41 protein-coding genes (1 of these 41 running past the window's edge) are annotated in these 57,671 nt (G+C 70.3%); 20 read left to right on the forward strand and 21 right to left on the reverse strand.

The window, feature by feature from the left end; genetic code table 11:
* Positions 1-30: 30 nt before the first annotated feature.
* Both ACIBBB_RS08270 and ACIBBB_RS08275 read right to left on the reverse strand, forming a co-directional pair.
* Positions 31-414: an ATP-binding protein gene (locus ACIBBB_RS08270; RefSeq protein WP_398980084.1), complete on the reverse strand. Its 384-nt coding sequence runs from the start codon at positions 412-414 to the stop codon at positions 31-33.
* Between the two features lie 311 nt (positions 415-725).
* The gene (locus ACIBBB_RS08275; RefSeq protein ID WP_398980086.1) at positions 726-1,061 is read right to left on the reverse strand and encodes a DUF6415 family natural product biosynthesis protein; all 336 of its coding nucleotides are present in this window, start codon (positions 1,059-1,061) and stop codon (positions 726-728) included.
* A gap of 162 nt (positions 1,062-1,223) precedes the next feature.
* Here ACIBBB_RS08275 and ACIBBB_RS08280 point away from each other — a divergent pair, with 162 nt between their 5' ends.
* Positions 1,224-2,675: a helix-turn-helix domain-containing protein gene (locus ACIBBB_RS08280; RefSeq protein WP_398980088.1), complete on the forward strand. Its 1,452-nt coding sequence runs from the start codon at positions 1,224-1,226 to the stop codon at positions 2,673-2,675.
* A 10-nt stretch (positions 2,676-2,685) separates the two neighbouring features.
* Entirely contained in the window at positions 2,686-3,171 is a 486-nt protein-coding gene (locus ACIBBB_RS08285) for a hypothetical protein (protein ID WP_398980091.1), read from the forward strand.
* A gap of 1,695 nt (positions 3,172-4,866) precedes the next feature.
* Here the strand turns inward: ACIBBB_RS08285 and ACIBBB_RS08290 are convergent.
* The 4 genes from ACIBBB_RS08290 to ACIBBB_RS08305 form a co-directional block, all read right to left on the reverse strand.
* The gene (locus ACIBBB_RS08290; protein WP_398980093.1) at positions 4,867-6,408 is read right to left on the reverse strand and encodes an amidase family protein; all 1,542 of its coding nucleotides are present in this window, start codon (positions 6,406-6,408) and stop codon (positions 4,867-4,869) included.
* A 298-nt stretch (positions 6,409-6,706) separates the two neighbouring features.
* The gene (locus tag ACIBBB_RS08295; protein ID WP_398980095.1) at positions 6,707-9,364 is read right to left on the reverse strand and encodes an FtsX-like permease family protein; all 2,658 of its coding nucleotides are present in this window, start codon (positions 9,362-9,364) and stop codon (positions 6,707-6,709) included.
* A gap of 2 nt (positions 9,365-9,366) precedes the next feature.
* On the reverse strand, positions 9,367-10,182 hold the full coding sequence (locus ACIBBB_RS08300) for an ABC transporter ATP-binding protein (RefSeq protein WP_398980097.1): 816 nt from the start codon (positions 10,180-10,182) through the stop codon (positions 9,367-9,369).
* Positions 10,183-10,196: 14 nt separating this feature from the next.
* Positions 10,197-10,439, reverse strand: a complete 243-nt coding sequence (locus ACIBBB_RS08305; protein WP_398980099.1) for a hypothetical protein — start codon at positions 10,437-10,439, stop codon at positions 10,197-10,199.
* A gap of 180 nt (positions 10,440-10,619) precedes the next feature.
* On the opposite strand from ACIBBB_RS08305, the gene ACIBBB_RS08310 reads away from it, so the two are divergent.
* Positions 10,620-11,945, forward strand: coding sequence for a sensor histidine kinase (locus tag ACIBBB_RS08310; protein ID WP_398980101.1), 1,326 nt, complete (start codon positions 10,620-10,622; stop codon positions 11,943-11,945).
* Complete coding sequence (locus ACIBBB_RS08315; protein WP_398980103.1) at positions 11,933-12,592, forward strand: response regulator; 660 nt, start codon at positions 11,933-11,935, stop codon at positions 12,590-12,592. Before ACIBBB_RS08310 ends, ACIBBB_RS08315 begins: the two co-directional genes overlap by 13 nt.
* Before the next feature lie 7 nt (positions 12,593-12,599).
* Here ACIBBB_RS08315 and ACIBBB_RS08320 read toward each other — a convergent pair whose 3' ends face one another.
* Positions 12,600-13,727 (reverse strand): exo-alpha-sialidase, encoded by a 1,128-nt coding sequence (locus tag ACIBBB_RS08320; protein ID WP_398980105.1) that lies wholly within the window; start codon positions 13,725-13,727, stop codon positions 12,600-12,602.
* A gap of 311 nt (positions 13,728-14,038) precedes the next feature.
* Here ACIBBB_RS08320 and ACIBBB_RS08325 point away from each other — a divergent pair, with 311 nt between their 5' ends.
* On the forward strand, positions 14,039-15,379 hold the full coding sequence (locus ACIBBB_RS08325; RefSeq protein ID WP_398980107.1) for a hypothetical protein: 1,341 nt from the start codon (positions 14,039-14,041) through the stop codon (positions 15,377-15,379).
* Here the strand turns inward: ACIBBB_RS08325 and ACIBBB_RS08330 are convergent.
* Both ACIBBB_RS08330 and ACIBBB_RS08335 read right to left on the reverse strand, forming a co-directional pair.
* Positions 15,341-16,573 carry a hypothetical protein gene (locus ACIBBB_RS08330; RefSeq protein WP_398980110.1) on the reverse strand — a complete coding sequence of 411 codons (1,233 nt, stop codon included), beginning with the start codon at positions 16,571-16,573 and terminating at the stop codon, positions 15,341-15,343. The two genes, ACIBBB_RS08325 and ACIBBB_RS08330, sit on opposite strands and share 39 nt — an antisense overlap.
* Positions 16,570-17,160: a SigE family RNA polymerase sigma factor gene (locus tag ACIBBB_RS08335; protein WP_398980112.1), complete on the reverse strand. Its 591-nt coding sequence runs from the start codon at positions 17,158-17,160 to the stop codon at positions 16,570-16,572. The genes ACIBBB_RS08330 and ACIBBB_RS08335 overlap by 4 nt, the downstream gene beginning before the upstream one ends.
* Positions 17,161-17,479: 319 nt before the next feature.
* Between ACIBBB_RS08335 and ACIBBB_RS08340 the strand changes: the two genes are divergently transcribed.
* Positions 17,480-19,516 carry a glycosyl hydrolase family 28-related protein gene (locus tag ACIBBB_RS08340; protein WP_398980114.1) on the forward strand — a complete coding sequence of 679 codons (2,037 nt, stop codon included), beginning with the start codon at positions 17,480-17,482 and terminating at the stop codon, positions 19,514-19,516.
* A 133-nt stretch (positions 19,517-19,649) separates the two neighbouring features.
* Here the strand turns inward: ACIBBB_RS08340 and ACIBBB_RS08345 are convergent, their stop codons facing one another.
* The 3 genes from ACIBBB_RS08345 to ACIBBB_RS08355 form a co-directional block, all read right to left on the reverse strand.
* Positions 19,650-22,433 carry a glycosyl hydrolase family 95 catalytic domain-containing protein gene (locus tag ACIBBB_RS08345; RefSeq protein ID WP_398980116.1) on the reverse strand — a complete coding sequence of 928 codons (2,784 nt, stop codon included), beginning with the start codon at positions 22,431-22,433 and terminating at the stop codon, positions 19,650-19,652.
* On the reverse strand, positions 22,430-25,015 hold the full coding sequence (locus ACIBBB_RS08350) for a PQQ-dependent sugar dehydrogenase (RefSeq protein ID WP_398980119.1): 2,586 nt from the start codon (positions 25,013-25,015) through the stop codon (positions 22,430-22,432). The genes ACIBBB_RS08345 and ACIBBB_RS08350 overlap by 4 nt, the downstream gene beginning before the upstream one ends.
* Positions 25,016-25,123: 108 nt before the next feature.
* Positions 25,124-26,884 carry a ThuA domain-containing protein gene (locus tag ACIBBB_RS08355; RefSeq protein WP_398980121.1) on the reverse strand — a complete coding sequence of 587 codons (1,761 nt, stop codon included), beginning with the start codon at positions 26,882-26,884 and terminating at the stop codon, positions 25,124-25,126.
* Positions 26,885-27,400: 516 nt separating this feature from the next.
* Between ACIBBB_RS08355 and ACIBBB_RS08360 the strand changes: the two genes are divergently transcribed.
* Both ACIBBB_RS08360 and ACIBBB_RS08365 read left to right on the forward strand, forming a co-directional pair.
* A complete protein-coding gene (locus ACIBBB_RS08360; protein WP_398980123.1) occupies positions 27,401-27,694 on the forward strand; it encodes a hypothetical protein in 294 nt (97 codons plus the stop codon).
* A complete protein-coding gene (locus ACIBBB_RS08365) occupies positions 27,691-27,879 on the forward strand; it encodes a hypothetical protein (protein WP_398980125.1) in 189 nt (62 codons plus the stop codon). The genes ACIBBB_RS08360 and ACIBBB_RS08365 overlap by 4 nt, the downstream gene beginning before the upstream one ends.
* Positions 27,880-27,932: 53 nt before the next feature.
* On the opposite strand, the gene ACIBBB_RS08370 is transcribed toward ACIBBB_RS08365, so the two are convergent.
* Complete coding sequence (locus tag ACIBBB_RS08370; RefSeq protein ID WP_189108017.1) at positions 27,933-28,220, reverse strand: hypothetical protein; 288 nt, start codon at positions 28,218-28,220, stop codon at positions 27,933-27,935.
* A gap of 291 nt (positions 28,221-28,511) precedes the next feature.
* Here ACIBBB_RS08370 and ACIBBB_RS08375 point away from each other — a divergent pair, with 291 nt between their 5' ends.
* Entirely contained in the window at positions 28,512-29,666 is a 1,155-nt protein-coding gene (locus tag ACIBBB_RS08375) for an epoxide hydrolase family protein (protein ID WP_398980127.1), read from the forward strand.
* 283 nt (positions 29,667-29,949) lie between these two features.
* On the forward strand, positions 29,950-30,597 hold the full coding sequence (locus ACIBBB_RS08380) for a hypothetical protein (RefSeq protein WP_398980130.1): 648 nt from the start codon (positions 29,950-29,952) through the stop codon (positions 30,595-30,597).
* A 64-nt stretch (positions 30,598-30,661) separates the two neighbouring features.
* Here the strand turns inward: ACIBBB_RS08380 and ACIBBB_RS08385 are convergent, their stop codons facing one another.
* Positions 30,662-31,600, reverse strand: coding sequence for a Gfo/Idh/MocA family protein (locus ACIBBB_RS08385; protein WP_398980133.1), 939 nt, complete (start codon positions 31,598-31,600; stop codon positions 30,662-30,664).
* Positions 31,601-31,818: 218 nt separating this feature from the next.
* Here ACIBBB_RS08385 and ACIBBB_RS08390 point away from each other — a divergent pair, with 218 nt between their 5' ends.
* The 3 genes from ACIBBB_RS08390 (at position 31,819) to ACIBBB_RS08400 (ending at position 35,487) form a co-directional block, all read left to right on the forward strand.
* A complete protein-coding gene (locus ACIBBB_RS08390; protein ID WP_398980135.1) occupies positions 31,819-33,306 on the forward strand; it encodes a hypothetical protein in 1,488 nt (495 codons plus the stop codon).
* The gene (locus ACIBBB_RS08395) at positions 33,303-34,460 is read left to right on the forward strand and encodes an ARPP-2 domain-containing protein (protein ID WP_398980137.1); all 1,158 of its coding nucleotides are present in this window, start codon (positions 33,303-33,305) and stop codon (positions 34,458-34,460) included. Before ACIBBB_RS08390 ends, ACIBBB_RS08395 begins: the two co-directional genes overlap by 4 nt.
* Before the next feature lie 466 nt (positions 34,461-34,926).
* Positions 34,927-35,487, forward strand: a complete 561-nt coding sequence (locus ACIBBB_RS08400) for a winged helix-turn-helix domain-containing protein (protein ID WP_398980139.1) — start codon at positions 34,927-34,929, stop codon at positions 35,485-35,487.
* A gap of 62 nt (positions 35,488-35,549) precedes the next feature.
* Here the strand turns inward: ACIBBB_RS08400 and ACIBBB_RS08405 are convergent, their stop codons facing one another.
* Positions 35,550-37,049, reverse strand: a complete 1,500-nt coding sequence (locus tag ACIBBB_RS08405; protein ID WP_398980141.1) for a PepSY-associated TM helix domain-containing protein — start codon at positions 37,047-37,049, stop codon at positions 35,550-35,552.
* Between the two features lie 56 nt (positions 37,050-37,105).
* Positions 37,106-37,705 carry a hypothetical protein gene (locus tag ACIBBB_RS08410; protein ID WP_398980143.1) on the reverse strand — a complete coding sequence of 200 codons (600 nt, stop codon included), beginning with the start codon at positions 37,703-37,705 and terminating at the stop codon, positions 37,106-37,108.
* 209 nt (positions 37,706-37,914) lie between these two features.
* Here ACIBBB_RS08410 and ACIBBB_RS08415 point away from each other — a divergent pair, with 209 nt between their 5' ends.
* From ACIBBB_RS08415 to ACIBBB_RS08430, 4 genes are all read left to right on the forward strand, one after another.
* Positions 37,915-38,925 carry an NAD-dependent epimerase/dehydratase family protein gene (locus tag ACIBBB_RS08415; RefSeq protein ID WP_398980145.1) on the forward strand — a complete coding sequence of 337 codons (1,011 nt, stop codon included), beginning with the start codon at positions 37,915-37,917 and terminating at the stop codon, positions 38,923-38,925.
* A gap of 224 nt (positions 38,926-39,149) precedes the next feature.
* Complete coding sequence (locus ACIBBB_RS08420) at positions 39,150-40,415, forward strand: sensor histidine kinase (RefSeq protein WP_398980147.1); 1,266 nt, start codon at positions 39,150-39,152, stop codon at positions 40,413-40,415.
* On the forward strand, positions 40,400-41,053 hold the full coding sequence (locus ACIBBB_RS08425) for a response regulator transcription factor (protein WP_189108028.1): 654 nt from the start codon (positions 40,400-40,402) through the stop codon (positions 41,051-41,053). Before ACIBBB_RS08420 ends, ACIBBB_RS08425 begins: the two co-directional genes overlap by 16 nt.
* A 199-nt stretch (positions 41,054-41,252) precedes the next feature.
* A complete protein-coding gene (locus ACIBBB_RS08430) occupies positions 41,253-42,764 on the forward strand; it encodes a DUF1996 domain-containing protein (RefSeq protein WP_398980149.1) in 1,512 nt (503 codons plus the stop codon).
* Between the two features lie 77 nt (positions 42,765-42,841).
* On the opposite strand, the gene ACIBBB_RS08435 is transcribed toward ACIBBB_RS08430, so the two are convergent.
* A complete protein-coding gene (locus ACIBBB_RS08435; protein WP_398980151.1) occupies positions 42,842-43,336 on the reverse strand; it encodes a hypothetical protein in 495 nt (164 codons plus the stop codon).
* Positions 43,337-43,488: 152 nt separating this feature from the next.
* Between ACIBBB_RS08435 and ACIBBB_RS08440 the strand changes: the two genes are divergently transcribed.
* Positions 43,489-46,620, forward strand: coding sequence for an alpha-N-acetylglucosaminidase TIM-barrel domain-containing protein (locus ACIBBB_RS08440; protein ID WP_398980153.1), 3,132 nt, complete (start codon positions 43,489-43,491; stop codon positions 46,618-46,620).
* Positions 46,621-46,690: 70 nt separating this feature from the next.
* Positions 46,691-48,649, forward strand: a complete 1,959-nt coding sequence (locus ACIBBB_RS08445) for a hypothetical protein (protein ID WP_398980746.1) — start codon at positions 46,691-46,693, stop codon at positions 48,647-48,649.
* Between the two features lie 16 nt (positions 48,650-48,665).
* Here the strand turns inward: ACIBBB_RS08445 and ACIBBB_RS08450 are convergent, their stop codons facing one another.
* Complete coding sequence (locus ACIBBB_RS08450; protein WP_398980155.1) at positions 48,666-49,163, reverse strand: hypothetical protein; 498 nt, start codon at positions 49,161-49,163, stop codon at positions 48,666-48,668.
* A 52-nt stretch (positions 49,164-49,215) separates the two neighbouring features.
* Between ACIBBB_RS08450 and ACIBBB_RS08455 the strand changes: the two genes are divergently transcribed.
* A complete protein-coding gene (locus ACIBBB_RS08455; protein WP_398980157.1) occupies positions 49,216-49,959 on the forward strand; it encodes a TetR/AcrR family transcriptional regulator in 744 nt (247 codons plus the stop codon).
* A gap of 6 nt (positions 49,960-49,965) precedes the next feature.
* Here the strand turns inward: ACIBBB_RS08455 and ACIBBB_RS08460 are convergent, their stop codons facing one another.
* From ACIBBB_RS08460 to ACIBBB_RS08470, 3 genes are all read right to left on the reverse strand, one after another.
* Complete coding sequence (locus tag ACIBBB_RS08460) at positions 49,966-50,673, reverse strand: DUF4230 domain-containing protein (RefSeq protein ID WP_398980159.1); 708 nt, start codon at positions 50,671-50,673, stop codon at positions 49,966-49,968.
* A 141-nt stretch (positions 50,674-50,814) separates the two neighbouring features.
* Positions 50,815-56,103 (reverse strand): pullulanase-type alpha-1,6-glucosidase, encoded by a 5,289-nt coding sequence (gene pulA, locus ACIBBB_RS08465; protein WP_398980747.1) that lies wholly within the window; start codon positions 56,101-56,103, stop codon positions 50,815-50,817.
* Positions 56,104-56,280: 177 nt separating this feature from the next.
* Positions 56,281-57,671, reverse strand: the 3' portion of a protein-coding gene (locus tag ACIBBB_RS08470) for a carbohydrate-binding module family 20 domain-containing protein (protein WP_398980160.1). 313 nt of this gene lie beyond the right edge of the window; 1,391 of the gene's 1,704 nt are visible here — the last part of the coding sequence; its start codon lies off the right edge, out of view; the stop codon is at positions 56,281-56,283.

Consider the following 57,671-nt stretch of genomic DNA (forward strand, 5'->3'; position numbering starts at 1 on the left):
TCTCGGCGAGGGCCGTGGAGGAGGAGTGCATCAGCCGCTCCCGGCGGTGAACGTGCACCAGGTGCAGGTGCCTTTGCGGCCCCAGTCCCGGGCGAGATAGGTGACGAGCTGCATGCCGCGTCCGCCCTCGTCGTCCGGACCCGCCTCCCGCATCTCCGGAGCGCCGGACGAGTGATCATCGACCTCGATAGTCACGTCACCGGCGGGGTCACAAGTGACCTGGAACGAGACGGAGTTGGCGTTGCCGTGGACGATGGCGTTGGTGACGATCTCGCTGACCAGCAGCTGCACCGTCCCGATCACATCGCGGTCCCTGACGCCGGCCCTCCCCAGCACAGCGGCTGTCACCCGGCGCGCCGCCTCCACTCGCCTCGGGTCGGCATCGAACGACATCGCGGCGTGCGCACTTCTCATCGGCCCTCTCCAAGTCGCCGTCTCGCCACCCGCCGGGATCGTGTCGAGGCGGGCCGGTAAACACCGGGAGAGGAGAGCGGGAGTGCGGTGTGCCAGAGGCGTCGGATGCATAGGAATTCCTCTGAGGTCGTGGAAGGCCGAGCCCTGACCGGGACGTGCGACTTCGCGTTCTTCTTACGCCGCTGTCGCCTGCCGCAGCGGTCGCTCAGTTCCGCTGCTGGCCTTGCGTGGCAACGCGTTGCGCCGTTGGTCTTTGCTGCCTCAGCCCGGCACGTTGCAGACCTCGGTGCTGTTCCAGGAAGTCATGGTTTTCATCCGGTTACCGCTACGGCGCAGCGCCTCCACGGAGCGCGCGAGGAGTGTGGCGTGCCGTACGGGGCCGAGCGAACTTGGATCGGCCGCCAGACGACGCCGCGCTTCGCCGATTCCCGCTGGGCGCATGCCACGTCTCGTGGCTCGGCCACGTCGCACCGCTGTTCCAACTCCGGGATGAGCAGGTTGAGGTGCCCGCGAAGTTGGAGAGTGAGCGAGGTCAGTGCTTCGCCGGCGGGAGGCTCGTCGTCGAGCAGTGCGGCTGCCGCGGCGGACATCGTGGAGATGTCGAGCGGGACCGTACTCTGCATCGCCGGATAAGTGGTCTCGTCCATGGCGTGCTCCCCGGCTCGTCGGTTTGTGCGTTGCCCAATCAGGGTCGTCCGGAACGCGCAACTACGGGATAACCGGCGGGGGTTACCGAGGCGGTAATACACTCGTTGACGCTCCAGCAAGGCGCGCTCGCGTGCGTAAAATCGCCCTGGAGGTCGGCTCACATGGACGCCACGACATCCGGCCCACTCGCGCCCGACGTTCTCGACAGAGCAGACGTACGGGCAGCCCTCGCGGAGCACGACTTCGCGGCCGTCTTCACCCTGATCAAGAAGTGGGGCGGCCTTTCCCAGAACCGCATCGCGTCCGCCTGCCAACTCACCCCCGGCAAGGTGTCCACGATCATCAGCGGCAGCCAGCGCGTCACCAGCTTCGATGTGGTGCGGCGGATCGCCGACGGACTACGCGTCCCAGGTCACATGCTCGGGCTCGCATCGCGCCCCTGGGAGCACCAGCAGCAGACCCAGCACCCGCCAGAGTCGCCGGGCGTACGACCGGCAGCCAGCGAGGTCCCGTGGAGGCCGGATGCCACCATCGACCTGGCAGCAGACCTGACGAGGAGCGATCTCGTGATGGACCGTCGCGCAATCACACGCGCCCTTGCTGGAGCGGCCGTAACCGGCGCTGCCCTGCTCGATTCCCTGGAGGGCTGGCTCCAGCCGGCTGCCGCTCTGCCCGCGCCTGTCCGGCGAGGCCGACTCGGACTTCGTGAGACGGATGAACTGGAGTTCACAGCACGCGCGTTCCGGCAGTGGGACCACCAGTACGGTGGCGGGCTCCGTCGCAAGGCGGTTCTCGGGCAGCTTGCCGAGGTGGCCGGCGCGCTCGACGAGCACCAGGCGCCCGAGGTGGAGACGTGCCTGTACCGGATCATGGCGCAGCTCGCCGGAACGGCGGCGACCATGGCATGGGACAGCGGTCTCCACCGACGGGCGCAGGAGTACTACCGTCTGGCCCTGCGATCCGCGCACGCGGGTGCCGACCCGGTGTTCGGCGCCAACGTCCTTGCCGGAATGGCCCGGCAGATGCTTTACCGCGACCGCCCGGATGACGCGCTTCAGCTCATCCAGCTTGCCCAGGAAGGCGCCCGGGACGTGATCGGACCGCGTGTGCGGGCCATGCTCCACACCCGTGAGGCGTGGGCGTACGCCGCGCAGGGCCGCACCGCCGGATTCCAGCGGGCCACCGCGAAGGCGGCCGAAGCCCTCGCCAATGCGACCCGCAGTGGGGAAGAGCCTTACTGGATCGCGTACTTCGACGAGGCTGAGCTGGCGGGCGTCACCGGCGGCCGACTGCTCGACCTCGCACGACAGGACCCCCGGCAGCACGCGGAACGGGCGGCCGATGAGAGCCGTACGGCGCTCTCTTCTGGCGGTTCGGAAGCAGGCCGCTCCCACGCGCTCGACCGGATCGGCCTCGCCGAATGCCGTTTCCTCGTCGGTGATGTCGGCGGCGGCGCGGAGGAGACCCACCGCGCGGTCGCCGCCGCAAGGCTCACCCAGTCCGGCCGGGTCCGTACACAGCTCGGGCAGCTCTACCCGTACACCGTGGGCCACCAGGCATCGCGGTCAGTGCGCAAGGCGCGGGATAGTATCCGCGACCTGCTGTCGAGCTGAGGAGGACGGCGTGACAACGCTGGCCGTGACCGGACACATGGACCTGACCGAGGAGAGCGTGCCGCTCGTGCGGTCCGCACTACGCCAGCTTCTGGAGCCGTACCGCGAGGACTTGACCGGGGTGTCGTGCATCGCCGCCGGGGCCGACGCACTGTTCGCCGAGGAAGTCACCGCGATCGGCGGCCGGCTTGTCGTCGTGATCCCCTCCCAGGACTACCGGGAAACGAAAGTGAAACCGGCGCATGCTGCGGTCTTCGACCACCTCGTTGAGGCCGCCGTGGACGTGGTGACGATGCCTCACGAAACGGCGAACCGGACGGCGTACGAGGCGGCCAACAGTGAACTGCTGACGCGCGCGGACCGGCTCGTCGCAGTGTGGGACGGAACTCCGCCCTCGGGCAAGGGCGGGGGCACCGCCGACACCGTCGAGGAGGCACGCGCGGCAGGACTGCCCGTCGACGTCGTGTGGCCGGACGGCGCGGCACGCCGGACGTGACGAGAAAGCCCCCTTTGCCCGACGCAAAGGAGGGCAAGGGCCAAATTCCGCGGTGGATGCCGTGTCGACGAAGTCGGCGCCCTGATCGACTACTCGGGTTCGGTGCTGGACGCCACCCACCGGAGGCACGACTCCGCACCGGCCACGATGGGGACGGCACTGACCTCGGGACTGTCCCAGGGGGGGGACGCTCCACCAGATGTGCTTCGAGGGCCTGATACCAGTCGGAGCGGGTCTTCATGAAGAGCTGCCAACAGCGGCTGGATCTGGTGGGCGCGCGGCGCTCTACTGCTCCTTGCGACGGTTGCGAACTCCTCACGCACCGCTTGGTTGCGCCGCAACAGGTCAACCACTGCCGAGGCTTGATCCGCGAGTACGGCCAACTGATCGTAGTTCGACCTAAATTCTAGTTCAACCAGGATACTTTTCCTTTGACTCCCGGGGCCAAAATTGCATCAGCCCTGAACCACTCCGCACCCTCCCTAGGCGTGACCTGCACCTGAGAGACGGCAGAAGTGAGTGGCCTTCCTCCCATATTATTCGGAATCGAGACCTCTCCACTTTTCACATATTCCCTGAAACGCCCTTCCATCAGTTCCGATCCCGGCGGCGGTTCGGCAGCCTTCATCATGTTCAGTATCGGCTCCCAGTGAAACCACCGAATTCGCCCACTTGGATACAGTGCCATAATTGGAGTTGGGCCCGGCGGGGGCGTGTTGGGCCAAAAATGCTTATCGATCAATCGCAGCACTTCACAATACGTTGGCCAATAAGCGATCAGCGCGTTAAGAGACTTGAGCAGAGACTGGGTGCTGATCGACTGTCGTGCCTCGATCTCGCGCACGAAATAGGCCCAGACCTGCTAGGAAGAGAGTAAGAGGAACTCCTCGACAGCGCGAGGTCTTTTAGACATCTTGAAGCGAGGCGGTTCGCCCTCACGATCGGCGGCTTAGGCGACGCACTCGACCTAAACTCGTCAGTGTGGTGTGTAGACCATGACGGAGCGCTCTGAGTCATGTGTAGGAGTTGAATTCGAATCTGAGGCACCCCGGAGCCGATATGACTGCAACATCGCCGAGCATCGAGCGTGGCACCCTACGAGAGGTAGTCCTGGGCCGTCCCGGGGCTGTCAGAGGTCACTCCACGACGACCAACAACGACCCCGCACGACCGACGCCGCGCTGGCCACAGCAAGGTTGGCTTCGTAGCCACACGGTCGCAGACCCAACGCATCAGTTCTTCGACATCTAAACCGCAGGGTCGGGCCACGTGGGCCGAAATCCTGACGTGACGTCAGAACACCAAGAGGGCCGCTACCCCATTGCCGGGGTAGCGGCCCTCGTTGGTTTGCCAGGATTCTTTCGCGGCAGCAGGCTTCTTTGGCTGCGGGCCGTTGGCCTGGTTTTCAGGCGGTGTGGCCCGCCTTCAGACCTGGGCCGGAGAAGCTCGATGACTCCCGATCGAACAGTGCTGAACGTGTGGTGGTCCTGCCGTCTCGCTGAACGTCAATTCCGCCGGGCCCTGATCCTTCGGAGGACTTGCTTCAGGAGCGCACTGAAGCCGACGCAGTGCTCCTGGACTGCCTCCACCGGTCCATCGGCCACCGCTCTGAGTGAGAGGGTCCGCCAGTGGCCTGCCGGCGGACCCTCTACGAGGCGAGTGAGTGCTGGGGATACCTGCTGAATCGGGGCAGCGTCAGGGCGCGCAGGAGTCCCCGAGGCTGGTGAGAGCGGTGCAGCGGTACGGAGCCGGATTGATCACCGTCGGCGGCCGGCGCAGCTTGGTGGCCTGCTCGTAGTCATGGGCGTAGCCGATGAGGGTGGGCTCGCTCCACGCCTGGCCGAGGAACGAGATGCTGAACGGCCGCCTGTTGGCGGACTGGTAGCCGGCCGGGACGCTGATCGAGGGGTACCCCGCCTTCGCGCCGATGCCCGCGCTTCCGCTGTTGGCGAAAAGCAGCGCCGTCAGGTTGTTGTCCTTCATGACGGCGTCGATGCGGTCCTTGCTGTCGGCCAAATCCTGGGCCCGGCTCGCCTTGTAGGCGGCCGTGTCGGCGCTGTCGGCGCCGAGGTCCTTGGCTTCGGAGTTGAGAGCATTGACCTGTCCGAACTTCAACGCCGCACCGGCGTGCACGTTGTTGTACGCGATGATGTCGGCGAGGCTCTTCATGGGGGCTTTCTTCGGCAGCCGGGCCAGGTACGCGTTCAGGTCACGCTTGAACTCGTAGGACAGAACCGTCGAGGGGTGGCCCGAGGTGTCCAGGGCGACATCGACGAGCGTCGCGCCCTGGGCCCTGAGAGCGGCGACGGAAGCGTCCCACAGGGCCCGGTTGTCGGTTCCCGCAGCCGGGACCTGGCTGGCGACGACGCCGATACGGGCCCCTTGCAGCGCCGTGGTCGACAAATCCTTGATGAAGTCGTGCCCGACGAGCGGATTGGCTTCGGTGGCGGGATCCGCCGGATCCCTGCCGTCGAGCGCGGTGAGCGTGGCTGCGGCGTCGGCGACCGTGCGCGTGAGCGGGCCGGCCGTGTCCTGGCTGGCGGCGATCGGAACGATGCCCGTGCGGCTGGCCAGTCCCACGGTCGGCTTGATGCCCACGACGGAGTTGGAGTACGCGGGACTGAGGATGGATCCGGAGGTCTCGGTCCCGACGGTGACGGCGGCGAAGGCGATCGAGGCCGCGACACCCGAACCGGCGCTGGATCCGCTCGGAGTCTGGCTCGTATCGTAGGCGTTGAGCACCTGCCCGCCGAGCGAGCTGTAGCCGCCGGGCATCCCGCTGGTCAGGTAGTTGGCGAACTCGGTGAGGTTGGCCTTTCCGATGATGACCGCGCCCGCCTTGCGGAACTGCGCGACGATCGGTGCGTCCTTCGCGGGATACGAGTCGGCGAGTGCCACCGAACCCGCGGTGGTCGGCATACCCGCGACATCGATGTTGTCCTTGACGATGACCGGTATACCGAGCAGGGGGCTGTGCGGGCCCTTGCCGCGCCGCGCCTTGTCGGCGGAGGCCGCTTCCTTCATCGCGTCGGGGTTGATGGAACGTACCGCGTTGAGCGAGGGCCCCTGGGAGTTGAGGGCCCGTATGCGTTCCAGGTACGCCTTGGTGAGCTCGGTACTGGAGATCTTGCCGGAGCTGAGGAAACCGTCCAGCTGGGCTACGGTCGCCGTTCCGAGGTCGATGGACAGCGGTCTCTCGGAGGGACGACCGGTCGCGCCGGCTCTGGACGTGGTCACGGACGCTGTACCGGCGACCATCAACACAGCCATGGCGAGGGCTACGGCGTGGCGCCGGTCGAACCGTTCACGAGCTGAGGAGTTGCTTTTGATCGTAGGCTCCTAGCGAGGAATACGAATCTGTGAGTCCTCAGCATGGAAACGGCGATCTGCGTCCGTCGTGTATCCGTGTGATATCGATCAAGTTGCCGTCACCGATTCGACGTGGATGGACAGTTCACCTGTGCCGGCGGCCTCGTAGCTTCATGAGTGGCTGTCAGGTGGGAAGCGGCGGACGGGGCGGCGGAGGCTGAGGGGGCTACTCGTGGTTGGCCAGTGCGGCGGCCGGGGAGGTGCGGAGGGCCCGCCGGGTGGGGAGTTCGATCGTGAGGAAGGCGATGCTCACGATCGTGAGCGCGATGGCCGGAAGCAGCCAGACCGGCCCCGCCGGCCAGGGCTGGTCCAGGAAGCCGATGCCCAGGAGAGCGAGTGGGATCGCGGAGACGGCGAGGCCCGCGACGAGGGCGGCGGTGGCGATCAGCGCGGCTTCACGGCGCATCATGGCGCGGATCTGACGTGGGGTGGTGCCGTTGAGGCGCAATGTGGCGATCTCGGTGCGGCGTTGGGCCGTGGTGGCGGTGAGCTTGTTGGCGATGGAGAGGAGGAGGTAGCCGAGGAGGACGGCGATGGTGGCGAGGTTCACCCAGACCTCGGGCGGCGCGTCGCTCAGGCCGGCGCCGGTGGTGTCGGCGGGTTCGAGGGCGAGGCCGGGGCGGGACGCGGCCAGCGCGGCGAGGTTGTCGTGTGCCGTCGCGGAGTCGTCGGTGCGGATGAGGATGGTCTGGTCGAGGCGGGTGGTGGTGTGGTCGATCGCGAGATCGCGGGAGAGCACGACCGGGCCGAAGCCGAGACTGCGGCTGTAGACGGCGACCACCCGCGGGCTGACCCGCGTGCCGTCGCCGAGGATCAGGCTGATCCGCCGGCCGACATTGGCACCGCGTGACGTGGCGATGTCGCTGCCGACCGCGACCGTGTCGCCGGTGAGGCGGGCCAGGCTGCCGGCGCGTACGTCGAGGTCGAGCACGTCCGGGGCGGCGGGGTCGAGGATCATCGCGGATGCGGACTCGACCATGGGGTCGCCCAGTTGCTCGTACGGCCAGAGGACGGTGGTGGTGGTGACGGGTGCCGCGTCCCGTACGCCCGCGGTGTCCCGTACGGCGGCGAGCGTCCCCTCGGGCATTCCGCCGAGGCCCGGCGCGCTCAGGCGTTCCTGGGCGAGGGTGCCGGCGCGGACGTCGTTCGTGGTGGCGGTCAGCACCGTGGTCTGGGCCAGGGTGTACGTCAGGGTGAAGACGACCGCCATGGCGAGGGTGCTGACGACTCCGGCGATACGGATGGCGTAGCCGCGGACGTTGGACATCGCCAGCCAGGTGGCGGGCGAGGCACCGGCCGGCAGACGCCGGGCCAGCGTGTCGCTGACGCTCCGGACCAGGGCGGGGCCGGCCATGGCGAGGCCGATCGCCGCGATGATGCCGGCGAGTGAGGTCGCGGTCGCGCCGAGCGCCGTGCGGGACAGCAGCGGCACCACCGAGAGGGTGGTCGCGGCGACGATGAGCAGCAGCCCGGCGCGGGTCCTCAGGCGTGAGGGGTTACGCGGTTCGCTGCGCGACTCGGCGACGGCTTCGGTGGCGGGCATACGGGACGTGCGACGGGCGGCGCCCCGGGCGGACACCTGAACTGCCAGGGCCAGCAGGAGAATTGCGGCGAGAGCGGGAAGTGGGCTGTACGTCAGCGGGAGTGCTTCCGGGAGTACGCCGCGGTCGACGAGCAGGCGCCGGAACTGGCCGGCCAGCACGTAGCCGAGGGGTATGCCGGGCACGAGCGCCAGGGCCGCGATGACGGTGGCCTGGTCGGCGGCGAGCCGGCGGATCTGCTTCGGGGTGGCGCCGACGGCGCGCATCAGGGCCAGTTCGCGTCGCTGCCCGGCGATGGCCACGCCCAGCGCGCCGGCCATGACGAAACCGGTGATGAGCAGGATGATGCCCGCGAGCGACGACGAGAGCAGGATCAGGAGGGACCGGGCGGCCACCGCGTCGGGGGCGGCGAGGTCCCCGCGGTCGGTGCCGGTGGCCACCACCAGCTCGGGGGCGGGCAGTTGGGGCTCTGCGACGACCTTCCCCTCGCGGGGTTCGGCGTCGCGGAGCTCGGCGCGTACCGCGGCCGCGACCTTGTCGGTGGTGCCCGGCTCCGTACGGAGGCCGATCATGTCGACCGCCCCGGAATGTGGACCGGAACCGGGCCCGGAACGGGATCCGCCCTCGCTGCCCGCCAGTTGGGCGGCGGTCGGGTCGGCGAAGAGGACACCGGCGCCGGGCGCGTCGATCACCGCGGAGACGCGGTAGCCGGCGGCGGCGCGGCCGGCCGCGACCACGCGGACCTCGCTGCCGGGCCGCACGCCCGCGGCGGCGGCGATGTCGCTGTCCACGGCGATCTCGTCGGAACCGGCCGGCTTGCTGCCGTCCATGTCCGGGCCGTCGGAATCCGCGCCTTCGGAATCCGAGCCGTCGAGGCCCGCGCCGTCCAGCAGCTTGAAGGAGGACCAGTTGTGTCCGGCCGTCCTGGGGTCCTCCACGGGGACGGCCCGCCCACGGGCGTCGAGCAGCCCGACGGGGAAGCTGATGTCCCCCACCGCGACCGTGACACCCGGCAGTTGGGCCAGCCGCTCGACCAACGTGGCGGGTACGGTGCCGCGTTCCGGCAGCGCGAGCGGCAGGTCCGGGCCGTTCCGGAAGGTCTGGTCGGCCGACACCAGGATGTCGGCGCCGCCGAGCCGGCCGGGCGGCAGGTGGGAGCGGAGTCCCGACTCCGTCAGGACGCCCGTGCCGGTGATCAGTGCCGCACCGCCGAGCACCGCGCACACCACGGCCAGCAGAGCGCTGATCCGGTGCCGGGCCATCTGTACCGCGAGACGCAGCATGATCAGTTCTCTCCCAACGCGACGAGGCGGGCGGCCAGTTGGGGTGCGGTCGGCGTCGGCAGGGTGTCCACGACACGGCCGTCCGCCATCACCAGCGCCTCGTGCGCCTGCGCGGCGGCGGCCGGGTCGTGGGTGACCATCACCACGGTCTGACCGAGTTCGTCGACGAGTTCACGCAGCAGGTTCAGCACCCCGTGTGCGCTGCGCAGATCCAGCGCGCCGGTCGGCTCGTCGGCGAACACGACGGCCGGTTTGGCGACCAACGCCCGTACGATCGCGGCTCGTTGCTGCTGGCCGCCGGAGAGTTCGGCCGGCCGGTGGCTCAGCCGGTCGGACAGTCCGACCCGCTCCGTCAGGGTGTGCAGCCACTCCCGGTCCGGGGCCCGCCCGGCGAGGCGCAGGGGCAGGGTGATGTTGTCCGCGACGCTGAGGGACGGGACGAGGTTGTAGGACTGGAAGACGAACCCGATGCGTTCGCGGCGCAGTTCGGTGCGGCGGTTCTCGTTGAGCCCGCCGATCTCCCGGCCGTCGATACGGACGCTTCCGCCGGTCGGCGCGTCGAGCCCGGCGGCGCAGTGCATCAGGGTGCTCTTGCCGGACCCCGACGGCCCCATCACGGCGAGGAACGTGCCGCGTTCCACGGTCAGTGACACGTCGTGCAGGGCGGTGACTCCGCCGGGGTACGTCTTGCTGAGGTTCACCAACGCGATGGCGGGTGCGTGGCCTTGGCCGTAACCCCGGCCCCGCCCGTACACCTCACCCTGACCGACCGCCGCGCGGGCCGCGCGCCTCTCGGCCCTCCCGACGGGCGCACTCATCGGCCTCAGCGCCCTCATCGCCGGCCCCGCAGGCGCTGAGCGACGAGCGCCGTCACGCAGAGCGCGGTGACAACGCCGCACACGAGGTGGGCCGGCGCACCGGAGCCGCTGTACGAGGCGACCATGTTGCCGACCGCGCTGATGACCAGCACCAGCCAGAGCAGGGCGCGTACCACTCCGGCCCGGGTGACCTCGGTCCGCGACGCGTCGTGGCTTCCGCCGGGGCCGGTCAGACGGTAGGGGTCGGTGTATGTCATGAGGAGTTTCCTCTTCCCGCTCGGTGGTGTCTCGCTGTCGTCACCGACGCTATGAATTGCCACCCCCCGCGGCCGAGCCCGCCTGCTCCCCAGTCGTTGGTACAGCCTGCTGTACTCATCGACCGTCCGGCTGGCGACCAACTGGTGGGCCGCATAAGGTCGCTGCCGAAGGAGAGGTGCATGTCGACCCAACGCAGCACACTCGACGGGGCCGCCGAGTCCGGCGAGCAGGAATCCGTACGTCACGACTCCCGGAGTCCGAGCTCCGAGAGCGGCATCCGGGACATCGTCGTCCGATCCGGCGGCGCCGCCCTCGTCGCGCTCGAACGGCTCGCGGGTGGGTTCGGTACGGCCCTGCTCGCGCTCTTCACCCTCGTCTGGCTGGCCGTCTCCGCCGTGACCGCCCTGGTCGGCGTCGGACTCCTCATGGCGCCCGTCGGGCTGCGCCTCCTGCACTCCGTCGCCGAGCGTGAACGCGGCAGGCTGACACGTTGGGGCCCCGAACTGGTCGGTCCCGGCCCTGCCCCGGCCCAGCTCCGCCCGGCCCTCACGGATCCCACCACCCGCCGCGAGCTGAGCTGGCTGGTCCGCCACGCGACGGTGGGGCTGTTCCTGGGCCTGATCGGCGTACTGCTGCCGCTCTGCGCGATCCGCGACAGCACCTTCCCCCTCTACTGGAAGCTGCTCCCGGAGGGCGCCACCAGCGCCTCCATCGGGCTGGGAGTCGCGCGTGACTGGTCCGACGTACTCGCCGTCGCGCTGCTCGGGCTGGGGTGGATCGCCATCATCATGGGGCTCACGCCGGGGATGGCCAGGCTCCAGGCGAAGCCGGGCCGGCTGCTGCTGTCGGTCGGACCCGACGCGGACCTGTCGCTGCGGATCGCGGAGCTCACCGCCACCCGGGCCGCCGCCCTGGACGCCCACGCCACCGAACTGCGGCGCATCGAGCGCTCGTTGCACGACGGCACCCAGAACCGGCTCGTCACCGTCACCGTCCTGCTCGGAGCCGCGCGGCGCATGGTCGCCCGCGATCCGGCCGGGGCCGAGGAACTCCTCGAACGCGCCCAGAGTTCCGCCGAGCAGGCACTGGCCGAGCTGCGCTCGGTCGCCCGCGGCATCCTGCCGCCCGTGCTGACCGACCGCGGGCTCGAAGGCGCGCTCGCCGGGCTGGCCGCGTCTTGTCCGGTGCCGTGCCGGATCGACGTCGAGGCTCCCGAGCGGCGCGCGGCGTCCGTCGAGGCGACCGCCTACTTCGTGGTGGCCGAGGCACTGACCAACATCGCCAAACACAGCCGTGCCGAGCAGGCCGACGTCACGGTGCGCGGCGGTGGTGGCAGGCTGCGGCTGAGCATCAGCGACAACGGCCGGGGCGGCGTGGACGAGAACGGCGGGTCCGGGATCATCGGCATCCGCCGCCGTATCGCGGCGCTCGACGGCACTCTCACCGTGGCCAGCCCTCCCGGCGGCCCCACAACCATCGAGGTGGAACTCCCATGCGGATCGTGATAGCCGAGGACGACCCGCTGCTGCGCGAGGGACTCGCCCTGCTGCTGCGCGCGGAAGGTCTCGACGTGGTGGCCACGGCCGGTACCGCCGACGGGATCCTCGACGCCATCGACGAGCACAAGCCGGATGTCGCGATCCTCGACGTGCGGATGCCGCCGACCCACACCGACGAGGGGATCGTCGCCGCGGTCGAGGCCCGGCGCCGCCGTCCCGATCTGGCGGTGCTCGTCCTGTCCGCGTACGTCGAGCAGAGCTTCGCCACGGATCTGCTCGTCGGGGGCGTGACCGGACTCGGGTATCTCCTGAAGGAACGGGTCGGCCGCGTCGAGGAGTTCCTGGACGCGCTGCGGCGCGTGGCGGACGGCGGGACCGCGATCGACCCCGATGTGGTCGCGCAGCTCTTCACGCGCAGCCGCGACGACACGCGTCTGGAGCGGCTCAGTCCGCGTGAACGCGACGTTCTCGCCCTGATGGCGGAGGGGTTGGGCAACTCGGCCATCGCCGAACGGCTCTTCGTCACCGACGGTGCCGTCCACAAACACATCCGCAGCATCTTCGCCAAGCTCGACCTGTCGCCCACCGACCAGATGGACCGGCGGGTGGCCGCGGTGCTGCGCTATCTCGACGACGTCCGTCGCCGTGTCTGAGGGCTCGTCAACTACTGGGCTTCTCCGCGCTCAGTGACGTGAGCGGGAGCGGGGCGAAGCGGATGGCCTCGTACGCGGTGGCCGTCCCCGTCTCGTACAGGATCCCCACGTGCTCGTCGTCCAGCTGTACGAGGTCGGAGTAGGCGGCCTTGGCGTCGGAGAGCCGGTATCCGGCGGACCAGGTCGCGCCGCCGTCCAGACTCGCGCGTACGGTCATCCAGGCGCGGTCGCGGGGATCGGCGGGTGAGGCCATCAGCAGCGGGGCGTCGTCCGCTCCTTCCTCCCCGGTGACCTGGAGGAGACTGCCCTGCACGGGCGGCGCGGTGATGCCCGTGGCCGCCTCGAAGGGGCCGTCGAGCGTCGCGCCGCCGTCCTGGCTCCAGGCGTGGACCCGGTTGCCGGGGGCGCTGCCCTTCTGGTCGCGGGCGTTGAAGTAGACGGTGCCGCCGGGGAGTTGGGCGACGGCGGTCTCGTTCACATGGAGGGTGCCCTCGGCCGCCGGGTCGACGTAGCCGATCCGCCAGGTCTCCCCGCCGTCGTCGCTGAGCAGGGAGTGCCCGGCGTAGTGGCTGGGTTCGGCTCCCGTGTCCGTACTGCCGTCCGGAGGGGCGACGGAGTGGTTGGCGCCGACGACGAGACGGCCCGCGCCGGGGCCGGCGGTCAGCTCGACCCCGTGGCCGGGGCCGGTGGCGTACCAGCGCCAGTCGGAACGCTTGACCTGCTCGGTGATCTCACGCGGCGCGGACCAGCTGGCGCCCGCGTCCGTACTCGCCTGGACGAACACCCGGCGGCCGTCCTCAGGGGCGGCCTGCCCGGTCATGATCGCGGCCTCCGTCGCGTCGCCGCCGTTGCGGGTGGTCAGCAGCACCAGACGGCCGCTGTCGCCGACGGTTACGGGCACGGGGTTGCCCAGGGTGTCCTGCCCGGAGTCGGCGACCGGCCGCACCTCGGACCAGGTGCACCCACCGTCGTACGAACGCCGCCGCACCACGTCCACATCCCCGTGGTCCTCCTTGCCCAGCCGCCGCCCCTCGGCGAACGCGACCAGCACGTCCCGCCCGGAACCCGGCTCCCTCACCGCCACCACGGCCGGAATCCGGAAGGTGTCGTAGCCACCCTCCCCGGACACGAACACGTCAACGGCCCCACACTCCCCCGCCGCCCGCGCCCCGTCCGCCCCGGAACCTGTTCCCGATCCCGTATCCGATCCCATCTGACACCCCGCGATCACCATTGCGAGCCCCACGACGACAAAACGCCGGGCCCAACCCACCGCTGAACTCCTCATCTCCCCCAGCCCAGCGCGCCGAACCTGCACGACCGGGAACATCACGCCGCTTCGAGGTGAACAGCACACGTCGCCAAACCCTCGGGCTGTTTACAGCGGGAAGCTCCAGGGCGTCCCTGTCAGGTGGGGCGGGCGCGGCGAGCGCCTACCATCGGTGGATGCCGGACCAAGTGTCGACCACCGCGCGCCGCCTGCTGCGACGGGCCCGACTGCTCGTCGCCGTGCTCGTCAGTTTCTGTGCGCTGGTCGGGGCCGTACGGCTGGTCGCGCCCGCCACCGGGGGGACCGGCGGGGAGCCCGCCGGGGTCCGTGGTCAACTGGCCTTCATACGCTCGGCCTTGGACGACGGCGCCGGTGACGACGCCCAACAGCAGTTCCCCGAGGGGTACTTCTTCCTGCACGCCCTGTACGGCCTGAGCTGGGTCGAGCTGGGGATGCGGGAGCCCGCCGGTGAGGCGCGGGCCGAGGCGTCGCGGGAAGCGCGGTGGGCGCTGGGGCGGCTGGACTCGGAGGCCGGGCGTGCCGCGTTCAGCCCGGAACTGACCCCGTCGTACGGGGTCTTCTACCGAGGCTGGACCAACTGGCTGCGCGGCGGCACGCTCATGCTGCGGCCGGACGGCGAGCGCGACGCCGGGCAGGTGCGGCGGTTCGCGGAGGATTCGGCCGTTCTCGGGGCGGCGTTCGACGGAGCCGAGTCGCCGTATCTGACGGCGTATCCGGGGCAGGCGTGGCCCGTCGACTCGACCGTCGCCGTGGCCTCGCTGCGACTGCACGACACGCTGCTGCCCGCCCGCTTCTCCGGCACCGTGGAGCGGTGGCTCGACGGGGTGCGGCAGCGTCTCGACCCCCGTACGAGACTGCTGCCGCACCGCGTCTCCCCCGACACCGGCGATCCCCTCGAAGTGGCCAGAGGCACCTCGCAGAGCATCATCCAGCGGTTCCTGGTCGACATAGACCCGGCTTTCGCCCGCGAGCAGTACACGCTCTTCCGCGACCAGTACGTCGTCAGCCCGCTCGGTCTCGGGCCGACGACGCGCGAGTACCCGGAGGGCATGGACGGCCCGGCCGATGTCGATTCCGGGCCGCTCCCCCTCGGTGTGAGCCTGTCCGCGACGGTCGTCACGCTCGGCGCCGCGCAGGTGCGGGGCGATGCCACGCTGGCCGAAGGAATCGCCAACTACGGGGAGTTGCTCGGCGTACCGGTCAGCACCCCGTGGACGAAGCGTTACGCCCTCGGCCTCCTGCCGATCGGCGACGCGTTCGTCGCGTGGTCGAAGACGGCCCGGCCGTGGGTCGCCGAGCCCCAGGACCCGCCGCCCGCGCACCTCTCGTCCCTGTGGCGTCTCCCCCTCCTGGCGCTCCTGCTCGTCGCCGGCGCCGCGCCATGGCTGCCCGCCCTGGTGCGGTGGCGTCGACGTCGGACGGGAGGGAATGACGGCCCCGGGGCCGGGCAGTTGCCGTCAGCGCTTGGCGAAGACCGGTTCCCAGCGGCCCGGTGAGTAGTCCTTGGGCGTACGGGCTCCGCTCAGCGAGACCACCTTGTCGCTGCCGAGCGTGATCAGCACCAGACGGTTGTCGAACTCACCCCCGCCGGGCGCGATGTCCCAGGCGATCAGACGCTTGTCGTCCGCCCAGACGAGCAGCTCCTGGCCCTTGAGCCTCTCCACGCGCTTGCCGGTCGCCGGGTCGAGGACCTCCGTCGCTGTCGTACGCACTCCGCCGGCGAAGGGCCCCGCGACGAGTTCGCCGTTCGGGGAGAGGCCGGCCGGGGCCATGATGAGGTCGACGTGCTTCTCCTTCGGCGGCGCGGGCACCTCCTCGCCGCGCAGGTCGCGGAAGATTCTGCCGGGCGCCATGTTGATGAACTCGTACACCAGCGTGCCGTCGTTGTTGAACCGCAGTTTCTCGCCGGAGCCGAAGCCCCGGCCGTACTCCGGGTCCTGGAACGCGGGCAGCGCGTGCCAGTCCGACTCGCCCGTCCCGACGTCGACGATCGCGAAACCGGTACGGCAGGAGACGGGCTGGGGCTCCTCGGTCTCGTTCACCGGGATCCTCTTCGACCAGTAGGTGCGATCGGGATTCTTGTCGTACGTGGTGGCGATCAGCTTCTTGCCGTCCGGCGAGAACTCGACCGCGCCGACGCCCCCGCCAAGGCCCTCCACCGGGATCCAGCGCGTCACCTTCTTGGTGAGGAGGTCCAGAACTCCTATCCGCGAGACGGGCAGTCGGCGTTCCAGGACCGCTGCCGTGCGCATGCCGGGCGCGACCGTCAGATAGGCCCAGCGCGCGTCCACCTCGTACCTGCCGGTCTGCTGGTCCAGCACGGAGTAGGTCCGGGTCGTGATCTCGTCGCGGTTGGGCTGCTCGACCCTGCGGGAGGTGTAGTACGCGGCGAGTGCCTGGTCCCCGACCGCGATCAGGTCGCGCGGCGGCGACTGGTCGACATGCGTGAGCGTCTTGCCGCGGGAGGCCTCGCTCGCCAACTGGGTGGAGGTGTCGCCCGAGTTGAGCACACCCGGCCCCGCCACCGCGGCGGTGACCACCAGGACGGTCGTGACCGCGGCCCCGGCGAGGTGGCGTGTTCTGCGGCGGCGGCGAGCCGCGAGGACCCGGCCGGCGAGGTCGGCGGGGGCGGTCGCGGTGCCGGCGGCCTGTTCGCGCAGCGAGGCGCGTACCAATTCCTCGACGTTCACGGTCGTACCTCCACGGGGGCGAAGTCGCGGGACGGCGGCTGCGGTTGTTCCGGCTTCTCGTCGTCGGACGGGTCGAGCAGGCGGAGTTCGGGCGCGAGGACCCGCAGCCGGGCGAGTGAGCGGTGGGTGGTGGAGCGGACGGTGCCGACGGAGCAGCCGAGCAGGCGTGCGACGTCGGCCTCGGGCAGGTCCTCGAAGTAGCGCAGGACCAGGACGGCGCGCTGCCGCGCGGTGAGCCGGGACAGGGCGTCGCGCATCACGAGCCGCAGCTCCGCGGCGCCGGTCCCGTCCGCTCCGGAGGCGGTCCGGGCGTCGAGGCCGGGGTCGGGCGGTTCCGCGACGGTGAGCTCCTTGCGCCGGCCCTTGAGCCGCCACCGGCTGACCTGCTGGCGGTAGAGGATCTGCCGTACGTACGCCTCGGGTTCGTCGATCCGGTGCCAGCGGCCGGCGGCCTTGATGAGCGCGTTCTGCAACAGGTCCTCGCCCGCGTGGCGGTCGCCCCCGCTGAGCAGCACGGCGGTTCTCAGCAGCGCGGTGGACCTGTTGGTCACGAATTCCAGGAAACTCTCCCGGCTTGTGGCATCCATCGTCACCTTCTTCTCCCGGCGGGCCGGTCGGCCCTGCCTACCCGTGCTGACGCGCGTGAGGGGGCCTCACTATGCCGGGCACGCGAAAGGTGTCCGCGAGGCGTTCCGGAGCCGCGCCCCGATCCGTAAGGAATCATGAGCGGGAGCGCAAGAAGTTGACTGGTCACCGCAGTTGGGGCGCAGAGATGCGAAAACTGCTCGCAGGCATCTTGTGAAGCACGGCGCGACGGTCCTAATGTCCACCTCACCCCCACGGCGTCCGCTCCACCGAGCGCCTGCCCCACCGGCGTTCGTCCTCCCCAAGAGAATCGAGCCTTAGATGTCGTGGACCTCATTGACCGCCGCCGCCGTCGGGCTGGGTCTGAGTCTCAGCCTGCTGAGCGGCGGCGGCACCGCCCTCGCAGCCCCCCTCGAAAGACCCACCGGCCCCATCGGCCCCACCGGCCCCGTCGTCACCCGCGCCGCCCTCGACCCCGCGCTCGTCACCGGCCGGGGAGCCCGCGTCGGCTTCGCCGAGCAGGAGGCGGAGAACGCCGCGACGAACGGCGCGGTCATCGGGCCGGACCGGACCGCGTACACCCTGCCTTCCGAGGCCTCCGGCCGTGCGGCGGTGAAGCTGACGCCGAAGCAGTACGTCGAGTTCACCCTGCCCAGCGCCGCCAACGCGATCACCGTGCGCTACAGCGTCCCGGACGCGCCCGGGGGCGGCGGCATCACCGCGCCCCTCGATGTCACGGTCAACGGCGAGGGCCGGAAGACCATGACGCTCACCTCCCAGTACGCGTGGCTCTACAACCAGTACCCCTTCTCCAACGACCCCGGCGCCGACCTGCTGCACCCCGACTGGTGGATCACCGAGTGCGCGTGCGTGCCCGCCGCGACGACTCCCGCGCCGGTCATCACGAAGCCGTTCCGCCCGAGCCACTTCTACGACGAGCAGCGCCTGAAGCTCGGCAAGACCTACCGGGCCGGTGACACGGTACGGCTGACGGTCCCGGCGGGCAGCAAGGCCGACTGGACGGTCGTCGACCTCCTCGACTCGGAGCTCGTCGGCGCGCCCCACATCCGGCTCACCGCCGCGAACGTACTGCTGTTCGGTGCCGATCCCCTCGGCCGGCGAGATTCGGCGGACGCGTTCGACAGGGCGATCGCCTTCGCGAAGCGGAAGAACCTCACCGTGTACATCCCGCCGGGCACCTACCAGGTGAACCGTCACATCATCGTGGACGACGTCACGATCGAGGGCGCCGGCAACTGGCACACGGTCGTCAAGGGCCGCCAGGTCACCCTCGACAGCCCCGCCCCGGACGGCTCGGTCCACACGGGGGTCGGCTTCTACGGCAAGGACGCGGCCGACGGCGGAAGCCGGAACGTCCATCTGTCGGGCTTCGCGATCGAGGGCGACGTACGGACACGGATCGACACCGACCAGGTGAACGGCGTCGGCGGCGCGATGAGCGACTCGACGGTCAAGGGGCTGCACATCCGGCACACCAAGGTCGGTCTCTGGTTCGACGGGCCGATGTCGAACGTCCGCGTCTCCGGCAACATCGTCGTCGACCAGATCGCCGACGCCCTCAACTTCCATACGGGCGTGACCAATTCGGTCGTGTCCGACAACTTCGTCCGCAACACGGGAGACGACGGCCTCGCGATGTGGTCGGAGAAGACCGCCAACGCGAAGAACACGTTCACGCGCAACACCGTGCAGTCGCCGGTCCTGGCGAACGGCATCGCGATCTACGGCGGCACGGACAACACGGTCTCGGCCAATCTCGTCGCCGACCCGGTCCGGGAGGGCAGCGCGCTGCACGCGGGGTCCCGCTTCGGCGCCGAGCCGTTCACCGGGGCGCTGCGCTTCACCGACAACACCACGGTTCGCGCCGGGACGTACGAGCTGAACTGGAACATCGGGCTGGGAGCCATCTGGCTCTACGCGCTGGACAAGGACATCGACGCGGACGTCCGGGTGACCGGCGACCACTATCTCGACAGCACGTACAACGCGATCATGCTGGTCAGCGACTACGCGGTGAAGGACCTGTACGTGATCGACGGTGTCCGCTTCAAGGACGTCAGGATCGACGGGACGGGTACGTCGGCGGTCAGCGCCCGGGTGAAGGGGTCCGCGTCCTTCGAGAACGTGGACGCGCGCGATGTGGGCGCCGTCGGTGTCAACAACTGCGGCTCCTTCAACTTCACGCCCGCCGGCTCGGAGTTCGCGCTCACCGACCTCGGTGGCAACGACGGGGGACGGGGTACGGAGTCGTGGCTCGCGCCGTGGCTGCTGCCGAACACGATCACGTGCGACGACCGTCCGCCGGTGGTGGCCCCTCCGGCGCCGTCCACCTGGTGAGAGGGCCGTTCACCTTCCGACCTGAGGCTCCCCCCCTCATGGGTGTGGCCCCGCGCGGCGTCCTCCGCGCGGGGCCACGGTCATGGCCGGGCCAAGTGGCCCGGGTCACCGGTCACCGGTCACCGGTCACCGGTCAGGGAGTGATACGCAGCGCGTCCACCATCCCCACCGATGTACTGCGGTTCACGATCCTGATCGTGTGCGAGCCGCGAGTGAGCCCCTGTTTCTGCCACACGACCTGCTGGACCTGTCTCGCGCCGTCGGCTCTCAGATTCACCGTCGCCTGGAAGACGTTGTCGAGATAGACGTCGACCGTCCCCATGTCGCCGTTGCGTTCGGACAGATACTGGATCCCGGTGCCGTTGAACGTGTACGAGGCGACCGCGTCCACCGTGTTGCTGTGGTGGGTGTCGTCGTTGAAGTCGCCGTAGCCGCGGCTGTTCGTGAGATGCCAGTTGTTGTCGTACGTCAGCGCGGTGTTGTTCACCATCGGGTCGGCGGTCCCGTTCGACCCCAGCGTGGAGCTGGTTCCGGCCAGGGACTTCATGCCCTGGTTCGCGGTGCCGGTGAGCGTCGTCTGGCTGTACGAGCTGAGCGGCTTGGCGGTCCGCTCGACGACGTACACCTGGTTCGCCCCGGTGTTGAACGTGATCTCGGCGCTGCTGGACGTCGTCACGACGGCGTTGTCGGACGTCCTGCGGACCCTGACCTCCTGGGTGCCCCACGGATTGACGACACGGGCCGCGTTGCCGAACTGGCTCTTCAGTCCGACGTACTTGACCTCGCCGGCCTCCCTCTCCGAGCTGACCATGAATCCACCCTTGGCCAGCAGGCTGAATTTCCCGACGAAGGTGGAATCGGTGGGGACGGCGGGAAAGACCCGGATCTTGTCGTTGTACGACTGGAGCAGCGACTCGTTCGTCGCGGCCAGGTGCACGCCGAGGTATTCGAAGACACCGTTGGTGTTGTTGGTCATGCCGTTCGGATAGTTCTGGTACTTGTTCAGCATGGTCTTCATGCCCTGGAACGCCTGGTTCCCGAGCCCGAGTCTGGCGGCCTGGATCGCGTCGTTCGACCAGACGTTTCCGTACGGGAACGGCCTGGCGTTCCAGGTGTTGACGGCCTTCTGGTGGTCGGGGTATCCGATACCGGTGAGGTCGTAGGGCCAGATGATCTCCGCCGCGACATTCTCGTTGTTGCGCGTCTGCGCGATCGGCGGCTGGTGCGGCAGATAGGTGTTCGCGGCCGTGTCCGAGGGGTACGCGATCAGATTGTTCAGAATGTTCTGCCACTGCGGGCGCAGGTCGGCGTCCAGACCGAGCTGCGCACCGGCCTTGATGGCGAGCGGGAACAGGGTGCGTACGGCTGTCAGGTCGGTGATGGCGTTTGGCACGTTCCAGTACGTCTCGTGCGCGTTCGACGTGGCCACGTAGTATTTGCCCGTGGAGCTGTTGTGCGACAGCTTCGCCGCGTAGAACTTCGCGACCTCCCGCATGAACGGATAGGCCGTGTTGCGCAGATAGTTCGCGTCATTCGTGTACGTGTACTGGAGATACATGTTGTACGCGGCTTGCGCACCGGTCGACCAGATGTTCTTCGTATAGTCGCTGTTGATCGTGCCGCGGGCGTTTCCGTCCCAGCCCATCGTCTCCGGTACCCAGATACCGTCCACGTTGTAACGCGTGCGGGTGTACGCCTTCAACGCGTCGAAATTCCTGCTGTACAGCTTGTTGAACCCGGCCATCAGATCGGTGTGGTTGGAGGCGAGGAAAGAATTGTAGAGGTCTCGCTGATTCCAGAACCAGTACGCTCTGCTCCACTTCGTGGCATCACCGGTGGCCCGGAAGGCGCCGTTGATGAAGTGGGCGGGATAATTGGCGTACCCGGCGGCGGCGATCATGTAGGTGGAGAGGTAGTAGACGTTCTCCATGTAGTCGGCTTCACGCGACCCGTTGGAGTACTGCACGAACGACTTGTTCCAGAACGCGTGCCACCAGTCGCGGTAACTGGTGAACGTGTTGGTGTATCCGGTGGCCTTCACCGCCGCCAGGGCGCGCTTCGCCTGCGCGACCGAGTCGTGGCTGGGCGCGTTGAGGCGGCTGCTCGCGGTGAACCAGATCGTGTAGCTGGAGTCCGGCGTGATCGACAGCCGCACCTTGCGGCCGTCGACGACCCGGGTGGTGTACGCGGCGCCCTCGACGGTCGCGCCCAGCGTGGACCCGAAGTTCTGCGGGTCCGCCTGGCCCCGGCTCAGGCCGGCGCCGGCGGAGTCCGCGTAAGTGGAGACGGTACGCCAGGTGTTGATGTCGGGCACGTCGGCGTCGTTGCCGAGGGAGGAGACATCCCACAGGCTCAGATCCAGATTGACGGCCGTCACCCCGGAGCGGGAGTCCTCGACATGGATGCCCATGACCTCGGAGTTGGGCTGTCCCATCACCGTCACCGTGCGGTTGTTGTCGTACGTGGTGGTGAGGGTGCCGTCGTACAGCGACAGGCGCTGCTGGAAGGTGGAGTAGCCACTGTCCATCGCGGGGGTTGTGGAGAGATTGATCAGTCCGGCGCCGAAGGCGGTCTGCTGCGAGGTGTCGACTCCGGAGACCTGCATATTGAGGCCGTTGTCCTGCCAGGCCATCGCGCCCACCCGGCCGTTGCCCACGGTCAGACCGTGCTTGGGCTCCGTGGTGGGCCGGTTGTAGACGACATCGTGCTTGGACAGGTACTTCGCGCGGTCCACATTCAGCGTGCCGGTCGAGGAGTTGAAGGCGGCGTCGGTGGGCGAGGCGACGGCCGGTGACCCGCCCGACAGGCCGCTCACCATGCAGACCAGGACGAGCAGCGCGCCCAGCAGACGTGCGGCCCGCGTTCTCGTTCTCGTACCGGAGAAGACGCGCGTTTTCGGAGATCTCGCGGTGGTCACTGTGTATCACTCCCACGGCCGTTCACGGTGGCGGGGCGGCTGATGCCGGGCCCGGTGAAGGTGTAGCTGTCGAGGTCGAGAATGGCGCCGGAGCCGCCGGTGAAGACCACGAAGAGATCCCGCGGCTGTTCCACGGCGTTCGTGACGGGCACGTTGACCTCGGCGTATGTCTCCCAGCCGCCGGTGTTGGGCACGGTCACCCGCCCGACCACCGGACCGGTGACGGAGTCGTACCGGAAGGTCGCCACGTTCCCCGCCTTGTCGGAGGAGACCCGGGCCCTGATGCCGGTGACGCCCTTGAGGCTCACCGGGTGGTACTTGACCCACTCGTTGTTCTGCACGTCACCCAGGCGTTTGCCGCCCTCGGCCCCGGCGGCGGTGATGACCTGGGGGCCGGACAGTTGCGCGAAGTGCTCCGCCTGCCACTTCTTGGGCCAGAGGCTGAGTTCCTTCTCCCCGGTCAGCGGTACGGTGCCGGCGGCGCCCTTGTCCGTGTAGCTGGCCCGCACCACATAGAACTGGGTGGCGTCGAGGCCGGAGTGGATCGGTCCGGTGTTGAAGGTCGTGGAGCATCCGGTGCCTTCGGCGATCTCGTGCGCGTGCTCCTGGTGGCCCAGGGCGATCCGTACGATCACCTTCGAGCAGTCGATCGGACCGGCCGCGCCGTCTTCGGGGTCGGTCGCCGACGCGGTGACCGTGACGTTCTCGTTCCACTCGAACGCGCCGCCCGCAGGTGGCTGCGAAATCGTCAGCGTGGGGCGGTTGTTGCCGACGACGACCGGGATCGTCGCGGTGCCGGTGCGGCCGGTGCCGTCGCTGACGGTGAGTCTCGCCTGGAAGCTGCCGTTCGACGGGTAGGTGAAGGACGGGTTGGCGGCGGTGGAGTCGGTGCTGCCGTTGTCGGTGAAGTCCCACGCGTAGCTGAGCGGGTTGTTGTCCGGGTCGCTGCTGCCCGCGCTGGAGAACGTGACGGCCAGCGGAGCGAGTCCGTTGTCCTTGTTCACGGACGCCTTGGCAAGCGGTGACCGGCCGCCCTGCACATAGTTGATCTTGTAAAGCCCCGCGTCCTCGGCGCCCGAGAAGTAGCCGCTGCCGTATTCGAGGAGATACAGCGAGCCGTCCGGGCCGAACTCCATGTCGATCGGGTGGACGAGCTTCATGCCGTCCAGGACCGGCTCGATGGCGGTCGGCGTACCGGTGGACGCGTTGCCGTTGGTGAACTGGACCTCCTTGATCCAGTTACGGCAGTACTCGGAGATCAGCAGCTTGTTGTCGTAGTACTGGGGCCACTTGACGTCGGAGTTGAGATTCGCGTCGTAGTGGTAGACCTCGGTGTGGTTGGGCGAACCGCAGCCGCCCGGATTGTCGAGCTGCGGCCACTCCTTGCTGCCGCCGTGCTGCTCCCACACCAATGACGTCTTGGTGGGCGGCAGTTGCTGGATGCCGGTGTTGCGCGGGGAGTTGTTGACCGGGCCGGCGCCGCCGCCGCAGGGGAACCAGCCGCGGGGCTGGTTGGCCGCGAAGTCCCAGTCGTTGTACGCCACGTTGGGGCCGCCGCAGTACGGCCAGCCGTAGTTGCCGGGGCCGGTGGCGCGGTTGAACTCGTCGTACGCGGCCGGGCCGCGCGCGGGGATGGTCGCTCCGGCGTCGGGGCCGACCTCGCCCCAGTACAGGGTGTTGTTGGCCTGTCTGTCGACCCAGACGCGGTACGGGTTGCGCACGCCCATCACATAGACCTCGGAGCGGGTGCCCGCGGTGCCCTTGGCGAAGAGGTTGCCGTCGGGGACGGTGTACGTCCCGTTGTCCTCCGGGTGGATACGGTTGATCTTGCCGCGCAGATCGTTCGCGTTGCCCGAGGTGCGCTGGGCGTCGAACTGGGCGTGCCGGGAGGGGCGTTCGTCGATCGGGGCCATGCCCTGCGCGTCGCCGCCGGAGTTGGTGTTGTCGCCGACCGCGAAGTAGAGGTTGCCCGCCGTGTCCCAGGACATGGAGCCGGCCGAGTGGCAGCACATCTCACGCTCGGTCGGCCACTCGATGATCATGTCTTCGCTGGACGGGGCGATGGTGTTGGTGCTCTGGTTGAAGGTGAACCGGGATATCCGGTTCACCAGCGGGGTGCTCTTGGGCGAGTAGAACAGCATCACCCAGCCGGTGGTGGCGAACTTCGGGTGCGGGGTGATGCCGATCAGCCCGTCCTCGAAGCGCGCGTCCAAAGGGATGGTCAGCGCGACCGTCGTGGACTTGGTGGCCGGGTTGTAGAGGCGGACCTGGCCGCCGGCGGCGCTGGTGCCGCGGTTGATGTAGAGGACCTTGCCGCCCGGCAGTACGGCGAGCTCGATCGGCTCGCCCATGCCGAGTCCGCCGTCGAGCTTGACCTTCTCGAATCCGCTGGTGGGCGGCGGGGCGGCGGCCGCACGGTCCCTGGCTTTCGGGTCGGCGGCGACCGCGGACGCGGTGGCCGTGGACGCGGTGGCCGCGGGTCTCGCGTCGGCCTCCGGGTCGGCTGCCATGGCGCCGGGCGCGAGCAGAAGTGCGGTCAGGGTTAACAGGGCGGTCAGGCAGGCGACAGCGCGCGACAACACGGAACCTCCAGGGGCCGATCGCGGGTGGGGCGCCCCGACGGCCCGGGGCGCGACAGACGTGCTGTCACGCCCCAGGTCGTCCGGGCGGGTCGATCGAGTGGTGACTGGTTACTGACTGGTGCCGTACACGGCGAGGTCCCAGAGGGAGTAGCCGTACTGCGTCGCGCGCGTGGTGCCCAGGACCCGTACGTACCGCCCGGTGCCGCTCACGGCGAGCTCGTCGAGACCCCCGTTGCCCGCCGTGACCGTACTGACGGTGCGCCAGGTGGAGTTGTCCGTCGACGTCTGGACCGTGTACGCCGTGGCGTGGGCGGTCTCCCAGTTGAGCCGGACCCGCTGGAGCGTATGGACGCCGCCGAGGTCGACGGTGATCGACTGCGGGTCGGAGTACGCGCTGCCCCAGCGGGTGGCGGAGTCGCCGTCCACCGCGTTGGCGCCCGCGTGGGTGCTGCCGGGCTCGACGCTGGTGACCGTGACGGGCTTGCCCCGCGCGAGATCGGTGGCGGGCGCCCCGTCCTGCTTGATGCGGACGTTGCGGTAGCTGATATCCAGGCCCGCGCCGTCGTTCTGGATGCCTATGTGGCCCAGGGCGATGTCACGGTTGCTGGTGTAGTCGTTGATCTTGACGCCGTTGAGCCAGATCTCGACGTGCCGGCCGTGCACCGCGATCTCGTAACTGTTCCAGGTCCCGGGCGGGTTGAGCGCCGCCGCCCGCGCCGCCGTGTCGGGCGCCTGGAAGCTGTAGACGCTCCCGGTGGTACGGGTCGGGTCGCCGTCGGACGCGTCGATCTGGATCTCGTGGCCGAGGTCGACCGGCTTCCAGGGGTCGCCCTGCGGGTCGGGGAAGCCGATGAAGACGCCGCCGTTGTCGTCGCCCGGCATCATCCAGTCGGCCTTGAGCGAGTAGTTGGCGAAGGGCGTCACCGGATACCAGAGCAGGCCCATGCCGCCGACCGAGGAGAGCGTGCCGTCGGCGAGGCTGAAGCTGCCCGCGCCCGCCTGCCGCCACTTGTCGAGGCTGGCCTGGCTGCCGTCGAACAGCGGCGTGTAGCCGGTCTCCGGGCGGCAGTCGGCGGCCTTGGCGCGCGAGGCGGTCTGGATGCCGCCGAGGAGCATGGTGGTGAAGGCGGGGTCGGCGTACGACTCCTCGGTGTGGCCGAGGCCGGTGTACCAGGAACGTCCGCCGTGGTAGTCCTGGCACCAGGTGATCGGATGATCGCCCATGGTGCCGCCGGAGTACGACGTCTCGTCCAGGCTGGCGAGCACCTTCACCGCCGAGCGCGGATTGGCGCGGTAGTTGTACCACTCGTCGGTACGGGTCCAGCGCTGCGGCAGATGCGAGGTGGAGACGGACGCGCGGTCCTCGACCTTGAGGGTGGCCCGCTGGGTGGCGGGGTGGGAGGCGAAGTACGCGCCGACGAGGCCGCCGTACCAGGGCCAGTCGTACTCGGTGTCGGCCGCGGCGTGCACGCCGACGTAACCGCCGCCGTTCGCGACGTACGACTCGAAGGCGGTCTGCTGCGCGGTGTTCAGCACGTCGCCGGTGGTGGAGAGCCAGACCACCGCCTGGTACTGCGCCAGGCCGGCGGCGGTGAACGCGCCGGCGTCCTCCGTGGCGGTGACGGTGAACCCGTTGGCCGCGCCGAGCCGTTGGACGGCGGCGATCCCGGCCGGGATCGCCGAGTGCCGGAATCCGGCGGTCTTGGAGAAGACCAGGACTTTGGTGAGGGGCGCGGCGGCGCGGGTCGGAGCCGCGGCCGGGGCGGGGGTCGAGGCGGGCGCCGCCTCGGCAGGTGGGGCCTGCGGTACGGCGACGAGCGACATGGCCGCCAGAACGAGCGCGATCAGGGCGCGGGACACAGAGCGCACTATCCGGTCCTCTCTCGGGGCGCGCGAAGGCGCTGGCTGAGCGAAGCGGTGATTTGCGACGAGGCGGCGGCGTCGTCAGGCGTAGTGAACATCGGAGGTATAGGGGGGTCAAGGGTCGGCGCTGAACTATCCGAAGATTAGTTTTCCTCCATGACAAAATGTCCCCCTTGACCTCTCCCCTGGCGAAGACAGCCCTCAACAGCAGGGCGGGGAACGGGAATCGGCCACCGCGATTGATCGGATCTTCACGCCGTGGTGGGTCACGGTCGGCCTGGACGGAACATGCGCCCCGTTCAGCGGAGGTCGAGAACGGGACGGACGCCCAACTCGTCGCTCATGTTTCCTCACCCTCGGAGCCGTTGATGAATTCGGCCATGCCGGGGTTGCGGTTGGCGGGCGCCAGGGTCAGCGACGTGAGGAAGGCGCCGTAGCCGCCGCAGGCCGCCTCGCCGCCGCTCTGACCGTGTCCGCATCGCGGCCGACCGATTGTCAGTGGTCGATGTCACTATGAGTGACATGGAGATCTTGGGGTGGGGACCTTTTCTGGACCGGTGGAACGCGGAGTGGGCGGCCGCGCCGAGGACGAGGGAGGAAGCGGAGGAGGACGGGAGCGAGGACAAGCGGGCGGGTGAGCGGCGGATACTCACCGCCGTCGCGGACACGTTCGGGCTCTCGCTGCCGCGCTTCGCGATCCAGCACGGGCGGCTGCACACGGTCATGACCGGGCCGTGGACCAGGCCGCCCGGTCCGGGCGAGCAACGGCTCGTATTCGTACGGCACCGGACTCCGGCGCCCAAGGAGGAACCGTGACGCGTATCGAGGCCGAAGTCATCGCGTCCACCGCCCGCGCGCCGGTCGACGGCCGCGGCGATGACGGTGATGGCGCCATCGACGTCGATGGCGACTGCCGTATATGTATGTGCCCGGCTTCGGCAGATCACCGGACTCGGCAAGCCGGACACGACAGACGGCAGGGCACCCGCCCCCGCCGGTGACCGGCGGGGGCGGGTGCCCTGCTGTGTCGCTGTTCTCGGGCTTCCGGGGGCCGTCAGCGCCCGTAGCGGATCAGGGCGCGCACCATGCGGCACGTCGTGTCCGACGGCGGATGGATGCCTATCAGCGCCGCCGTCGAACGGATCCTTCGGTTGTTCGCGTTCGCCGGGTGATACACGCCCGAGTCGAGCAGGGCGATGGCGAGGCGCATGGCCTTGAGGCGGCGGTTGTGGGTCTCGTACCACTCACGGGGCTGTCCCGCGGGCAGTGGCTTGCGCTGCACGGACTTGGCGGCTGGCGGTGTGATGTCGAAGAGCTTCGTCGTGATAGTGGCAACGGCCATCGGCGACCTCCCGGCACGGTGGTGGAACCCTCACGAACACTTACAATTCTACCGCCCCCCACTGACAATCGCCCCTGGCCAGACGGGGTTTGAGGGGAAGCGGGAGCCATGGCCCGAAACCCCGGGGACATGGCCCGGCCGCTCCTGTACAGTCCGGCGCAACACGTATCGCGAGGAGGTGGAGCCCGATGTGCAACCGAACTTTCCGGGCCCTCCTGGTCGTCGCGTCCGTCTGACCCGCGCGCCAGGAGCCGTCCGTACAACGGACAGATTCTCTGAGCGAAGGAAGACATGACCACCGAGCAGTTCCGGATCTCCGTATCCGACGATGTACTCGAAGACCTGCGTGACCGACTGAACCGCACTCTCTTCACCAAGGCGTCCGACAGCACCTTCTGGCTGGCGGGAACCGACCCCGGCTATCTGCGCGAGCTTGTCGCCCACTGGGCGGACGGGTTCGACTGGCGGAAGGCCGAGACCGCCCTCAACGCCTATGACCACCGCATCGCCGAGGTCGCCGGCCGACAGGTGCACTTCGTCCATGTCCCGGGGAGGCGGACCGAGGGCGCGCCCGAGCCGTTGCCCCTGATCATGACGCACGGCTGGCCCAGCAGTTTCGTGGAGATGCTGAAGGCGGCCGACCGGCTGGCCGATCCGGCGGCGTACGGCGGTGACCCGGACGACGCGTTCGACGTGATCGTCCCGTCGCTGCCCGGTTTCCTCTACTCGGCGCTGCCCGACGGGCCGTTCACCCGCAGGCGCGTCGCCGAGATGTGGCACGAGCTGATGACCGGGACGCTGGGATACGAGCGGTACGGCGCCTTCGGCGGCGACATCGGAGGCGGGGTCACGCAGTGGATCGGCGCCCTGTACCCCGGCCATGTCGCCGGGATCCACCTCACCTCCGCCGTGATCGGGACGGACTTCGAGAAGCAGCCCGCGACGCCCGAGGAACAGGCGTATCTCGACCACCTCAAGGCCTACGACGTCGGCGACCAGGGCTACAGCGAGGTCATGTGCACCCGGCCCGACACGATCGCGGCAGCGCTGGCTGACTCCCCCGCCGGGCTGCTGGCCTGGATCATCGACAAGTACCGGGACTGGAGCGACTGCGACGGCGATCTGGGGAGCCGCTGGGACAAGGACACGCTCCTGACGGTCGCCACGCTGTACTGGGTGACCGGGAGTATCGGAACGTCCTTCCGGCAGTACTACGACTACCCGCTCAACAAGCCGGTCCCGACGATCAATGTGCCGGCGGCCGTGACCCTGAGCAATGAGCCCGCGTTCAAGGGGCTGCCCCGGGGCCTCACCGAACGGCTCTGCGCCGATCTGCGGCACTGGAGCACGCCGGAACGCGGTGGGCACTTCATGTCGCACGAGGAGCCGGAGCAGGTGGCGGGAGAACTGCGCACGTTCTTCCGGCCGTTGAGGTCGGCGAGCTGACGTAGGCCCGAGGCGTGCGGGCGGGTGTGGGCCGGACCGGTCGGCACGCGCCCGCCCGCCTACGGGGAACGGGCGGTGGCGCTCGGCCGGGCGCACTTCGGGGCCCGTGATCGGCAAGACGGTGGCGATGCTCCGTACCTTCGGATGACAGCCGGAAGCGGAACTGGGCCCGGGGTTAGGCAAGTTGCTGCCGGGGCGCTTGAGCGGTACGGGCCCGCCGCCCGTACGTAACGGCACACGGAACCCATCCGGCCGCCCCCGCGGCCGGGGACAGGAGCCCCACGTGTCGCGCAAGAAGTCGTTCAGCCCGAAGAAGAGGATCGCCCTGCTCGTCGGCGCGGCCGCGCTGGTGGGAGGTACGGCGGTGGCGATGACCGGCACCAGCCAGGCCTCGGTGGAGTGCGACGGGCTGAACACCGCCCTCGGCAACAACCAGCGCTTCATCGACGGTCAGCGGGCCGCTCCGGACGCCCTGTCCGACGCGCGCATCGCCAACCGGCAGGACGTGATCGAGGAGATCAAGCGGAAGCAGGCGGCGTCCGGGTGCGAGGTGGGCGTGAGCGACACGGGTGCGGCACCTCCGGCGGAGGCTGCACCGCCGGCCGGTGACGAGGGTGCGGGCGCCGGGGAGGACGCGGGCGCGGGCGAAGACGCGGGTGCCGGAGCCGGTGCCGGTCAGGTCGGTGAGGTCGTCTGTGCCGGATCGACCGTCACGCTGTCCGGCGAGGCGGGCGCCCCGGCGGCGTCGAGCAACGAGTTCCCCGTCGGCACCACGCTCAAGGTGACCAACCTCGACAACGACAAGTCCACCACCGTGCGGGTCACCGCGCCGTCGGGCAGCTGTGCGCTGCTCAACGACGCGGCGTTCGAACAGGTCCGTGAACCGGGCAAGTTCCTCATCCGCAACGCGCGGATCGAGCGCGTGGGCTGATCCCGGCACCGGCCAGGGTCCGGTCAGGACCCGGCCAGGCCCCCAGGACCCGGTCAGGACCCCGTCAAGGCCCGGTCAGCTGCTCCTCCGCCTCCGCGAGGATCTCCGTCAGCCGCAGGCCGAACCGCACGTCGCAGGCGTGCGGTTCGCCCGTGCGCGCCGCCGTGAGCAGGGCGCTGATCGCGGTGCCGAAGATGTCCGCCGGGTCGCCCCATCCCTGGGGAAGCTCGACCGTGCCGTGCTCGCCCCGCAGTTCGAACCCCGTGCCCGCGCCCTTCACGGGGGCGCTCAGGCTCAGCATCGCCGAGCTGCTCACGCCCGACGTGTGCGTGAGCACCAGATGCGTGAGGTCGGGCTCGGTCCGTACCGCCGTCACGGCCGTCACATCGCCCAGCACCGGCAGCAGCGCGGAGAGCGCGTGGGGGCCGACGTCCCACAGGCCGCCCTTCTCGCGGCGCCAGGGCGAGTCCGCGTAGGGGCTCGCGGTACCCGGCGCGTACAGCGCGCCGAGCCAGTGGGCGCGTGCCGTGAACCAGCCGCCCACCGCCGCCTGTTCCTGGATCCACTCCGCGGTCTCGGAGGCGAAGCGCAGCGTGCAGAAGACCAGCGAGGCGACTCCGGCGCGTTCGGCCGCGTCCGCCACGGCGCGCGCGCCGGGTACGGTCGTCGCGACCGGCTTGTCCATGAGGAGGTGACAGCCGGCCGCCGCCGCGCGTGCCGCGAGCGGCGCCTGGACGTCCGGCGGCAGGGCGAAGGCGACCGCGTCGCTCGCGGCGAGCAGCGCGTCGAGCCCGTCCAGGCCGCCCGCGCCCGAACCGCCGTCTCCGTCACCGCCGCCCGCGTACGCCTTGGTGTCGTGAGCGGCGGCAAGGGCGGCGGCGGCCTCGGGCCGCCTCCCCCAGACGCCGCTGAACTCGACATCCGGGTGGGCCGCGATGGCGGGGGCGTGCGTGCGCTCGGCCCAGGGGCCGGTGCCGAGAAGTGCGATGCGTAGCTGACTCATATGGATCAGTGTGCCGCCCGCGCCCCGCGCCGCCCAGGGCGGACCGGGAATTGGGTGGCGCGGTACGGGACCCCTGGTGCTACGTTTCGAGGGCCGGCCGCGGGCCTCCGGTGCGACTTCCGGGACTTGCCTCTGAAGCAATAATTTCGCTGTTCGCGCCCCCATGCCCCGGCCGGCTTCAGCATGTCTGAAGGACATGGGCACCGGGGGGAGAGACCATGACCGAGGCGGGGACCGACACCTACTCCGACCTGATCGCGGCCGAGGATGTACTGCTCTTCGTCAACGCCGCGGTCACGTCGACCGGCCAGCGCGAATTCCGCTCCGAGGCGTATCAGCAGCGGCTCTCGCTCGACTTCCTCCACGAGTACGTACGGGTCAACTACCGCACCGTGTACGCCGCTTCGCTCGCGCTCGACATCAACGACCACAACGCGGCGCGTGTCGTGGAGCAGTTGCTGCGGACCGCCGGCGAGGCGAGCGCGGACCAGAAGCGTACGGAGGGCCGTCTGATCGCCGCCCGGCTGGCGCTGCTGCCGCCGCAGCGCGTCTACCGCCTCTTCCGCGCGCTGCGCGCCGCGAAGGTCGGCAACCGCCGTACCCGCGCGATCCTGCGCGACTGGCTGGCGGCCCGGCCGGACCTGGGGCACGACGCGGTGAAGTACCGCGCCGGGCTGAAGACGGCGGCCCGTCACTTCCATCTGCCGCTGAGGACGGCCACCGGTTCCGCCCCGGCGGCGGGTGAGTTGGGCGACTTCCTCTTCGAGCCCGGCGTACGCCCGCGCTACGAGCACCGACTGCTCGACGCGTACCGCCGGGCCCACTACGAGCAGGGCGCGATCTACGAACTGCCGTTCACCGTCGCCGAGGGATTCGCGGCGAAACACGGCGTCGAGCGCTCGGCGTTCGTGGAGCGGATCACGCCCCGGATGACCCGGCTCGAACGGCTGCGCACGCAGCGCGAGGCGGGCGCGGACGCCGCGGGCGCCCCCGTGCGGACGGATCTCTCCGTCATGCCGCTGACGAGGCTCGCGCTGTACGCCCTGTCGCTGACGATCGAGGAGCGGGTACGGCGGCGCGCGGAGCTGACGCACGCGCTGCGCACGGCGGCGCGCCGGGTCGCGGGGCCGTACACCGGGACGTGGGGGCGGGTCGCCGCCGTTCTGGACGACAGTTACTCCGCGTCCGGCTCCGGCGAGAAGCGCCGCCGTCCGCTCGCCGTCGCCCTCGGCGGGCACTTCCTGCTGGAGGCGCTCGCGGGCCCGGGGTCGTACGGCGCGTGGTGGACATCGGGGCGCACGGACCCGCTCCTCGTACGCCCCTACGGTCCGACGCCGCTGGGGATGCGGGTCATCGACGCGCTGGAGTACGCCCCGGAGCGGCTCGTCCTCGTCTCGGACGGCTGGGACAACGCGCCTCCGGGGCTGGCGGGCGAGGTGCTGCGGGTGTGGCGTACGCGGCTGGACCGGGAGCGGCGTACGACGGTGGTCCATCTCAATCCCGTCTACGACGCCGACGGCTTCGACGTGCGCCGGCTGGCGGCGAGTGTGCCGACGGCGGGGATCCGGGACGCGGAGGATCTGCCTGCGCTGGTGGAGATCGCGCAGTTCGCGGAGGGGCGTACGGGACTGGCCGAGCTCCAGGCGTATCTGGACCGGCGGATCGAGAGCTTTCTGTACGAGTACGAAGGGGGAAAGGCGACGTGACCGGGCTCGACTTCACCGGACTGACGACGCGCCCGGCCCAGGTGTGGGGCGGCGTCCGGCTGGTGCCGCTGGTGCGTGAGGAGCCGATGCCGGGGCTCCGGCTGCACCGGGAGGTGTACCACCGGTTCGGCGAGGTCCTGGTGTCGCCGGGCACGAGCTATGTGTCGTACATCCCGCACGGCCTCGTCGCGGACTGGTCCGGCGGGGGTTCGGCGGAGGCGGAGAACGGGACGGGGGGCGGGCAGTCGGCCGCGTACGGAACGCAGCTGAACACCGCACGCCCCACGGCGATGGCCGTCGACCAGCATCACCGCATGGTCAAGCGGCGCCCGTCGAAGAAGAAGGACGGCCGGCCGGCCGGAGCCGTCGCACGCTGCCGGTTCCTGCCGCTGCATCTGTCCATGGAGGGGTATCTGGCGCTGCACTTCCGCGGGCCGACGATCGCGTGGCACCAGTGGTCGCGGGAGGCTCTGCGGCAGGGCCTCTCGCCCCGTTCCGAGTCCGCCTATCTGGGGCTCGACGTGTACGGGCTGGCCGACGCGCTGCGGGTCTTCGAGATCCATCCGGGACAGTGCGGGGTGATGGTGTACGTCGCGGACGCGCTCGCCGCCGCGTTCGTGGTGCCGCACCCGGACGACTACCGTGCTCTGCACCCGACGCTGCTCCAGGACATGTACGGGGAGCTGATCTACCAGTACGGCCACTTCGGCGGCCCCGTACCGGATTTCGAGGCGCACCTGGGGGACGGGCGGTACATCGCGACGCTCGCCGATCTGCGGGCGGCGGCGCGGGCGCAGGAACGGGCGTGGAGCGAGTCGCACGACACGGTGATGGCGCGTGAACTGCTCGGCACGTCGTACTCGTTCGAGCGCGTCTACCGCATGGGCTCCTTCGACCTGTACCGCTTCCTGCCGCCGTTCCGTGTCGGCTCCGACGAGCAGCACATCGGCGAGCTGATCAGGGACCGCAAGGGGCGTACGGCGTACCTGAAGACGTTCCGGCTGTCTCCGGCACAGATCAGGCGGGGTCATCTGCTGAACAACCTGGCGGACAACGACTGGCATCTGGCACGGACGGCGGACCGGTTGGGCACGACGCCTGAGGAGATCGTGCGCCGGATCCACGCGGCGGGCTTCGGGACGCTGCTGCGGTGACGCGAGGGGGCGGGCCGGAGGCCCCGCCTGACCGGTCCGGTTCATCCGCCGACCGGCCGGACGAACCGGAGGGCTGACACCGGGCGAGTGGGACTGACGTCGGTCCGGGGGCATCCGGCCGTCACGGGGCCGGCTCGGGCGACCGTGCCCGGTCGGCCTGCCGCGACGGCCCAGCGCGGCGCGCGTACCGCTCTGGCCGTATCGCGCCTTGAAAGGGACCTCCTGTTGCGCCTCCGTGTCTGCTTCAATGAGGGCATGGCCAGCCTTCAGCACGACGCGTCAGGTCTCATCGACCTTGAGCCGTTCTGGCCGTCCCGGCAGCATCACGACTTCGACCGGGTGTGTTGCCGCGTGAGGAACGCGTCGGCCCTCTAAAGCCTGCTCCCAGGCCTTCGGCCGTCGCGAATGACGTACGTCCCGTCCTGTCGACTCGACGACATCCTTCGCGCGAAAGAGCTGACCCCTCATGGCGAACTCCCGCCCTTTCTCACCCGCCGCCACCCCGCCCCCCTCCGGCCGGACCCGGCTGCGAGCCGTCGACCGGGACGAGGTCGTGCCGCTACCGGCGGCCGACGTGCCCGGTCCACTCGTGGATCTCCTGCCTCCCGGGTCCACCTGGCTGCCCGCCCCGGCGCACACCCTGCCGACGCTGCCGGGCAGGCCGCCGATGGTCGGGTACCTCGTCCTCGTACCGGCCGATCAGCACCCCCCGGCGCCCGTCCCCGATCCCGGTGGAGTCACCGAGGCGGGGCCGGTGCGGATCGACTCGCACGAGCGGACCGCCGAGGTCGACGGGCGGTTCCTGGAGCTGACGTATCTCGAGTTCGAGCTGCTCGCCCATCTCGTGGCACACCCGCACCGCGTGCACACCCGTGACCAGTTGGTGACCACCGTCTGGGGTTACGGACACGTGGGCGACGGCCGGACCGTGGACGTGCATGTGGCCCGGCTGCGCCGCAAGCTCGGCGCCGAGCACCGGCAGACGATCCGGACGATCCGGCGGGTCGGTTACAAGTACGTCCCGTAGCCGGTCCCGTCATACGTGTGGGGCCCCCGCCGGGCGTACCGGCGGGGGCCCCGCACGTGGGGCTACGTGGCCGATCTCGCCCGCGCCACCGCGCCCAGCACCGCGTCCAGGATCAGGAACGCCACCAGCGTGATACCGAGCAGCGGTACGAACCAGCCGACCAGCGCCGCCGCGGCGATCAGCGGCAGCAGCACGGACAGCGGCACCTTCCGCCAGGTCCCGCGCGCCATCGGTTTGCCCACGCCCAGCTTCCGGTCCTGGGTGGGCCGGCGCTGCCACCACATGCGGTAGCCCCACACGATGATCAGGATCAGCGAGAGGGCGAGGGCGGCGAGGAGCAACTGGTTCACGAGGCCGAACGTGAGCCCCATGTGGGCGTCGATGCCGATCCGGGTGAGCTGGGCGAGCAACGGGTAGTCGGCGAAGCGCAGTTCGTCGAGGATCAGTCCGGTGCCCGGGTCGACCGAGACCGAGTCCAGCCGGACCGGGAACTGGTTGTCCCGCTGGGCGACGACGTACGCCGTCCCCTCGGCGGGCGGCTTCACGCTCACCGGGCCGTCGAGCCCGGCCTGACGCGCGGCGGTCAGGGCGTTGTCGATGCCGATGTCCATGCCCTCGTGGTCACCGCCGGGCCCGCTGTCGCCCCCGTGTCCTTCGTGTCCCTCGTGCGTCCCGGAGCCGGCCCCCGCGCTCTCGCCGCTCTTCAGCTCGGCCGATACGACGGGGGTGGCTCCGCCCAACTGGTCCTGTACAGCACCGATGTTGGCACCCGCGTACGTCGACCAGGTCAGGCCCGTCGCGGAGAGCAGCAGGAATCCGGTGGCCGCCCACATGCCGAGCGAGCCGTGCCGGGTGAGCGTTCCGCGGCGGCCGGTGGCCCCGCGTTCGGGCCGGAGCAGGGCGCGCTTCGAGGTCCTTCTGCGGCCGATCCACAGCAGCAGCCCGCCGAGCGCGACGACCCACAGCCAGCTGGCGGCCATCTCGCTGTAGAGACGACCCGGTTCACCGAGGTGCAGATGGCGGTGGAGTTCGGAGAGCCAGGTACGCAGCGGAAGGGCTCCGGAGGAGCCGTAACTGTCCAGCTCGCCGCGTATCTGGGCGGTGTGCGGATCGACGAAGACGGCCAGCGACTTGCTCTCCTCGCTGTCCGGCATCGTCATCAGGACGCGGGTCGACTCCTCGTCGTCCGACGAGGGCCAGACGGCGGTGACCTTGCCGTCGGGGTGCTCGGCGCGTGCCGCCTCCACCTGCTGGGAGAGCATGGCCGCACGGTCGCTGTCCGGGGAGCTCAGCTCCTGGCGGTAGACGATCTTCTCGGTCTGGTACGAGAGCGAGTAGAGCAGCCCCGTGGTGGCGGCGACCAGCAGGAGCGGGGCGATGAGCAGGCCCGCGTAGAAGTGCAGCCGCAGGACGAGCGGGCGCACCGCGCCCCAGGTGGTGGTCGGCGCGGAGTTCGGCCTCTTCTCGGCCTTCTTCGCGCCTGCCTCGGCGCTTGCCTTCTTCTTCGTCGTGAGACCGGTGGGTGGGGTGTCGGCGCCCTGTACGGGGTCGTCAATGGCCATGACTGTCCTAGGAGTTGGCGTGGCACGGGGGATCGGCCCCCCGGCCCCCGCCCAGGTCAGACCATGGCGGCGGCGGCCCCGGAGGCCGTCGTACGGATCGGAGGCGCGCCGTGGGCCGGTGGGCCGCGCCGGGACACGGCATGGGCCGGCACGGCGCCGCACGGCCGGTGCGGCGCGCGGGAGCGGTGCCGGGGCCGTACCGGCGGCGGTACGGCGAGGGGCCGGGGCGCGGCGAGCAGCAGCCCCAGCGGGGTGAACGCGAAGGCGGCGACGGTCCGGGCGAGCCGGAAGAACGCGGCCTCGCCGCGGGCCAGCCAGAGGGCGCAGACCGCCCCGGCGAGCAGGTGGGCGGCGAGCATGCCCGACGAGGTGTCGCCGACGACGGCAAGGACTGCGGCGACCGTGCCGCCGACCCCCTCCGCGCCCGCAGCCTCTCCCATGTCCATGCCCGCCGTCGCGTGGGTGTGGTCCGGCGACGGTGCCGCGCCGTCCATCCCGACGGCGGAGAACGTCACGTGCAGCGCGGCCTGCGCGCCGAGCACGGCGGGTCCGATGAAGCCGATGCCCCGGCGCCGTCCGGCCGCGAGCCACGACAGGCCCGCGATCACGGCGAATGCCGCCGTAAGGGCACCGAGCGGAATTTCATGCGTGGACATGGACGAATGCCCCACGGCTGCCAGTGTTACGCACACCGCCGCGAGGACCGCGGCCCGCAAGGCGCGCATCGGCGACCGGGCATCTGTCATGGTGCGCTCATGCTGCCATTCCCGTGGCGTGTGCGGCAGATGGTGCGAACGGCGCTGACCTGCTATGCCCGCAGCAGAACGCATCCGGTAATCGGACAGTCCCGTGCCAGAGTTGCGGGATGAGACTTCTGATACTGGGTGGCACCGAGTTCGTCGGCCGCGCCGTGGCCGAGTCCGCGCTGGCGCGGGAGTGGCAGGTGACCGTCTTTCACCGGGGCCGTCACGAGGCACCGGCGGGCGTCCGTGTCCTGCACGGCGACCGCACCGCGCCGGACGGCCTCGCGGCCCTCACCGACGGCACCGACGGCACCGGCGGCGCCCCCGAATGGGACGTGGTCGTCGACACCTGGTCGGGCGCGCCGTCCGTCGTCCTCGACGCGGCCCGGCTGCTGGCCGGCCGGGCGGGCCACTACGCGTACGTCTCCAGCCGTTCCGTGTACGCCTACCCGACCCCCGCCGGGCTCCCCGAGGACGGTCCGCTGGTGGAGGGCGCGTCGGCCGACGCGGAAGCGAGCGACTACGCGCGGGACAAGCGCGGCGGCGAACTGGCCGCCGAGGCGGCCTTCGGCGGCCGTGCGCTCCTGGTGCGGGCGGGCCTGATCCTCGGCCCGTGGGAGAACGTGGGGCGGCTGCCGTGGTGGCTGGGGCGGATCGCACGCGGCGGCCAGGTGCTCGCGCCGGGACCGCGCGACAACCCGTTGCAGTACATCGACGTACGCGACCTCGCGGAGTGGACCCTCGACGCGGCGGCGCGCGGCCTCGGGGGCGCGTACAACCTCGTGAGTCCGCCCGGCCACGTCACGATGGGCGGGCTGCTGGATGCGTGCGTCGAGGTCACCGGGTCGGACGCCGAGCTGCGCTGGACGGATCCGGAGACGATCCTCGCCGCCGGTGTCGAGCCGTGGACGCAGCTGCCGATCTGGCTGCCGCGCGGTGAAGTGCACGACATGATGCACAGCGGTGACGTCTCCAAGGCGCTCGCGGCGGGGCTCCGGTGCCGGCCTGCGGAGGAGACCGTCGCCGACACCTGGGCGTGGCTCCGGTCGATCGGCGGCGAGGCCCCGCAGCGCCCGGACCGGCTGAGGGTCGGGCTCGCGCCGGAGGTGGAGGCGGACCTGCTGGGCCGCTGACTCCCGGACACCTGCCGACGCCTCCCGGCTCATTGACTCCCGGTGACGGATTCGTCGCGGATCCTGCTCGGAGGGGTTGTGCGAGTGGTGCTAGGTACACCACCGATTGGGGGCGGAAACCGCTCACGTACGACGGGCACCGCACGGCAGACTGATGGTCGTGCCCGTCAGAGGGCGAAGGGCCGGTCGCCGTCGGGGCACGGGCGACGAGGAGAGGATTCACCATGAACGGGAAGCAGATGTTCGCCGAGGCGGGCAGGACCACCGGCCGGGGGCTGGTGCTGGCGGTGACCGCCCTGGCCGGCTCCATCACACTGTTCGTCCTGTCGGTGCTCTCGATCACCTTCGTCCTGCTCGGCCTCGGCTTCTTCTCCACCCCCTACGTGCTGACCGCGGTGCGGGCACACGCCAACCGGCGCCGGCTGCTCGCGGCCACCTGGTCGGACGTCAAGATCCCTGTGCCGTACCGCCCGATGCCCGCCGATCTGCGCACCGGCGTCACCGGCCATGTGGAGCGGACCACGCTGATGCTGAAGGACCCGGCCACTTGGCGGGATCTGACGTGGCTGCTGGTGGACATGACGGCGGGGGCGACGGTCGCCCTGATCTCCGTGGGCCTGTTCATCTATCCGCTGGACGGCCTGGTGCTGGCGGCCGGTCTCTGGCAGGTCTTCGAGGACAAGGCGTACTGGTACGGCTTCGTCCCGGTCGACAGCCAGCTGACCGGCCTGCTCGCGGCGGCACTGGGCGCGGCGATCGCGGCGGTCGGTCTCCGTTACGGCGGCGACATCCAGCGCGGCCACTTCCTGCTCGCCAAGTCGCTGCTCGCCCCCAACCAGGACCAGGAGCTGGCCCAGCGGGTCGCCCACCTCACCGAGACGCGGCACGACGCCGTGGACACCTCCGCCGCCGAACTCCGCCGGATCGAGCGGGATCTGCACGACGGCGCACAGGCCCGACTGGTCGCCATGGGCATGGACCTGGGCACGATCGAGGCGCTCATCGAGAAGAACCCGGCCAAGGCCAAGGAGCTCATCGCCAACGCCCGCCAGTCCTCCGCCGAGGCGCTGACCGAACTGCGCGACCTGGTCAGGGGCATCCACCCGCCGGTGCTCGCCGAGCGCGGTCTGGGCGACGCGGTGAAGGCGCTGGCGCTGCGGCTGCCGGTGGAGACCGACGTGCAGGTGGATCTGCGGGGCCGGGCCGACGCGCCGGTGGAGTCGGCCGCGTACTTCGCGGTGAGTGAGATCCTCACCAACGCGATCAAGCACTCGAACGCGGACCGGATCTGGATCGACATGATCCACTCGGACTCCATGCTGCGGGTCGCGATCGGCGACAACGGCGAGGGTGGCGCGAAGATCGGTTCCGGCACCGGGCTGAGCGGACTGGAGCGCCGACTCGGTACATTCGACGGCATCCTGGCCGTCAGCAGTCCCGAGGGCGGCCCCACCATGGTCACCGTGGAGATCCCTTGCGAGTTGTCCTAGCCGAAGACCTCTTCCTGCTCCGTGACGGTCTGGTCCGGATGCTGGAGGCGTACGACTTCGAGGTCCTGGCCGCCGTGGAGACCGGACCCGAACTGACCAAAGCTTTCGCGGAGCTGGAGCCGGACGTCGCTGTCGTCGACGTCCGGCTTCCGCCGTCCCACACCGACGAGGGCCTCCAGTGCGCCCTCGCCGCGCGCCGGGACCGCCCCGGGCTGCCCGTCCTGGTCCTGTCGCAGCACGTGGAGCAGTTGTACGCACGGGAGTTGCTGGCCGACGGCAACGGCGGCATCGGGTATCTGCTCAAGGACCGGGTCTTCGACGCCGACCAGTTCATCGACGCGGTGCGCCGGGTCGCCGCCGGCGGTACGGCGATGGACCCCCAGGTGATCCAGCAACTCCTCTCCCGCAGGGCCCAGGACAAGCCGATCGGCCAGCTGACGCCGCGTGAGCGCGAGGTCATGGAGCTGATGGCGCAGGGCAGGTCGAACGCCGCGATCGCCTCCCAACTCGTCGTCACGGAGCGGGCGGTGTCCAAGCACACCTCGAACATCTTCGGGAAGCTGGGGCTGCCGGTGTCGGACGACGACAACCGGCGGGTGCTCGCGGTGATCGCCTATCTGGACCGGGGACAGCAGTGACGGACTGAGCGCCCCGGCGCTCGCTGAAGGGGCCCCCGGGCGGGGCGTGTTGAGGGCATCCGCCCGGTTTGTTGATGGAGATTTCTATGAATTCCTTGTGGGGCTGAACAGGCCGCGAATGACGTCCGTATGGAACGGAGCGCTTCCTCCCCCCGCCGGAGACCCCCCTGAGAACCGGCACTGAAGCTTGAGGAGTTCCATGGGACGCACGTCAAGAAAACGCTCGACACTGGCGAACCGGGCCATCGCGGCCGCGGCTGCCTTGATTCTGGGCGGGGGTGGGCTGGTAGCGGTAAATGTCTACGCATCCGCGGGAGAAGGCCGCTCCGGTCAGGATCAGCAGATCCAGAATGCCGGGCGGCAGATGTCCACCATCGACTGTCCAGAAGTCGCGAATGAGCTCACCAAGGTGCCGAGGCGGGCCCGTGCCCAGGTCGACCGGGAACTTGCCCGGATGGACACGCAGATCACTGTCGCCTACAAGCGTTTCGCCGACAACAAAACGAAGTTGGAGAGGGATCCGAAACTTACCGAGAAGAAGATCCTGAAGCCGCTGAAGCAGCAGCGGCTCGCCAGCCTCAAGACCATCCGCTCCGCGCTCAAGCGCGCCGGGCACTGGCAGAAGAGCCTGGAGTCGCTGGCGCCGTGCACCATGCGCCCCGACGACACTCCGAACGAGGGTGACCCGGGCGGCGGCCAGAACGGCGGCCAGGGTCAGGACGGCGGCCAGAACGCCGGGCAGGACGGCGGTCAGGGTCAGAACGCGGGCCAGGACGGCGGCCAGGGCGGCGACACCGGCGGCGGCGAGCAGCCGCCGCCGCCCGGCAACGGCCCCGATGCCTCCGATTTCGTCGACATCGAGTCCGTCGAGCCCAACGTGCAGCAGCCGCAGGAGCAGGAACAGGCCTCGACCGGCACTTTCACCACCGACTGCGGGCGGAACGAGAACGGTCTCTTCAACTCGGACAACGTCATCGCCGCGCCCGGTGTGAGCAACGGCGCCCACCACAAGCACGACTACGTGGGCAACCAGGCCAACAACGCCTTCGCGAGCGACGACGACCTCGCCAACGGTGAGACGACCTGCAACGAGCAGGGCGACAAGTCCACCTACTACTGGCCGGTGATCCGCCTCCAGAACGGTCAGAACGAGGACGACGCGAACGAGGACGGCGGCGGCAAGGACGGCAACGTCGGCGAGATCCAGACGCCTTCCGAGGTCACGCTGCAATTCGCCGGAAATGCCACGTCCAAGGTCACGGCAATGCCCCGATTCCTCCGCATCATCACCGGTGACGCGAAGGCGTTCGTCAACGGCAACGCCAACGCGAATGCCTCGTGGAGCTGCACCGGATTCGAGGACCGCCAGCTGAAGGACAAATACCCGATCTGCCCCGCCGGCAGCCAGGTAGTACGTTCGTTCGCCTTCCAGAGCTGCTGGGACGGACAGAACACCGACAGCGCGAATCACCGCACGCATGTCGCGTTCGCCGACCAGAACGGTCAGTGCCAGGAGGGATTCCAGGCGATTCCGCAGCTGAAGCAGCGGATCGTGTACGACCTCCCGCCGGGTCCCGGATTCGCGGTGGACTCGTTCCCGGAGCAGTTGCACAAGCCCATCACCGACCACGGAGACTTCATCAATGTCTTCGACGACAACGTGATGAACAAGATGGTCGACTGCATCAACACCGGCAAGGAATGCAACTGAACGAACCGCCACTAGCGGTGTGACGTAATTCCCAGGCGCCGGAGGGGCCTACTCAGCCCCTCCGGTGCCTGTTGCCGTCAGCTCTTCTCGGGGTGGCCCGAGTGGCCCTCTCCGTCGTGCCCCTCGCTGTCGCCGTGACCGCCGCTGTCGCTGCCGCCACCGTCGTCACCGCCCCCCGAGTGGTGCTCCGGGGCCGTCTCGACCGTCCCGCCCAGCCGTCCGCGCAGCGACTCGACCACCTTCGCGTCGCCGCTGGCGACCCACTTCCTGCCGACGAGGTACGAACCGCCGTAGTCGTTGGCCTCGTTGATCCACTCGCGCAGACCTCGGTCGGTCGCGAACGTGGTGAGGATGTATCTGCCGTAGCCCGTCTTGCAGTTCGCCTGACGCAACTCCTCGGCGTCGGTCTGCACGTTCGGATCACACTTGGCCTTCTCGGCCAGCTGTTCGAGGCTCCCGGTCGCCGTCTTCGGCGTCTCAGGGGCCTCGTCGTCATTCGCGCCGCAGCCGCTCAGCAGAGCCAGGGCCAGGGCCGGCACCACCAGTGCCACTCGGGGTCGCTCGGTACGCATTCGGCCATCGTGCCCTCTTCACAAGCCCCCGCGCGAGTGAACGACGCATCACATCGTTGCCCACCCCCCTCCCCATCATTAACGTGCGCTCCGCATGCACCTGTTGTCACACCCGTGACTGCACACCAGTAACTGAGGACAGAGGACCGCTGATGACCGAGCTGCCGAGTCCCACCCGTCCTGCCACTCCCTCCAGGCGTGCGGTGCTGGCCGGTGCCGGGGCCGTCGGGGCCGGAGTCGGCGTGGCGCTCGCCGCACCCTCCCCCGCCGCGGCCCGCCCCTCCGCGTCCGATGCCACCGCCGGTGCCGCCGCCGCCCGCGCCGCCGTGGAGCGGCTGCTCCCCCGCCACGCGGACCAGTTCCACTTCCGGGTGGTGAGCGGCCCCGAGCGGTTCCGGGTCGCCGGGTCCGCCGGACGTGTCGAGGTGTCGGGTACCGACGCCGGCGTCCTGCTGACCGGGGTGCACTGGTATCTGAAGTACGTGTGCGGCGCCCACATCAGCTGGTCCGGCAGCCAACTCGACCTGCCCGCCACGCTTCCGGCGCCCCGCCGCCCGCTGGAGCGCTCGGCGACCGTACGGCACCGGTTCGCCCTCAACGACACGCACGACGGCTACACCGCCCCGTACGCCGACTGGCCGCGCTGGGAGCGCCTGCTCGACGTCCTCGCCCTGCACGGCTGCAACGAGGTCCTCGTCACCACCGGCCAGGAGGCCGTCTACCACCGGCTGCTGACCGGTTTCGGCTACTCCGACACCGAGGCCCGCACCTGGCTGCCCGCGCCCTCCCACCAGCCGTGGTGGCTGCTCCAGAACATGAGCGAGTACGGCGGCCCGCTCTCCCCCGAGCTGATCGGGCGCCGCGCCGGGCTCGGCCGGCGGATCACCGACCGGATGCGCGAGCTGGGCATGGCCCCTGTGCTCCCCGGCTACTTCGGCACCGTCCCCGACGGCTTCGCCGCCCGCAACCCGGGCGCCAGGACCGTGCCGCAGGGCATGTGGAACGGGCTGCCGCGCCCCGACTGGCTCGACCCGCGCACTCCCGTCTTCGCCGATGTCGCCGCCGCCTTCTACCGGCACCAGAGCGATCTCTTCGGCGAGGTGGACCATTTCAAGATGGATCTGCTGCACGAGGGCGGCAACGCCGGTGACGTACCGGTGCCGGACGCGGCCCGCGCGGTCGAGACGTCGCTCCACAAGGCACGCCCCGACGCGACATGGGTGATCCTCGGCTGGCAGACCAACCCCGTGCCGGCCCTGCTCGACGCCATCGACACCGACCGCGTGCTGATCGTCGACGGCCTGTCCGACCTGGACTCGGTGACCGACCGCGAGCGGGACTGGGGCGGTACGCCGTACGCCTTCGGCACCATCCCGAACTTCGGCGGGCGCACCACCCTGGGCGCCAACTCCGACCGCTGGACGGAGCGGTTCACGGCCTGGCGCGACAAGCCGGGCAGCGCGCTCGTCGGGACGGCGTACATGCCGGAGGCCGCCGAGCGCGACCCGGCCGCGTTCGAGCTGTTCAGCGAACTGGCGTGGCGACAGGATGCGGTGGACCGCGCGAGCTGGTTCCGGTCGTACGCCGATCTGCGCTACGGCGGTGAGGACAGCGCCGCGCGGGACGCTCTCGGCGTGCTCGCGTCGACCGCGTACCGGCTGACGACCACCGACGGCCGCCCCGTCGACTCCCTCTTCTCGCGCCGCCCCTCCCTCACCTCCTCCGTAGGAACAGCCTTCGACACCGCCGAGTTCGACAAGGCCTTCGGCTCGCTGCTCGACGTACGGGCGGAGCTGCGCGGCTCGGACGCGTACCGGCACGATGTGACGGAGCTGGCCCGGCAGGCGCTCGCCAACCGCTCCCGGCTGCTGCTGCCGCAGTTGCGCGGAGCCTTCCAAGGAGGCGACGCCGCGACCTTCCGCGCGCTGGCCGCGCTGTGGCTGAAGCTGATGCGGCTGAGCGACACGATGGTGGGGTGCCACCGCTCGTTCCTGCTCGGGCCGTGGCTGGAGGACGCCAAACGGCTGGCGACCAGCCCGGCGGAGGCCGTGACGCTGGAGTGGACGGCGCGCACGCTGATCACCACGTGGGCGGACCGGTCGGCGGCCGGGCACTTGAGCAACTACGCCAACCGCGACTGGCAGGGCCTGCTCGCCGACGTCCATCTGCCGCAGTGGGGGGCCTATCTGGACGAGCTGACCGACGCGCTGGCCGCCGGGCGGGAGCCAAAGCCCGTCGACGACTGGGACTGGTACGTGGACGAGGAGGCGTGGACCCGGGAGCGCGGGAGCTATCCGGTGCGTGCGACGGGGGACGCGTACCGGACGGCGCTGCGCGTACGGGACACTCTGGCGACCGCCCCGTACCAGGGCGCCGTCACCGTCACGGCCGACCCGGTCGCCTTCGCACCGGGCAGTACGGGCACGGTGAAGGCGGACTTCAAGAACGCCAACGGCCTGCGCGGCACGGGCCCTGTCGACTTCGCCCTGACCGGCCCGGACGCCCGCCCGGACGGCCCGACCCGGCTCTCCGCCGTCGGCCCGGCGGGCACCGGATCCGTCTCCTGGTCGGTGACGGCCCCCGCCGAACCGCTCACAGTGCCTCTGCGCCCGCTGCCGTACGAACTGGCGCTGGAGTACGGTCCGAGCGGCGAGGAGCGCGTGCGGACCGTCCAGCGGGGCGCGGTGTACGTCGCCGGGCCGCCGGCCGCGGGCTGGCGCACGTACAGCAACAACGGGGCGGTCTTCGGACAGCTCGGCGACCGCTTCGCGATCAACGGCGGCGGCCAGGACCTGTGGCGGGCGACGGCGCAGTTCGGCACGGCCTTCGTAGGAGGCGCGTTCGGGGACGGTGTGAGCGTGACGCTGCGGGTGGACTCGCAGGAGAACACGGGTGCGTGGGCCCGCGCGGGCATCATCGTCCGCGACAGCCTCGCGACGGCCGGCTCCCCGGGCATCGTCAATCTGGCGGTGACGCCGTCGAACGGGGTGGTGCTCTCGTACGACACGACGGGCGACGGCACGCTGGACACCTACCAGCGCGTCACCGGCGTCACCGCACCGGTGCTGCTGCGACTGACGCGGTCGGCGGGCCGGTTCACGGGTTCGTGCTCGACGGATGCCGGGACGACCTGGCGCACGGTCGCCACGGTGCCGGTACCGGGCGCGGCCGGGGTCCAGGACGTGGGCCTGTTCATGAGCGCGACGAACGGGAGCAGCGGGCTGCGGGGAACGGTGGAGTTCGGCGAGTGGGCGGTCTCGGGCGGGAGTGCGGGGGGCAAGTAGCACCCCGAATTCCCCCGCCCGGCAAGGGAGTTGCGGGCGTTCGGGGTGACCATCCGACGGATCGCTCGTTCTGCTGAATGTGCCTCCACCCGACGCCGCCACGGCCTCCGCCGCCGCCCCCACTCCGCCCGGTCCCGCCCCCGCGCCCATCGACGTGGAACAGGCCGAGGCGGCCCTCGTCGAGCACTACCCGCGGCTGGTCCGGATCGCCTATCTCGTACTGCCTCCCGCCCTTGGGCGGAACCGCCGGGTGCTGACCGCGCACGCCGTCGTCCAGCGGTCGCTGCCGCGCAACCGCACGGCTGCCACGCCCGACAACGGATACGCCTACGTACGCTCCCGGGTGCTGCGGCAGGCGCTCGACGCCGGGCGGCCACTGCGCCGTGCGGCGTGGCCCCGGCGCGCCCAACTGCCGCCGTTGCTGCCGCACGTGTGGGGGCTGCGGCTGTTCCCACGCTCCGGCGGCGCCGATGAGCTCGCCCTCGACCGCCGCCTGTCGGCCCTCTCCGGCGGCGCCAGGGCCGCCTTCGTACTGAGGGGGCTGGAAAGGCTGGCCGACCCGGACGTACACCGGCTGCTCGCCGTCTCCGGGGTGGACGATCCGCACGCGGCGCTGGCGGAGGCCGACGGCATCGGTACGGAGGGCGTGGCGCTGCTGGAGTCCCCCGAGTACGACCCCTGTTCGCTCCAGGCCCGCCCCACCGATCTGCTGCGCCGTCGCCAGCACACGCGCGCGGCGGTCGCGGGGGTCGCAGCCGTGGCCGTCTGCGGCGCGCTGCTCGGGCTGCCCGGCGACGGCTGGGGCGCGAACGGCGCGGCCGCCCCGTCGTACACCCGCAACTCGGCCGCCGAGGCGGCCCTGGACCCGGCGAAGGTGCGGCGCGTCCCGCAGGACGCGTGGCGGGCCTCCGCGCGGACCGACTTCTCCGTGTGGCCCACCCGCGGCACGCTCGCCGACGACCGGCCGCTGCTGCGCCGGGCGCTTGCTGTCTGGGCCAGACCGGGTACGTCGGTACGCGTCTCGTCGACACCGGCCACGCCCGTGGGGCCGCCGATGGGACCGGCGCAGTTGCTGTACGCGGGCGAGGTCGGCCAGGCACGGGTGGTGCTGCTGTACGACGGCCTGCGGATCGCCCGGTACGCGGAACCCCGCACCGGCACCGGGCCCGTGGCACTCGACTTCGCCCGGGTCGACGGGGCGGCGGCCGACACCGCCCCCGGCGCGGCCCCGAGCACGTACGCCCTGGTCGCCGCGCGCACGGACGGCAACGTGCGTTATCTGACCGCGCCCTGGGTGAAGGGGACGTCCGTGCGCGATCTGCTCGACCCGACGGGTGACGCGCGACCGCTTCGGCGCGGCGCGGACGGGGTGACGGATCCCGTCCCGACGGCCGGCGAGAAACCCGAGTGCGGGGCGTGGGACGTGCTGGAGGTGACCGAGAAGGACCCGGGCGCCGTACGGCTGCTGTCCGACCTCGGCGAACTCACGCCCGCGCGGCTCACGTCCGGCCCCCCGTCGGCGCCCGTCGATGTGTCGGGAAGCACGGCGCGGGCCGCCTGGGCGCGCACGGCGTGTCTGCTCCCCTCCGTGCGCTCGCACGGCGTGCGGACGGTGAACTCCTGGCAGTACGCGAGCCAGAGCCTGCCCGAGTCCAACGGCGGCGCGAAGTGGGTGTGCACCCGCGCGGAGACGTGGCGGGGCACGGAGAACAGAGTCCTGGCGCAGTTCCAGCCGCCGACGGCGAAGGCCGGGACGCCGCCGCCGGGGGCGGTCGCGGCGCGGGCTTCGAACTCGTCGGCGTGCGGGTCGCGCGAGCCCTCCGTGCTCGCGGGTGTGCTGTGGAAGTCGCGCGGTGGCCGGTGGTACGTACTGGCCGCCGGCAGCGAGCAGTTCCGGTCCGTGCGTACGACGGGGGGTGTCACGGGCGACGTACGGGGCCGGGTGCTCGCGGTCCGGGCGAAGCCCGGTGACCGGGCGGAGCTGGACGGGCTGCTGGCCGACGGCAGACGCGTGGGCGCGCTGCGGTGAGGGCCGGGTGCGCGGTTCAGGGCAGGAGCAGCCAGTCGGTGGCCAGCGTGGCGACGAGACCGGCGCCGAGCAGCCAGGTGGCCAGCCGGGTGCGGCCGTGCCTGCTGAGTTCGATGACGACGCCGCAGAGGATCATGGCGAACCCGTAGAGGCCGACGCCGAGGACGGAGCTGCGGTTGGCGAGCCGTACGGCCAACAGCGCGGCCATGGCGACCAGCAGGACCGAGGCGACGGCGACGCGGAGGCGGCGGGCCTGGCGCGGGGTGAGAGCGCCGTCGTCGTAGTCGCCCTCGTCATGGTCGCCGTCCTCCTGAACGCCGTCGTCGTGGTCGCCCTCCTGCGGGTCGCCGGCTCCCGACTCGGCGACCGGATGGACGTCCGCCCCCGGGCGCTCCGAGGCTTCCGGCTCCCCTACAGCCTCACCCGCCCCCTCTCCAACCGTCTCCCCCGTGGCCCCGGACTCCGGCTCCGATTCCGGCGTTTCGGTGACCTTCTCCTGGTCAGATGCGTTCATGGTCGGCGAGCGTAACCGACAGGCTTCAGCCACCGACGGTTAGGCTGTTCATATGACGACCGGGGTCCGACGCAGAATGGGCGTCGAAGAGCGACGCCAGCAACTGATCGGTGTCGCGCTGGAACTGTTCAGCCACCGCTCGCCCGATCACGTCTCCATCGACGAGATCGCGGCGGCCGCCGGCATCTCCCGGCCGCTCGTCTACCACTACTTCCCGGGCAAGCAGTCGCTGTACGAGGCAGCCTTGCGGCGGGCCGCCGACGAGTTGGCCGAGCGCTTCGTCGAGCCGCGCGAAGGCCCGCTCGGCGCCCGGCTGCTGCGCGTCATGGCGCGCTTCTTCGACTTCGTGGACGAACACGGCCCCGGCTTCTTCGCGCTGATGCGCGGCGGTCCCGCCGTGGGTTCGTCCACCGCCAACGCCATGATCGACGAGGTGCGGCAGGCCGCGTACGAGCAGATCCTCTCCCACCTCTCCATCCAGTCCCCGCCGCCCCGGCTGGAACTGGTCGTGCGCTCCTGGGTCTCGCTCGCCGAGTCGACGGCGCTGCTGTGGCTGGACGGCCGCCGGATCCCGCGCGGTGAACTGGAATTGCAGCTCGTGCACGACTTCGCCGCGCTGGCGGCGGTCAGCGCGGCGTACGACGACGAGATGGCGCGAATTCTGCTGCCGGTCCTCGCCGACGAGCCGCCGGGCGGCCCGTTCGGCGATCTGGTGACCCGTCTGACGGGCCTGGCGTCCGACCTGCCGACAGCTCGGACGGCGGCTACGCCGCTGCCCGCCGCGCGCACCGCCTAGGACGGGTCAGCCCGCGGACCCGTACACCACCGTCACTTCCTTGAAGCCGAGGGAAGTGAGCAGACCTTGCAGCATGCTGGTGGTGTTCTTCTCGGCCCGCTCCGTCAGTCCGCTGTCCTTCGCCGCGTTCTGGATGTGCTGGGCGGCGAGTTTGTTGACGGCGCGCTCGTCTGCCGGATTGTCGGAGAAGAAGTCACCGAGCCGGTCGAGCAGCCCGCGCTGCTTGGAGACGGCGTACGACCGGTCGGCGTCCAGCGTGGCCTTGCCGAGCTGGGCGTGCGGCAGCCGCAGTGTCGCGGTGGTGCGCTCCTTGTTGACCTTGACGTTCTCGTCGCCGATCCCGCCGAGGTCCACGTACGACCCCACGCTGCCGGCGCCCACGTAGAGCGTGCGGCTCCCCTTGATGGTGTCGGGGAGGAACTTGGCGTCCTTCTCCAGATCCACCACCACCTGGAAGTTCCCGGACGCCGCCTGGTAGCGGCTGAGGTCCTGGATGGACTTGAGAAGGGTCGGCCCGGTGCGGTCCTCCGTCTTCTCTCCGAACACGTCGTCGAATCCCGGGACCAGATCGAGCCTGCTGCCGATCCCGAGCAGCACGACAAGCACCACGAGCCCGGCGGGCAGCTTGATCCACCAGGGCACTCTCGACCCACGAGACCCGCGCGTCCTGCCCTGACTCTGTTCGGGTTCTGGTTTCACGTCGGTGGACGTCATGCCTACCGGATTACCCGTCCGCCGGGGTTCACGCCCTGCCGGGCCCGCAACAAGTTCGGGCAACTCGCGTGCATGGAAGACGCGTTGACGGGAACGGCTGCCTCCGGCCCGCCGACGGCAGGTCGGAGGCCCACAGGAGTCTCAGCCGGCCCGGAAGACCGCCACCGTCCGCCCCGGCACCTCGAAGGTGCCCGAACTCACCTCGTACGCCGCCTTCTTGACCGTGGCATCGGCACCGCCCGCCTGTACCGGATGCAGCCCGTACGCCCGGCCGGCGAGCCCTTCGACCCGCTGCCGCGTCGTGTCCGGTGTGGCGTTGAAGACCACCACCAGCGCCCCCAGACGCATCGTGATGACGCCCGGCGTCTCGTCGGGCCCGGAGAGCGGGAAGGACAGCGCCGACTGGACCGCGCCGGTGGTGGGGAGCCGGAAGGCCGCCTCCGTGGTGCGGATCCTCAGCAGATCTTGGTACGCGGCCGAGGCGCCGGAGATCTCCGTGCAGCCGGGAGTGATGCCGGGCGTCCCCAACAGCGGCTTGGCGTAGGGCCACTTGGACTCGTTGTCGGCGGCGGGCGGCAGGCCGCGCCCGAAGCCGTTGCCGTCCCGGCAGTCCCAGTTGATCGCGTTGAACCAGTCGCCGCTGTCGTACGAATTGCGGTCCAGCGACTTGGAACGGAGCAGGTCCGTCCCGGCCTGCGAGAGCGAGGGCCCTTGCGTGAGCGCCGCCGTCGCCATGGCGAGCACCTGCGCCCTGGCCCGGTCGGCGGCCGGTGTGGTGCGCGGGAGCTTGAAGGCCAGGGTGTCGTAGAGGCTTTCGTTGTCGTGCGCGTCCGAGTAGGCCAGCGCCTCACCGGGCGCGGCGGCGTATCCGGCGGCGGCGCCGTTGTAGTCGACCTCGGAGCCCTTGACGGTGCGGCCCGCGCTGTCGGTGAAGGAGTAGCCGGCGAGATTGCCGGTGAGTCCGACCTTGATCAGGTCCTGGTAGTGCAGCAGCCTGGCCCGCTGTTCGGCCGCAGTGCCGTTCGCCGCCGAGGAGTTGGGATCGGTGAAGAGTCCGGAGGCGAACCCCTGGACCCCGGGGTCCTCGTCGAAGGGGCCGCCGCCGCGTACCGCGTCGCGCGCCCGGTCGGAGAAGGTCGCGATCCCGGTGCCGGCCATGTTCTTCTGCGTGGCCTGGACGAAGCGCGCGTCGTCGGCGATCTCGCCGAAGTCCCAGCCCTCGCCGTAGAGGATGACCGACTTCCCGTCGACCCCGTCCTTGGCGACGGTCAGCGCGTCCAACGCCTCGCGCACGGCGAGGATGTTGGCCTTGGGGTGATGCCCCATCAGGTCGAAGCGGAAGCCGTCGACCTTGTACTCCTTCGCCCAGGTGACGAGCGAGTCCACCACGATCTTGCCCATCATGGCGTTCTCGGGCGCGGTGTTGGCGCAGCAGGTGGAGGTCGCCACCGTGCCGTCGTCGAGCAGCCGCTGGTAGTAGCCGGGCACGATCCGGTCGAGTACGGACTTGGGGTCCTGGCCGCTCGCCACGGTGTGGTTGTAGACGACGTCCATCACCGTCCGCAGGCCGGTGGAGTTGAGCCCCTGCACCATCCGCCGGAACTCCACGGTGCGCCTGGTGCCTTCGGGGTCACTGGCGTACGAGCCCTCGGGCACCGTGTAGTGCAGCGGGTCGTAGCCCCAGTTGAAGCCGTCCTTCGCCGCCGCCTTCGCGACGCACGCCTGCTGCTCGTCGGAGTCGGGGGCGTACACGGCCAGGTCGCAGGCCGGTTCCTGCTGGTCGGAGGGGGTCTCCGGGATGGTGCCGATGTCGAAGGCGGGCAGCAGATGAACGTAACTGGTCCCCGCGTCGGCCAGTTCGGCGAGGTGCTTCATGCCCTTCGACCCGGTGTCGGTGAAGGCGAGATAGCGGCCGGGGTGGTCCGAGGTGCGGTCCGCGATCGAGAAGTCGCGGACATGCAGTTCCTGGATCTGCGCGTCGCGCATCGGGACGGCCGCCGGCTTCTTCAGCGCCGCCCAGCCCTTGGGCGCGAGCTTCGCATCGCCGAGATCGACGGCGAGGCTGCGCGCCGAGTCGGTGGTCAGGGCGGTCGAGTAGGGGTCGGTGACCTTGTTGGTGACGACCTTCCGCACGCTCGGCGCCCACACGTCGACCACGTACCGGTACGGCTTGCCCGCCCAGCTACGGCCGCCCTCCACGGACCACACACCGCTGCGGTCGTCGCGCCGCATCGGCACGCGCTTCCCGTCGAGCTCCAGCGCCACCCGCTTGGCCGTCGGCGCCCACACCGACAGGGTGGGGCGGCCGCTCCTGAAGACGGGCCCGAGCGAGGCTCGCGTCGCGGAGGCGGCGTACAGGTCGTCGAGCACGCCGGGGATCTGTACGCCGGTCGCGTCCAGCAGCGCGCCGTTCGCGGCCCGCTGCGTGGCGACGATCTGGCCGCGCAGCGACTCCTTCACCCTGTCCCGGTCACGCGGGTCGACGGTGAAGGCCGGATAGTCCTTCAGATGGGGGTACTTGGCCTTCTGCGCGTCGGTCAGCGTCCCCGGAGCGAGCCGCAGCCACTGCCCCTCCTCGGACAGCGCGCCGTTCTCGACGGTGATGCCGCCGTCCGGTGCGTACACGAGCTGCTGGCTGGTGGCCTCGGTGGCCCTCACCTTCCAGACGACGGTGTCGCGGTCGATCCACTGCGCCTCGGCCTTGCCGAGATCCGGCGTGGGTACGGCGCCGGCGGTCGGCAGCAGATACTTCGGCCGGCCTCCGAGCATCCAGACCTCGTTGCCGTACGTCGACAGGTCCAGCGACTGGTCGGACGGCAGGTCCTTCTCGTCGCCCTTGTGCAGGATGTAGCTCAGCGACGTGGCGCCCTCGGCGAGCGGCACCTCGTACGTCACCCCGTACGCGTCCTCCTTCACCGGCAGCAGCGGCTTCGCCCAGTCGGTCGGGTCCTTGGCGCCGGTCCAGGTGTGCAGGCCCCAGCCGTCGTAGTCGCCGTCGGCGCGCTGGTAGTGCAGGACGGCCTTGGTCCTGTCCTGCGGCGGGTAGGCGCCGTCGGGGGCGCTCTCGCTCTGGCCGGTCTCCCCCTGCTCGATCCAGACCTCGCCGGTCCTGGCCAGGTCGACGGTGCGCTCGGGGCCGTCCTCCGTCCCGTCCTTGACGACGGTGTACGGGACGGCCGACGCGCCCTCGGTGACGTCGACCCACGCGAACGCGCCGTACGCGTCGCGCCCGGTGAACTCGGCCGTCGTGTCACCGGACTTGAGCTGCCAGCCGTCGTACTTCCCGTCGGCGCGGCGGTAGTGCACGATCGCGTGCTCGCGCTCGACGGCCGTGGGCGGCTCGGGCGCGGGCGCCTGCCCGGCGGTCGAGGAGGCGAGGTCCGATGCGGTACGGCCCCGGCTGTCGGCCACGACGGCCTTGTAGCGCAGGGGTGTTCCGGCGGCCACGTCGGCGTCCAGATGCTGGGTGACCCTGTACGGGGCGTGGTCGGCGCTGCCGAGGGTGCGCCACTTCCCGTTGCCGACCTGGGCGGCGAAGACGACGCGGTTGAGCTGTCCGCCGTCGACGTCCGCGCCGATCTCCACGGTGCCGGTGGCTCCGGCGGCCGGGGCGGTCAGGGTGACCGACGGATTGGCGGCGGGCGGCGCGAGCGGTTCGGCGGCCAGCAGGACGAGCGACGACAGGGCCGGGACGGTGACCTCGATCTTGGCGTCGGCGCCGCTGCGTACGGTCCCGCCCGCCCGCGAACCCCCGTACAGGGTACGGAAGTCGGTGCCGGCCGACCCGGTCGGCACCTTCACCGTCTTCGGTGTCGCGGCGTTGTTCACGGCGACCACGTACTCGTCCCGCTTCGTCGCGTCGGTGCGGGAGAAGGCGTACACGGAGTCCGCCGCGTACCGCTCGGTCTGCACGCCGTCGCGCAGCGCCGGGTGCCGCTCGGTGAGCTTCGACAGTTCGGCGATGGACCGGTAGATCGGGTGCGCGGGGTCGTACGCGTCGGAGGCGTGCGTCCGGTCGGTGCCGAGCTGGTCGTCGTCCAGATAGTCGGGGGTCGTGGAGGCGAAGAGGCTCTGGCGGGCGTCCTTGTCGCCGCCGGGGCCGGTGAAGCCCTGCTCGTCGCCGTAGTAGATCACCGGGTTGCCGCGCGAGAAGAACATCAGCTCGTTGGCGAGGCGGGCGCGCTTCACCAGCTCGGCGTCACCGGCCGCGGGGTTGTCCTGCTTGAGGAAGGTGCCGATGCGGCCCATGTCGTGGTTGCCGAGGAACGACACCTGCTCGTAGGCGTTCGCCTTGTCGGTGGTGTAGCGGTAGTCCTCGCCGAAGACCTTCGCGAGCCGCTCGGCGGACGCGCCCTGCGAGGCGTAGGCCCGCGCCGCGTCCTGGAGGGGGAAGTCGAGCGTGGAGTCGAGCCGCCCGCGCGTCACGTACGGCGAGGTGACGGCGGTGTCGGCGGAGTAGACCTCGCCGAACATGAAGAAGTCGTCCCGGCCCCGCTTCGCCGCGTAGGCGTCGAGCGCGGTGGCCCACTCGGTCCAGAACTCCAGATCGACGTGTTTGACGGTGTCGATGCGGAAGCCGTCGATGTCGAAGTCCCGGACCCACTTCTGGTAGATCTCCGCCATGCCGTCGACGACCTCGGGCCGTTCGGTCCACAGGTCGTCGAGTCCGGCGAAGTCGCCGTACTCCGAGCTCTCCCCGGCGAAGGTCGAATCGCCTCGATTGTGGTACATCGTCGGGTCGTTGAGCCAGGACGGGACCTTCTTCTCGCCCGCCTTCGGCGCCGGTGTGTACGGGAACGCGTCGGCGTCGACCCGGCCGACGCCCTCGCGGTCGTCGAAGGGGCGGCCGTCCTTGTCGAGGTAGGGATGGGCGCCCTTGGGGCGGTAGCCGTACTTCTTCTCCGCGTAGTCGACGGTGTCGGCGGTGTGGTTGGTGATGACGTCGAAGAAGACCTTCATGCCCTTGTCGTGGGCCTTGTCGATGAGCTTCGCCAGCTCGGCGTTGGTGCCGAAGTGCGGATCGACCTGGGTGAAGTCGGTGATCCAGTAGCCGTGGTAGCCGGCCGAGACGTCGTCGCCCGTGCCCTGCACCGGCTTGTTCTTGAAGATCGGCGCCATCCAGATGGCGGTGGTGCCGAGGCCCTTGATGTAGTCGAGCCGGTCGGTGATCCCCTTGAGGTCGCCGCCCTGGTAGAAGCCCTTGTCGGCGGGGTCGTAGCCGGTCTGCGTACGCGAACCGGTCAGCCCGCCGCGGTCGTTGGACCGGTCGCCGTTGGCGAAGCGGTCGGGCAGCACGAAGTAGAACTGCTCCCGCGTCAGATCGTGGCGGGCCGGTTCCCCGGCGAGCCGGGCGTCCGACGGCGGCGCCGGGGCGCGGGCGGCGACGGCCGGCAGCGCGGGCACCAGGGCCGCGCAGAGGGCCGCGGCCACGACGGCGACGGCCGTTCTGCGCGGGAACGCGGGCAGGGGCGGGCGTATCACGCGGGATCTCCTCGGGGTACGTACGGGAGGGCCGGCCCGGCGACGGCGCGTGGTGCGGTGGGGTCGGGTGCGCGTCGCCGGACCGGCCGGATGGTGCGGGGGGCTCAGGGGCGGTTCAGGTACGGGTCAGTTGCGCCAGGTGTCGTTCAGCGTCAGCCCGCCGGAGGTGGCGGACGGCACGGTGGCCGTACGGTTGGCTCCGCTCTCCCAGGTCACGTTGCCGCCCGCGTCCTTGCGGAGGTACTTGTAGGCGAAGGCCGTACCGGCGGGCAGCGGCACATTGAGCTTCCACACGGGGTAGGCCGCCGGGTCGAGCTTGAGCGCGGTCCCGGTGTTCCAGTTGCCGAGTTCGGCCCGGTCGCCCGTGACGTAGATGTTCTGCCCGAGCTGGGTCGTCGCGTTGACGCCGAACGTCACTCCGGACGTGCCGGGCCCCGGGTTGCCGCCCCCGCCGCAGGTGCGGGCCCCGGCGTGCAGGGCGACCGCCGTGTTGGCGCCGAGGGTCGCGGTGAACTGGCCCGAGCCGTTCACGGTGACGCCGTTGCCGCTCTGCACGTCGCAGTAGTCACCGGCGGGCAGCGACGTCTGGAAGGTGCGGCTGAGCGAGGAGCCGGTGTAGTTGATGGCGACGTACGCCTTGGAGCCGCGCCCGAAGGCGATCTGGTCGCCGCCGTTGTCCCACCAGTCGGTGACCGCCTGGCCGCGCGCCGCGTTGCGGAAACCGACCATGGAGGAGATCTCGCGCCAGTCGTGCTGGCACTTCCAGCCGTCGGAGTAACAGGCGTTCACCGTGCCGCCGCCCGGCGGTCCGGCGTCATGGTCGCTGAACTCGTAGCCGGAGTGCACGTCGGGCGAGCCGTACGGGTAGGCCAGCATGAAGACGTTCGCCAGCGTGTAGGCGGCGCCGTTCTTGTAATTGAGCGTGTCGCCGCCGCGCTCGGTGTCGTGGTTGTCCACGAAAACGGCGGACTTGCCGCTCTGCATGAAGCCCCAGCCCTCGCCGAAGTTCTTCAGATGGGCCAGGTTCTCATTCAGGAAGACCTGCTTGAGGCTTCGGCCGTAGCGGAATTCCTGTACGTCTCCGGTGCCCAGGTACTCAGCCGGCGACACGGCCTCGCCGCCGCCGTAGATGGCCTCCTGCTTCCAGTACACATTCGGATCGGTCAGCCGTGACTTGATGTTGGCGAGGTCGGCGGCCGGCATGTGCTTGGCGGCGTCGATCCGGAAGCCGTCCACGCCGAGCGAGCGCAGGTCGTTCAGGTAGGCGGCGATCCGGCCGCGTACGTAGTCCTCGCCGGTGTCGAGGTCGGCGAGGCCGACGAGTTCGCAGTTCTGGACGTTGCCCCGGTCGCCGTAGTTGCTGATCTGCGAGCGGCAGTCGTCCATGTCGGCGCCCGAATAGATGCCGGGGTACTCGTACTTGGCGTACGAGGTGCCTCCGGTGCCGGTGCCCGACCCGGCCGACATGTGGTTGATGACGGTGTCGGCCATGACCTTCACCCCGGCGGCGTGGCAGG

It is taken from the genome of Streptomyces sp. NPDC051217, assembly GCF_044455465.1.
Lineage (GTDB): Bacteria > Actinomycetota > Actinomycetes > Streptomycetales > Streptomycetaceae > Streptomyces.

Bases quoted from the DNA above. Each gene is read 5' to 3' on its own strand.
- ACIBBB_RS08270 (WP_398980084.1), bottom strand. From the start codon at position 414: ATGAGAAGTGCGCACGCCGCGATGTCGTTCGATGCCGACCCGAGGCGA.
- ACIBBB_RS08275 (WP_398980086.1), bottom strand. From the start codon at position 1,061: ATGGACGAGACCACTTATCCGGCGATGCAGAGTACGGTCCCGCTCGAC.
- ACIBBB_RS08280 (WP_398980088.1), top strand. From the start codon at position 1,224: ATGGACGCCACGACATCCGGCCCACTCGCGCCCGACGTTCTCGACAGA.
- ACIBBB_RS08295 (WP_398980095.1), bottom strand. From the start codon at position 9,364: ATGCTGCGTCTCGCGGTACAGATGGCCCGGCACCGGATCAGCGCTCTG.
- ACIBBB_RS08300 (WP_398980097.1), bottom strand. From the start codon at position 10,182: ATGAGTGCGCCCGTCGGGAGGGCCGAGAGGCGCGCGGCCCGCGCGGCG.
- ACIBBB_RS08305 (WP_398980099.1), bottom strand. From the start codon at position 10,439: ATGACATACACCGACCCCTACCGTCTGACCGGCCCCGGCGGAAGCCAC.
- ACIBBB_RS08310 (WP_398980101.1), top strand. From the start codon at position 10,620: ATGTCGACCCAACGCAGCACACTCGACGGGGCCGCCGAGTCCGGCGAG.
- ACIBBB_RS08315 (WP_398980103.1), top strand. From the start codon at position 11,933: ATGCGGATCGTGATAGCCGAGGACGACCCGCTGCTGCGCGAGGGACTC.
- ACIBBB_RS08325 (WP_398980107.1), top strand. From the start codon at position 14,039: ATGCCGGACCAAGTGTCGACCACCGCGCGCCGCCTGCTGCGACGGGCC.
- ACIBBB_RS08335 (WP_398980112.1), bottom strand. From the start codon at position 17,160: ATGGATGCCACAAGCCGGGAGAGTTTCCTGGAATTCGTGACCAACAGG.
- ACIBBB_RS08340 (WP_398980114.1), top strand. From the start codon at position 17,480: ATGTCGTGGACCTCATTGACCGCCGCCGCCGTCGGGCTGGGTCTGAGT.
- ACIBBB_RS08360 (WP_398980123.1), top strand. From the start codon at position 27,401: ATGGAGATCTTGGGGTGGGGACCTTTTCTGGACCGGTGGAACGCGGAG.
- ACIBBB_RS08370 (WP_189108017.1), bottom strand. From the start codon at position 28,220: ATGGCCGTTGCCACTATCACGACGAAGCTCTTCGACATCACACCGCCA.
- ACIBBB_RS08375 (WP_398980127.1), top strand. From the start codon at position 28,512: ATGACCACCGAGCAGTTCCGGATCTCCGTATCCGACGATGTACTCGAA.
- ACIBBB_RS08385 (WP_398980133.1), bottom strand. From the start codon at position 31,600: ATGAGTCAGCTACGCATCGCACTTCTCGGCACCGGCCCCTGGGCCGAG.
- ACIBBB_RS08390 (WP_398980135.1), top strand. From the start codon at position 31,819: ATGACCGAGGCGGGGACCGACACCTACTCCGACCTGATCGCGGCCGAG.
- ACIBBB_RS08400 (WP_398980139.1), top strand. From the start codon at position 34,927: ATGGCGAACTCCCGCCCTTTCTCACCCGCCGCCACCCCGCCCCCCTCC.
- ACIBBB_RS08405 (WP_398980141.1), bottom strand. From the start codon at position 37,049: ATGGCCATTGACGACCCCGTACAGGGCGCCGACACCCCACCCACCGGT.
- ACIBBB_RS08410 (WP_398980143.1), bottom strand. From the start codon at position 37,705: ATGTCCACGCATGAAATTCCGCTCGGTGCCCTTACGGCGGCATTCGCC.
- ACIBBB_RS08415 (WP_398980145.1), top strand. From the start codon at position 37,915: ATGAGACTTCTGATACTGGGTGGCACCGAGTTCGTCGGCCGCGCCGTG.
- ACIBBB_RS08420 (WP_398980147.1), top strand. From the start codon at position 39,150: ATGAACGGGAAGCAGATGTTCGCCGAGGCGGGCAGGACCACCGGCCGG.
- ACIBBB_RS08430 (WP_398980149.1), top strand. From the start codon at position 41,253: ATGGGACGCACGTCAAGAAAACGCTCGACACTGGCGAACCGGGCCATC.
- ACIBBB_RS08435 (WP_398980151.1), bottom strand. From the start codon at position 43,336: ATGCGTACCGAGCGACCCCGAGTGGCACTGGTGGTGCCGGCCCTGGCC.
- ACIBBB_RS08440 (WP_398980153.1), top strand. From the start codon at position 43,489: ATGACCGAGCTGCCGAGTCCCACCCGTCCTGCCACTCCCTCCAGGCGT.
- ACIBBB_RS08450 (WP_398980155.1), bottom strand. From the start codon at position 49,163: ATGAACGCATCTGACCAGGAGAAGGTCACCGAAACGCCGGAATCGGAG.
- ACIBBB_RS08455 (WP_398980157.1), top strand. From the start codon at position 49,216: ATGACGACCGGGGTCCGACGCAGAATGGGCGTCGAAGAGCGACGCCAG.
- ACIBBB_RS08460 (WP_398980159.1), bottom strand. From the start codon at position 50,673: ATGACGTCCACCGACGTGAAACCAGAACCCGAACAGAGTCAGGGCAGG.